50 protein-coding genes and 2 pseudogenes (2 of these 52 running past the window's edge) are annotated in these 56829 nt (G+C 69.9%); 32 read left to right on the top strand and 20 right to left on the bottom strand.

The features are described from left to right. On the bottom strand, positions 1-339 hold the 5' portion of the coding sequence (locus ACQEWB_RS50465; RefSeq protein ID WP_432844550.1) for a helix-turn-helix domain-containing protein. Its footprint begins 66 nt before the window's first position; the window shows 339 of its 405 coding nt (coding positions 1-339); the start codon lies at positions 337-339; its stop codon lies off the left edge, out of view. Continuing rightward, on the bottom strand, positions 336-620 hold the full coding sequence (locus ACQEWB_RS50460; RefSeq protein WP_432844549.1) for an acyl carrier protein: 285 nt from the start codon (positions 618-620) through the stop codon (positions 336-338). The genes ACQEWB_RS50465 and ACQEWB_RS50460 overlap by 4 nt, the downstream gene beginning before the upstream one ends. A 99-nt stretch (positions 621-719) precedes the next feature. On the opposite strand from ACQEWB_RS50460, the gene ACQEWB_RS50455 reads away from it, so the two are divergent. Both ACQEWB_RS50455 and ACQEWB_RS50450 read left to right on the top strand, forming a co-directional pair. Next, the gene (locus ACQEWB_RS50455; RefSeq protein WP_432844582.1) at positions 720-1088 is read left to right on the top strand and encodes a nucleoside triphosphate pyrophosphohydrolase family protein; all 369 of its coding nucleotides are present in this window, start codon (positions 720-722) and stop codon (positions 1086-1088) included. Further along, positions 1004-1597, top strand: coding sequence for a hypothetical protein (locus ACQEWB_RS50450; RefSeq protein ID WP_432844581.1), 594 nt, complete (start codon positions 1004-1006; stop codon positions 1595-1597). The genes ACQEWB_RS50455 and ACQEWB_RS50450 overlap by 85 nt, the downstream gene beginning before the upstream one ends. 329 nt (positions 1598-1926) lie before the next feature. On the opposite strand, the gene ACQEWB_RS50445 is transcribed toward ACQEWB_RS50450, so the two are convergent. Continuing rightward, entirely contained in the window at positions 1927-2649 is a 723-nt protein-coding gene (locus ACQEWB_RS50445; RefSeq protein ID WP_432844548.1) for a hypothetical protein, read from the bottom strand. Between the two features lie 10 nt (positions 2650-2659). Next, entirely contained in the window at positions 2660-2842 is a 183-nt protein-coding gene (locus ACQEWB_RS50440) for a hypothetical protein (protein WP_432844547.1), read from the bottom strand. Between the two features lie 375 nt (positions 2843-3217). Between ACQEWB_RS50440 and ACQEWB_RS50435 the strand changes: the two genes are divergently transcribed. The 5 genes and pseudogenes from ACQEWB_RS50435 (at position 3218) to ACQEWB_RS50415 (ending at position 7532) form a co-directional block, all read left to right on the top strand. Next, positions 3218-3562 (top strand): helix-turn-helix domain-containing protein, encoded by a 345-nt coding sequence (locus ACQEWB_RS50435; RefSeq protein WP_432844546.1) that lies wholly within the window; start codon positions 3218-3220, stop codon positions 3560-3562. Next, a complete protein-coding gene (locus ACQEWB_RS50430; RefSeq protein ID WP_432844545.1) occupies positions 3549-4067 on the top strand; it encodes an ImmA/IrrE family metallo-endopeptidase in 519 nt (172 codons plus the stop codon). Before ACQEWB_RS50435 ends, ACQEWB_RS50430 begins: the two co-directional genes overlap by 14 nt. A 642-nt stretch (positions 4068-4709) precedes the next feature. Then, entirely contained in the window at positions 4710-5714 is a 1005-nt protein-coding gene (locus ACQEWB_RS50425; protein ID WP_432844544.1) for an SMODS domain-containing nucleotidyltransferase, read from the top strand. Continuing rightward, positions 5711-6079: pseudogene (locus ACQEWB_RS50420) on the top strand (ThiF family adenylyltransferase); the annotation flags it as partial. The gene ACQEWB_RS50425 and the pseudogene ACQEWB_RS50420, both read left to right, overlap by 4 nt. A gap of 457 nt (positions 6080-6536) precedes the next feature. After that, entirely contained in the window at positions 6537-7532 is a 996-nt protein-coding gene (locus ACQEWB_RS50415; RefSeq protein WP_432844543.1) for a ThiF family adenylyltransferase, read from the top strand. Here ACQEWB_RS50415 and ACQEWB_RS50410 read toward each other — a convergent pair. Then, positions 7505-8593 carry an SAVED domain-containing protein gene (locus ACQEWB_RS50410; RefSeq protein WP_432844542.1) on the bottom strand — a complete coding sequence of 363 codons (1089 nt, stop codon included), beginning with the start codon at positions 8591-8593 and terminating at the stop codon, positions 7505-7507. The genes ACQEWB_RS50415 and ACQEWB_RS50410 overlap by 28 nt on opposite strands. 444 nt (positions 8594-9037) lie before the next feature. Between ACQEWB_RS50410 and ACQEWB_RS50405 the strand changes: the two genes are divergently transcribed. Both ACQEWB_RS50405 and ACQEWB_RS50400 read left to right on the top strand, forming a co-directional pair. After that, positions 9038-10138, top strand: coding sequence for a DUF6615 family protein (locus ACQEWB_RS50405; RefSeq protein ID WP_432844541.1), 1101 nt, complete (start codon positions 9038-9040; stop codon positions 10136-10138). 296 nt (positions 10139-10434) lie between these two features. Continuing rightward, positions 10435-10893, top strand: coding sequence for a hypothetical protein (locus tag ACQEWB_RS50400; RefSeq protein ID WP_432844540.1), 459 nt, complete (start codon positions 10435-10437; stop codon positions 10891-10893). Between the two features lie 39 nt (positions 10894-10932). Here ACQEWB_RS50400 and ACQEWB_RS50395 read toward each other — a convergent pair whose 3' ends face one another. Beyond that, positions 10933-12858 (bottom strand): hypothetical protein, encoded by a 1926-nt coding sequence (locus ACQEWB_RS50395; RefSeq protein WP_432844539.1) that lies wholly within the window; start codon positions 12856-12858, stop codon positions 10933-10935. Between the two features lie 443 nt (positions 12859-13301). Here ACQEWB_RS50395 and ACQEWB_RS50390 point away from each other — a divergent pair, with 443 nt between their 5' ends. Both ACQEWB_RS50390 and ACQEWB_RS50385 read left to right on the top strand, forming a co-directional pair. Beyond that, a complete protein-coding gene (locus ACQEWB_RS50390) occupies positions 13302-14096 on the top strand; it encodes a hypothetical protein (RefSeq protein WP_432844538.1) in 795 nt (264 codons plus the stop codon). Positions 14097-14221: 125 nt separating this feature from the next. After that, a complete protein-coding gene (locus tag ACQEWB_RS50385; RefSeq protein WP_432844537.1) occupies positions 14222-15484 on the top strand; it encodes a hypothetical protein in 1263 nt (420 codons plus the stop codon). Positions 15485-15609: 125 nt separating this feature from the next. Here the strand turns inward: ACQEWB_RS50385 and ACQEWB_RS50380 are convergent, their stop codons facing one another. The 3 genes from ACQEWB_RS50380 to ACQEWB_RS50370 form a co-directional block, all read right to left on the bottom strand. Continuing rightward, the gene (locus tag ACQEWB_RS50380) at positions 15610-16638 is read right to left on the bottom strand and encodes a TniB family NTP-binding protein (RefSeq protein ID WP_432844536.1); all 1029 of its coding nucleotides are present in this window, start codon (positions 16636-16638) and stop codon (positions 15610-15612) included. 81 nt (positions 16639-16719) lie between these two features. After that, positions 16720-18954 carry a Mu transposase C-terminal domain-containing protein gene (locus ACQEWB_RS50375; RefSeq protein ID WP_432844535.1) on the bottom strand — a complete coding sequence of 745 codons (2235 nt, stop codon included), beginning with the start codon at positions 18952-18954 and terminating at the stop codon, positions 16720-16722. Continuing rightward, positions 18954-19613, bottom strand: a complete 660-nt coding sequence (locus ACQEWB_RS50370) for a TnsA-like heteromeric transposase endonuclease subunit (RefSeq protein WP_432844534.1) — start codon at positions 19611-19613, stop codon at positions 18954-18956. Before ACQEWB_RS50370 ends, ACQEWB_RS50375 begins: the two co-directional genes overlap by 1 nt. Before the next feature lie 491 nt (positions 19614-20104). On the opposite strand from ACQEWB_RS50370, the gene tap reads away from it, so the two are divergent. After that, complete coding sequence (gene tap / locus ACQEWB_RS50365) at positions 20105-22273, top strand: telomere-associated protein Tap (RefSeq protein ID WP_432844533.1); 2169 nt, start codon at positions 20105-20107, stop codon at positions 22271-22273. Between the two features lie 53 nt (positions 22274-22326). On the opposite strand, the gene ACQEWB_RS50360 is transcribed toward tap, so the two are convergent. Next, positions 22327-23379 (bottom strand): TniQ family protein, encoded by a 1053-nt coding sequence (locus tag ACQEWB_RS50360; RefSeq protein ID WP_432844532.1) that lies wholly within the window; start codon positions 23377-23379, stop codon positions 22327-22329. 101 nt (positions 23380-23480) lie between these two features. On the opposite strand from ACQEWB_RS50360, the gene tpg reads away from it, so the two are divergent. From tpg to ACQEWB_RS50330, 6 genes are all read left to right on the top strand, one after another. Further along, positions 23481-24050: a telomere-protecting terminal protein Tpg gene (gene tpg / locus ACQEWB_RS50355; RefSeq protein ID WP_432844531.1), complete on the top strand. Its 570-nt coding sequence runs from the start codon at positions 23481-23483 to the stop codon at positions 24048-24050. Positions 24051-24066: 16 nt separating this feature from the next. Then, entirely contained in the window at positions 24067-25029 is a 963-nt protein-coding gene (locus ACQEWB_RS50350; protein ID WP_432844530.1) for a hypothetical protein, read from the top strand. 94 nt (positions 25030-25123) lie between these two features. Then, positions 25124-25735, top strand: a complete 612-nt coding sequence (locus tag ACQEWB_RS50345; protein WP_432844529.1) for a DNA-binding protein — start codon at positions 25124-25126, stop codon at positions 25733-25735. A gap of 23 nt (positions 25736-25758) precedes the next feature. Then, positions 25759-27804: a hypothetical protein gene (locus ACQEWB_RS50340; protein ID WP_432844528.1), complete on the top strand. Its 2046-nt coding sequence runs from the start codon at positions 25759-25761 to the stop codon at positions 27802-27804. Continuing rightward, complete coding sequence (locus ACQEWB_RS50335) at positions 27804-28517, top strand: helix-turn-helix domain containing protein (RefSeq protein WP_432844527.1); 714 nt, start codon at positions 27804-27806, stop codon at positions 28515-28517. The genes ACQEWB_RS50340 and ACQEWB_RS50335 overlap by 1 nt, the downstream gene beginning before the upstream one ends. A gap of 83 nt (positions 28518-28600) precedes the next feature. Continuing rightward, positions 28601-28870 (top strand): helix-turn-helix domain-containing protein, encoded by a 270-nt coding sequence (locus tag ACQEWB_RS50330; protein ID WP_432844526.1) that lies wholly within the window; start codon positions 28601-28603, stop codon positions 28868-28870. Between the two features lie 347 nt (positions 28871-29217). Here the strand turns inward: ACQEWB_RS50330 and ACQEWB_RS50325 are convergent, their stop codons facing one another. Then, positions 29218-29814 carry a hypothetical protein gene (locus tag ACQEWB_RS50325; RefSeq protein ID WP_432844525.1) on the bottom strand — a complete coding sequence of 199 codons (597 nt, stop codon included), beginning with the start codon at positions 29812-29814 and terminating at the stop codon, positions 29218-29220. 208 nt (positions 29815-30022) lie between these two features. After that, complete coding sequence (locus ACQEWB_RS50320; protein ID WP_432844524.1) at positions 30023-31057, bottom strand: hypothetical protein; 1035 nt, start codon at positions 31055-31057, stop codon at positions 30023-30025. A gap of 176 nt (positions 31058-31233) precedes the next feature. Between ACQEWB_RS50320 and ACQEWB_RS50315 the strand changes: the two genes are divergently transcribed. From ACQEWB_RS50315 to ACQEWB_RS50300, 4 genes are all read left to right on the top strand, one after another. After that, positions 31234-31497 (top strand): helix-turn-helix transcriptional regulator, encoded by a 264-nt coding sequence (locus tag ACQEWB_RS50315; RefSeq protein WP_432844523.1) that lies wholly within the window; start codon positions 31234-31236, stop codon positions 31495-31497. A 158-nt stretch (positions 31498-31655) separates the two neighbouring features. Then, the gene (locus ACQEWB_RS50310; protein ID WP_432844522.1) at positions 31656-32501 is read left to right on the top strand and encodes a DUF6083 domain-containing protein; all 846 of its coding nucleotides are present in this window, start codon (positions 31656-31658) and stop codon (positions 32499-32501) included. Further along, positions 32498-32980, top strand: coding sequence for a hypothetical protein (locus ACQEWB_RS50305; RefSeq protein ID WP_432844580.1), 483 nt, complete (start codon positions 32498-32500; stop codon positions 32978-32980). The genes ACQEWB_RS50310 and ACQEWB_RS50305 overlap by 4 nt, the downstream gene beginning before the upstream one ends. Continuing rightward, on the top strand, positions 32977-34542 hold the full coding sequence (locus ACQEWB_RS50300; RefSeq protein WP_432844521.1) for a UvrD-helicase domain-containing protein: 1566 nt from the start codon (positions 32977-32979) through the stop codon (positions 34540-34542). The genes ACQEWB_RS50305 and ACQEWB_RS50300 overlap by 4 nt, the downstream gene beginning before the upstream one ends. Positions 34543-35281: 739 nt before the next feature. On the opposite strand, the gene ACQEWB_RS50295 is transcribed toward ACQEWB_RS50300, so the two are convergent. The 3 genes from ACQEWB_RS50295 to ACQEWB_RS50285 form a co-directional block, all read right to left on the bottom strand. Next, a complete protein-coding gene (locus ACQEWB_RS50295) occupies positions 35282-36238 on the bottom strand; it encodes a pectinesterase family protein (protein WP_432844520.1) in 957 nt (318 codons plus the stop codon). A 136-nt stretch (positions 36239-36374) separates the two neighbouring features. Beyond that, on the bottom strand, positions 36375-37103 hold the full coding sequence (locus ACQEWB_RS50290) for a rhamnogalacturonan acetylesterase (protein WP_432844519.1): 729 nt from the start codon (positions 37101-37103) through the stop codon (positions 36375-36377). 586 nt (positions 37104-37689) lie between these two features. Then, positions 37690-38352 (bottom strand): TetR/AcrR family transcriptional regulator, encoded by a 663-nt coding sequence (locus ACQEWB_RS50285; RefSeq protein WP_432844518.1) that lies wholly within the window; start codon positions 38350-38352, stop codon positions 37690-37692. 581 nt (positions 38353-38933) lie between these two features. Here ACQEWB_RS50285 and ACQEWB_RS50280 point away from each other — a divergent pair. Then, positions 38934-39881, top strand: coding sequence for a quinone oxidoreductase family protein (locus ACQEWB_RS50280; RefSeq protein WP_432844517.1), 948 nt, complete (start codon positions 38934-38936; stop codon positions 39879-39881). Positions 39882-40204: 323 nt separating this feature from the next. Then, positions 40205-40549 (top strand): DoxX family protein, encoded by a 345-nt coding sequence (locus ACQEWB_RS50275; RefSeq protein ID WP_432844516.1) that lies wholly within the window; start codon positions 40205-40207, stop codon positions 40547-40549. 661 nt (positions 40550-41210) lie between these two features. Here ACQEWB_RS50275 and ACQEWB_RS50270 read toward each other — a convergent pair. From ACQEWB_RS50270 to ACQEWB_RS50255, 4 genes and pseudogenes are all read right to left on the bottom strand, one after another. Further along, positions 41211-41863 (bottom strand): annotated as a pseudogene (locus ACQEWB_RS50270) (response regulator transcription factor). After that, a complete protein-coding gene (locus ACQEWB_RS50265; RefSeq protein ID WP_432844515.1) occupies positions 41860-43062 on the bottom strand; it encodes a sensor histidine kinase in 1203 nt (400 codons plus the stop codon). Before ACQEWB_RS50265 ends, ACQEWB_RS50270 begins: the two are co-directional and overlap by 4 nt. 93 nt (positions 43063-43155) lie before the next feature. Beyond that, on the bottom strand, positions 43156-45405 hold the full coding sequence (locus tag ACQEWB_RS50260; protein ID WP_432844514.1) for an MMPL family transporter: 2250 nt from the start codon (positions 45403-45405) through the stop codon (positions 43156-43158). 241 nt (positions 45406-45646) lie between these two features. Continuing rightward, positions 45647-46933: a metallophosphoesterase gene (locus tag ACQEWB_RS50255; protein ID WP_432844513.1), complete on the bottom strand. Its 1287-nt coding sequence runs from the start codon at positions 46931-46933 to the stop codon at positions 45647-45649. Between the two features lie 365 nt (positions 46934-47298). Between ACQEWB_RS50255 and ACQEWB_RS50250 the strand changes: the two genes are divergently transcribed. Further along, the gene (locus ACQEWB_RS50250) at positions 47299-48816 is read left to right on the top strand and encodes a long-chain-fatty-acid--CoA ligase (RefSeq protein WP_432844512.1); all 1518 of its coding nucleotides are present in this window, start codon (positions 47299-47301) and stop codon (positions 48814-48816) included. Positions 48817-48956: 140 nt separating this feature from the next. Here ACQEWB_RS50250 and ACQEWB_RS50245 read toward each other — a convergent pair whose 3' ends face one another. Next, positions 48957-49613 (bottom strand): TetR/AcrR family transcriptional regulator, encoded by a 657-nt coding sequence (locus tag ACQEWB_RS50245; RefSeq protein WP_432844511.1) that lies wholly within the window; start codon positions 49611-49613, stop codon positions 48957-48959. A gap of 278 nt (positions 49614-49891) precedes the next feature. Here ACQEWB_RS50245 and ACQEWB_RS50240 point away from each other — a divergent pair, with 278 nt between their 5' ends. The 7 genes from ACQEWB_RS50240 to ACQEWB_RS50210 all read left to right on the top strand — a co-directional run. Next, positions 49892-51472, top strand: a complete 1581-nt coding sequence (locus ACQEWB_RS50240; RefSeq protein WP_432844510.1) for an FAD-dependent oxidoreductase — start codon at positions 49892-49894, stop codon at positions 51470-51472. Further along, positions 51469-52779 (top strand): amidohydrolase family protein, encoded by a 1311-nt coding sequence (locus ACQEWB_RS50235; protein WP_432844509.1) that lies wholly within the window; start codon positions 51469-51471, stop codon positions 52777-52779. The genes ACQEWB_RS50240 and ACQEWB_RS50235 overlap by 4 nt, the downstream gene beginning before the upstream one ends. Before the next feature lie 119 nt (positions 52780-52898). Beyond that, positions 52899-54017 carry an MFS transporter gene (locus ACQEWB_RS50230; protein ID WP_432844579.1) on the top strand — a complete coding sequence of 373 codons (1119 nt, stop codon included), beginning with the start codon at positions 52899-52901 and terminating at the stop codon, positions 54015-54017. Further along, positions 54007-54579 carry a TetR/AcrR family transcriptional regulator gene (locus ACQEWB_RS50225; protein ID WP_432844508.1) on the top strand — a complete coding sequence of 191 codons (573 nt, stop codon included), beginning with the start codon at positions 54007-54009 and terminating at the stop codon, positions 54577-54579. Before ACQEWB_RS50230 ends, ACQEWB_RS50225 begins: the two co-directional genes overlap by 11 nt. 230 nt (positions 54580-54809) lie before the next feature. Beyond that, positions 54810-55157: a hypothetical protein gene (locus ACQEWB_RS50220; protein WP_432844507.1), complete on the top strand. Its 348-nt coding sequence runs from the start codon at positions 54810-54812 to the stop codon at positions 55155-55157. A 775-nt stretch (positions 55158-55932) separates the two neighbouring features. Then, positions 55933-56034, top strand: coding sequence for a hypothetical protein (locus ACQEWB_RS50215; RefSeq protein WP_432844506.1), 102 nt, complete (start codon positions 55933-55935; stop codon positions 56032-56034). A 5-nt stretch (positions 56035-56039) separates the two neighbouring features. After that, positions 56040-56829, top strand: partial view of a sensor histidine kinase gene (locus ACQEWB_RS50210; protein WP_432844505.1) — the 5' portion only. The gene runs 56 nt beyond the window's last position; the window shows 790 of its 846 coding nt (coding positions 1-790); it begins with the start codon at positions 56040-56042; its stop codon lies beyond the right edge, outside the window.

Raw genomic sequence — 56829 nt, 5'->3', positions numbered from 1 at the left:
GTACTCGGCGAACTCCAGCACGGTCTTGGCATCCCCGTCGGTGAGCTGGGCCAGCGCCCGCGGCAGACCGGCCAGGGAGTATTCGCTGGCGTCGGCGTCTTTCTCCTCGGCCAGGAAGTAGGCGACCGGCTGCCGGTACAGGCGGGCCAGCTTCTTCAGTTCCAGGCTGTCCACGCGCCGCTCGCCGCGCTCGATGTCGCTGATGGCCGAGCGGGGGATGCCGGTGGAGTCCGAGACGAACTGCTGAGACATGTTCAGGTAGTCGCGGGTTTTCTTGAGCCGTTCACCGAGCCGGATCAGCTCAGGATCACGGTCGCGGCTGTCCGAGGAAGGGGTCATGGCTGCTGCCTTTCCTTGATGGCGTCCAGTACCGCCGCGGCGAAAGCCCCCACCGAGCCGGTGGCTTGGGCGGCCTCCCGGTCGGCGGGAATGGCGACCTGGTAACGCTCCTCGATGCGTGTGAGAATCTCGACCACCAGAAGCGAGTCCACGGGCAACTCCCGCCCGCCCTGCTCCAGTTCAGAGCGGAGCTCGTCGGGAGAGACCCCCTCGTGCTCAGCGAGGAAGTCGAGGACGACGGAGGTGATCTCGTCCGTGCTCGGTGTGCCTGCGTTCGACAACTCTCCCCAATCGTCTGTATTTCCAACGACGCTGTCGTAGCATACGACATGCTGTCGGGAAAGCAAACAGTGCTGTCCCAAGATCAGACAGGTGTGAGTGTGGACTTCAAGCGCTACCAGGAAGCGGCCGTCAAGACCCTCCAGCCCCCCGCGGACGGCACCGATCCCGTCCTCGTGCCACTCCTCGGCCTCGCCGGCGAGGTCGGATCCCTGACCACCGCCTACAAGAAGTTCCTGCGCGACGGACCGGCCTTCGAGCAGGGCAAGCACCAGTTACGCGAAGAGCTCGGCGACGTCCTGTGGTACGTCGCTGCTCTCGCCCACCGCTTCGGACTCGATCTCGACGACGTGGCCGCGGCCAACCTGGAGAAGACCAAGGACCGCTGGCGCCCCACCCCCACGACGAGCACGTCCCCTTCGACGCGGACTTTCCCGCCCACGAGCAACTGCCCCGGCAGACCTCGCTGACCTTCACGCGCACCAGGACCGACGACGGCCGCACCGTCATCATCCTCACCCGCCACGACGGAACCCCCGCCGGTGACCCGCTCACCAGCGCCTCCCACGTCGAGGACGGCTACCGCTTCCACGATATCTTCCACCTCGCCCACGCCACCGTGCTGGGTTGGTCCCCCGTCACCCGTTTCCTGCTGGACCGCAAACGCAAGAGCGACCCCCGCGCCGACGAAGCCGAAGACGGCGGCCGCGCCATTGCCATCGAAGAAGGCATTTCAGCCCTCGTCTTCTCCTACGCCGCCCGCCACCGCTTCCTCACCGACATCAACCACATCGACCAGGAACTCCTCGCCACCATCGGCCACATGACCGCCCACCTCGAGGTCAGCATCTGCCGCGCCGCGGACTGGGAGCACGCCATCCTCACCGGCTACACCGCCTGGCGCCAGCTGCGCGACCAAGGCGGTGGCACGGTCCACCTGGACCTCGACCAGCGCACGCTCACCGTCACGCAGAGCTGACGGCCCGGAGGTGGGGAACGCTCCCGGCTGCGGCGTTCCCCAAACACCACCTCGCTGGACGGCGAGACGGTGCGCGGGCGCTGTTTCGCCGGCCCAGGCGACCGCACCGCAACCAGTGACAGATCGGCGAGGGGGAACATGTCAGCGGATTGCCGCCGTGCCCAGTGGGCGTCTCACCGGCCTGCTGATATGCCTCCGGCTCATCGATCGTGTTGCGCTGATCGAAGTCCGCATCGGCGCCGTGCAGTTTGATCACTGGGATCTGGGCATGGGGGCTGCGGAGGTCCGCCCGCGTCTTCGAGCCGATCAGCCTCATGGCGGGGCCGTGCTTACGGCAGGTACAGCTTGGCGTTGGGCGTCGCGGCTGCATCGGCGGGTTCGGTCACCTCGTAGCCCAGGGAACGCAACACCTGCACGGCCTGATCGGGTGCGTCACGGACTGCCGTGCGTAGCTGTTTGTCGCGCCAGCGGCGGATGCCGTCGGTTAGGACACGTTCCCAGCCGGTAACAGTGTCCACGTCGAACTCGCGGACGATCATCATGAGGACGTCCTCGAGACTGGGGCGCATGCGATGACCGCCGACGGGGAAGTGCAGCTCCGCCAGTCCGGGACGCTTCTTCTTCTGCATCAGCCTGCCCGGCTTGCCGGTGTCGGACAGCCGCTGCAGCCAGGAGATCTGGTTGTGATGGGCGTGCACGTGCATGTGCGCGCCGGGTGGCCACGTCCAGGTGCGAACGTACTCGTAGCGCAGCAGCGGTTCGGGGTCCTGGCGGTAGTACATCGCGACCGTGGACTTGTCCACGGCGAGGAACTCGCCGGCCTGGTCCCAGCAGCAGTAGTAGCTGATCGCCAAGGTGAGTTCGGGCTCGCCGTTTATGTACAACTCGATCCGGCTCTGGATGGGCTCGGACTCGTCACCGGAAACCGTCGTCACCCACAACTTGCGGCCCGCGCGAATCGCATGGAACCGCGGAGCATGCGGCAGGACCCCGCCGAGGGTTGCAGTCAGCTCCCCGGCGAAGTCCTCCGCCGCCTTGTGCAGTGCGGTCAAGCCCGTTTCGTCAGACACCCTCGAGAAGGTAGTCCAAGCCCTGGAGCGTCTGCCAGATCTCCAGCTCCTCGGCGCTCAGCTGATAGCTCTCCGCACGCTCGGCGAGTTCCTCGAACGACAGCCGAGTCCTCGCCAACAGCTGCGCCCGCCACTGGGCGATCTCTTCGGGTGTCTTGTCCATCACGGTAGGCATTGCGACATCCCTTCTGACACGCTCCTCGTAAAAAGCAGTCAAGCATGCACCACTGACAATCGCCCAGCGGGCTCGCATACCGGGCTGGCGCTTCGCAACCGGGCTGTCCCCGACAAGGCGAAAGCTGGTCTCCTGGCAGGGCTGGTGGGGCAGGGCCCTTCGAGGCGAGCGCACCCAGCCGGCACCGGACGGCGGCGTGTTTCCCTTTGTGCTGGTGCCGCCTGCTGGCACCCGCCACGTCTGTGCGCCTGCGCCCCGCTGCAGAGCAATGCCGCCGCCTGATGCATCTGCCGCTCCGAGCACCGTCAGGATTTCACTCGGGCGCACGTTCGGTTAAGTGCCTGGTTGTGTCCCAGGCGGGGAAGTAGGTTGTCAGTGAGACTGGCGTCGCTTGGGGGCAGTGTGGAGGAAAAGGCATTCAATGCGGCCGTCGGGCGGCTGATCCGTGAGACCAGGACCCGAGCGGGAATGACGCAGGAACTGCTGGGTCGGCGGACCGGCCTGTCGCGCGGATCGATCACAAACATTGAGGGCGGAACGCAGGCGCCCCCGTTGTACCGGCTGGTCCGCATCGCGGCGGAACTCAACGTGCAGCCGGCCGATCTGCTCCCGTCGCTTCTACCGGAGGAGGCCACTGGCCTTCCCGCACGGCACGCCGCCGACGTGGCCTCCGTGTGGTCCGGAGCCGAGCAGCTCAAGGACGCCCATGGCCAGAGCTGACGTTGCCGCGCGCTCCTTGCTGGCGGAGTTCGAGATCACCACTGCTCCCGTCGACCCCTACGAACTGGCAGGACGCCTCGGTGTCGTGGTCGTGCCGCAGGAATTGGACGATGACGTCTCGGGCATGCTGCTGCGGCGGGACGGCCGCTGCGTGATCGGCGTGAACCGGCGCCAATCTCCCTTGAGGTGCCGCTTCACGGTGGCGCACGAGCTCGCCCACCTGCGCCTGCACCGCGGCCGGCCGCTGATCCTGGACACCGACACCCGCGTGAACTACCGCAACACGGTGTCCAGTATGGCCACCGACCGTGAGGAGATCGAAGCCAACCGGTTCGCAGCGGCCCTGCTCGCCCCCGAGGCCCTGGTCCGCACGGCCGTGCACCAGACCCGCTTCCGTACCGTCGATGAGCTGGTGAGCCAGCTGGCGGGCAAGTTCGAGGTCAGTGAAATCGCTATGACCTACCGCCTTATGAACCTGGGCATCATCTCCGGCCCTGCACACTAGGCCCCAGCCTGCAGAGAACTGCCAGGCGGGCAACTGCCTTCCGTGCCGACTCGCCCTGCAGGCTCAGCCTTTGAAGCCATGTCAGCGAAACTGTCCACCGTAGATGGCCTTGCGCTCGGACTACTCGGTGTGGTGAGCTTGATACGCCAGAGAGTAGATACGCTCTCTGGGGACGACGTGCACCCTGCGTGGCATGTGCCGAGCAGGTGTTCACCTGACCGGGCTGTACCGCGCACGTGAGCCGGTCCGTCACCACGGACGGCAGCACCAACCGGACAGCACCGCCTCTTCACCGGCCCGCCTCGCAGGCGCCGCCCCACCACACCGCCCGCAGCGGTCCAGCAGGCCTGATCACGCCGCTGGGGGAGCAGGCCACCAGGGCAGCCCGGAACACGCACCGCCTGCCGTGACATCCGGCAATTTCACGGACACGCGACGGCCCTCTACCCACCGTCGGCGCTGCGCGGCAGCTCCGCAGCACACCTCTGCCCGTGCGCCACCCCAGCGGCTGCGCCCGTGAACGCACGGTCATGCACGCCCACTTCACCAAAACCCCACGGCTCGGTACCACGGGGTCGCAGCATCCGCCTGCCGCGCAGGCAGAGTGTCCCGCTTACCACGTCATCTCAGGGAGGAAAGCCCATGCAGCACGTCACCTGCTTCCACACGTTCCTGCGGGAGACCGTCAACCTCAGCCAGGCCAAGCTCGATCTCCTCGCTGTACGGGTAGAGGCCATCTACCAGGCGCTCAGGAGCGACCCCGAACTCGGCCCGCTCATCCTCGGCAAGAAGCCCCAAGGGTCGTGGGCGCAGCGCACCATCATCAACCCGCAAGGAGACAAGGAGTTCGACGCCGACTTCATGCTCCACCTGCAAGAAGTACTGGAGTGGGCGCAGAACCCGAAGACCTACATCGACAAGGTCTACGCCGCGCTGCACCGGCACAGCGTGTACAAGGACATGCCGCACACCCGCAAGTGCCGCTGCGTGCAGCTGACCTACGCCAACTCCATGCACGTCGACATCGTCCCCTACCTGCACCTCGCCGACGGACGCGAAGTCATCGTCAACCGCGACGACAACCAGTGGGAAGTCACCAACCCTGCAGGGTTCACCGCGTGGATGAAGGAAAAGGACACCCTCGCCGACGGCAACCTCCGCAAAGTCATCCGCCTGATGAAGTACCTGCGCGACCACCGAAACTCCTTCACCGGTACCCGCTCCATCATCCTCACCACCGTCCTCGGACAACAGGTCTCACAGACGGCCGCCCAACTGCGCCCGGGCTGCTACGCCAACGTGCCCACCGCCCTGCTCACCATCGTCGAAGACCTCGACAGGTGGCTGCAGGACCGCCCCCTCAAGCCGTCCATCCCCGACCCGTCCGGCTCGGGCCTCACCTTCGACCACCGCTGGGACCAGGCCACCTACGCCTACTTCCGCGAGCGCATTCACACCCACGCGCGCCAGATCCGCGCGGCCTACGACGAGACGGACCCCGGCACCAGCGTGCGCCTGTGGCGCGACCTGTTCGGCAGTCGCTTCCCCGAACCGCCCCGCCCAGCCGAGTCGTCCTCAAAGGCCCGCTCCAAGTTCCCGGTGCCGCCCCTTGTCACCACCACTTCCCACACCGGACGGGCAGGATGACCAAGCGCAAGCCGCCCGCACCCACCCTCAATCCGTGGCAGCAACACCTGCTGGGCAGCCTCAAGGCGCTCGCCGCGCAACAGCCCGCAGACCTGCGGGTCCAGGGCCGCGCGGAGATCACGCCCGGCGGACTGGCCGGTGTACGCATCAGCCTGCACACCGCTGACATTCCCCACGCGGCAGGCGGCCTGATCCTGGGCGAGGACGAGGAATTCCTCCTCGTCCTCCCGCCCACCGAGCGACTGCCCCCGCAGGTGCTCACCCCTCACAGCCGCTTCGCCGGCACCCCGCACGTGCTGGAGGGGTACCGGCTGTGCATCTACCTCGACGGCCCCCGGGAATGGGACCCACACGCAGGTATGGCCGGTGTCCTGAACCGGTTGTGGCAGTGGCTGGCCGATGCGGCAGCCAACCGCTTCGATCCCGCCTTCGCCCTCTTCCACGCGGTTGGGGGAGTCCTGCACCGCACACCCGACACCCCCACCATCGTGGCCCGAGAACCCCAGGCGCACCACACCGCACACACCAGCTGGCTCACCCCGCGATCCGCCCACCGGCTCGACCTGACCGGCCAGCCGCTGGGGGAACACAGCCTCCGCCTTCCCGTCTTGCCGCTCAATCACAGTTTGCCGCTCGGAGCCGGCCGCACCCTTGCTGACCTCGCCAGCCGCATCGACACCCCGCCCGGCACAACAACAATGCAGCAGAGAGGAATTGACTCGTCCCTTCTCCTCACCACTCTGGCTCACAGCGCACGCCGTAACCCCGAAGGAACCTGCCAGTACTTCGTCCTGGCCATCCCTCATCCCACCCTGCCCACGGGTGCCCGCTTCCATCGCCGGACGCCTTCCGGCCTTGGCCAGCGACACCCTGCGCACCGCGCAGAACCTGTCCCGGCTCCCCGCCGACGTACGGGAGAGCACGATCGAATGGTGCTACCTCTCCGACGAGCGGGCGGCGGTCACCATCCGCCGCGACGCACAGCGGCCCGTCACCGCCTTCCACAACGCCCATGTCCACCTATGGGGGTGCGGCGGCATCGGCTCGTGGGCTGCCGAACTCATCGCCCGGGCGGGAGCCGCCCGGATCACCCTGAGTGATCCGGCTACCCCGATCACCGGAGGGCTGCTGGTGCGGCAGAACTACACCGAAGCCGACATCGGCTGTGCCAAGGCCACCGCCCTGGCACAGCGACTGCGAAGCCTGCGCGACGACCTGATCGTCGACCATTGCCCCCCGCCCCCCTCACCTGAACTGATAGCGGCCGCACGACAGGCCGACCTCATCCTCGACGCCACCGTCAGCGTCACCACCGGACGCTTCCTCGAACGTCTGGCCCGACACCCCGACCGCAGAGCTGTGCTCGCACAGATGGCCACCGACACGACAACCGCCAGCCACGGCCTCCTCACCGTCTCCGCGCCCGCCACCCTCCACGGCCCGCTGGCCATCGACCGCGCCACTGGCCAGCACGTCCTAAACACCCCAGACCTGGAGCCCTACCACCTGCTGTGGACCGAACCGCAACCAGGCGAGGAGATCACACCTACCCGCGGCTGCTCCGTCCCCACCTTCCACGGATCCGCCGCCGACCTCGCCGGCGTCACCGCCAGCCTCGTCACCCTCCTGGCAACCCAACTGCACCACCCCGTCTCCGGAACCCACCTGTGCGCCCAGCCCCACACCGGCACCCAGCCCGCCTACCGCTTCCTCCCCTACACACCCCATCCCGACGACCTACTCACTCCTGCCCACCTCCCCGAGCCCGCCCCAGGCCACGACCCGCTGCTTCAACTCACCTCAAGCGTCGGCACATAAACCCCGGCCAGCCGCTCGTAGACCACCAGCCGCGGATGCACCTGAGGGTGATGGGCCCGACCCAGCGCCACCGCCGCTGACATCGGCACCGCAGGCAGCAGATGCAGACGCCGAAGCCCCTTCGCCTCCCACTCCAGCCGGGCGAAGAAGTCCCGCAGCGCAGCGGAGAACCGCTGCAGGCACTCACGGTCACGCATGATGTCCGGACACGTTGGCGCCGCAACCGGCCGGATCTCGTACCGGCGCAGAGCCGACAGAGCGGCCGGCACCTCCTGCGGCCCGATCGCCCCGGACACGTTCATGACGACCACGGCCTCACTCCCGGCAGGCACATCGTGATCAATCCTGGTGGTGAACTCGACCGGCGGGCCGTCGCTGCCGCGCCACGCCCACGACTCGTCCGCCCGGTGCCGCTGGTAGATGTCGGTCGGTACCGAGTCATCCAGACGAGAACCCAGATACACCAGCAGCGGCAGACGCGCGAAGCCGAAGACGCTGACATGCCGCACCGCATCCCGCAGGAGGCCAGGCCGCAACTGTTGGTCGATCACCTCATCCACGAGCCCCGCCGCCAAACGATAGTGGGCACGGCTGGCGGCCGCGGCACGCGAGGCCGCACGCGGGGCACGAGAGGACTCCCCAGGCACACCACGCAGATCGATCTCCAGGCCGTGCCGGGTATACGACTCTAGGAACAACGGAAACCGGTCCCCGGCGAGCACGGCAGTCGCGGCCGTCTGCCGGGACAACTCCACCTCCCGTCCGTGGACCCGCCCCACCATCCGCACCACCGTGGTGGCACGATCCGGCCCCAGTCCCGTCAGATGCCGGATCCGGTCCTCATGCTCCTGCTTCAACCGGCGCAGCTTGTCGACCGTGAACACGTCCAGTCCGCCGGACGCATCAATCTCACCGTGCTGACTCGCGCACAAGAGCATCAGGTTGTCGGCGTCATCCCGCCGCGCAGGGTCCAGAGAATGCTGACCTCGCGGAGAGTGAGCGCCCGTACGCCGGCCGACAATGTGAGCCAGCTCGCCCAGATTCACCGTGCGCCCCGACATGGGGCCTTCCAGAAGGTACTGGTTGCACAACACGCACCTGCCCCCACTACGCACCCACACCTCCCGACGCACCTGCTCGTAAGGCCTGCTGCTCGCGCTGCGTGCTGTGTCCTGTCCGTCCACTTCATCTACCTCCCCACCACCAGGCACCTCCTTCCCGACGCTATGCCGCAACAGCTGCCACCACGCGGAAACTTGACAAACAGGACAGCCCCGGTCGGACGCCGGAGAATGACATCAGACAGCCAACTGCTCTGCTGGCCGGCAGAGCCGCGCTCGCGCATCCGGTGGAGCACGGCCATAGGTAAGCAGCGTCGTCCCCGGGGGAAGAGGGAGCCACAAACACGAACCCAGTCGCCGCTCACCCCCGCTGCCCCGACGAAGGCGATGGCCACCCGGGTATCAGAGACCACAGCTGCCGTAATCTTGCAGGGGATCTGACACATGCAGGGAGGAGCCAGCGAGTTGTTGTGCGGCTGTGGCGGAGAAATCGCTGAGCACTACGCCTTCTGCCCGCACTGCGGGATCGAGCTTCGCTGGTCCACCGAGGCGCGCCGCCGCAGCGTTCCTGCATCAGCTGACTCCCTGTGCCGAACCCTGCGTTCCTGCGCGACGAGGACATTTGAACGTCTGGCTGATGACCACTTCCACGGGCCGGTGCCAGACGAAGAGGCGTACACCAAGTTCAACCTGCAAGACCTCTACCGTCTCCACAGTGACCGGGTGGTGATCCGCGAGTTCCAACGAAGCGATGAAGCCCTCAACGGAGCCGACTGGGAATGGTGGTTCCACTTGGGCGGCTACGGCTTTGGGATGCGGGTCCAGGCCAAGCGCGCGAAGCGCGGCGGAGGCTATGACCTTGAGCACGTCGTCCGCCGGACCCGTGCCCGCCAAAGCGAGCTACTGGTCCAGGACGCACAGGCCACAGGCTGTTTTCCCGCCTACGTCCTGTACAACCATCGCAACTGGGTGGCCGCATCACAGCTAGGGCAAGTAGTCGACTGCCGTCATGGGCGAGGTGAGCAGGCTCAGTTGGGCTGCACCCTCGTCTCGGCCTTGACCGTGCATGCCGTCCTGCGCAGCCGCCCCGTGAAAGCAGCATACGTCCGGGACCGCAGTGTTCCGTGGCATCGTCTCCTGTGCGACGCTCCCCAGGGGCAGCAGACCGGGCTCCACATGGCCCATACGGCGACCAAGCATCTCCATCAACGAGGACTGGACGACCTGCGCGCCGCAGTCCGCGCCGAAGCCCGCTGGGCGAGGAATCAGGATCGCCATGATGCTGTCGCCCGATACGGCCCCTGGGACGAGCCGGATGAATTGGGCGAGGACGGTGCGATGGCGGAAGGCTACGTACCTGACCTGGACTTCCTGCATGCTGAGCGCGAGGTACTGGGCATGCCGATCTACCAAGACGTCGGCGACGTTTTGGAGCGACCACTCTCCCCTTTGCCGGAGCGGGTCCGGGCCATGATTGAGGGTGTGGTCATCCAGCCGCCCGACGAACGGGCAGCCGGTGCCCTGCTGATCCACCTGACAGACTAGAAGGTCTGCAGGGTGTGCAGCGCAGCTGTGGGTTCCCACTGTTGATCGACAAACACCCCTGGCGTCTGGCGCAGTTGAAGAACATGTGCGAGGCAATGTGTCTGCCGCCGCCTGAGGAGCACTTGCCTGTTCCCCGCCCCGCAACGGGCGGGGAATGAGGGCGGGGGGAGCGTGCGACAGCGGGCTGTGAGGCAGACTTGTGTTCTTCGTGGGCGGCCTCCTTGGTGGCCGGCGAGGCGGAGGTGTGATCCGCCGCCCACTGCCGCCTGGACATCCCGGCCCCGCTCCGAGAGCAGGTGCGCTCCCTCCTCGCGGATCTGCTGCCCGATCCGATGCTCACCCAGCCGATGGTCGATCTGCTGCTGCGGCTGGACCCGCAGGCCCTGCACGTGCTGGGGCCCGATGTGGCACCGGGGACGGACGAACGGCTGGGGCTGGAGGCGGGCACCACGGCACGGGTGTTGGCCGATCTCGCCGTGCAGCGTGCCTTCAGCGGCAACCGCCAGGTACGGCAGGCCGCCTGGCGCGCGTCGGGCCGTGCACCCACGGTGGAGGTGCCCGACTTCCGCGGCTGGTCCGGCCCGACCGTACCGACCATGCGGGTCGTGTCCGCCAACCTGGCCCACGCCGGTGTCCTGGCGGCACCCGAGGGCCAACCGGATGCCGAGTACGTCACCGGCAGTCAGCGGCTGCTGGCCCCCGACTACGATTCCCGCGCCGCGCGCCGGCTGACCGGCGAGCCGGCCGGCAGGTAAGGAGACCCGGCCGGCTCGCCGCACTGACTCGTGCGCCAGTCAGGCCGCCTCGGCCTCGAGCTGGGCGGGGATGTAGCGGTTGCTGCGGTCCAGGCGGATCTCGCGCACCCCGGCCAGTGGGCGGGGCAGGGGATCGTTCACTGCAGCGATGATCTGCATCGGCGTCCCGTCCGTATCCGCAACGGCAGCCGCGTCGGCCAGCTGTTCCAAGAGCCGCTCGGCCATCTGCCCGTCCAGCCCCTGACCGCCCAGACCGCTGAGCGGGGAGTCGACCATGAAGAACAGCGGGAGCAGCACCGTCGGCACCGCACGCGCCACATCGCGCAGAGCCAGCATGGCGCACAGGTTGGCCAGGGTCTGCGGGCCGCCGGCCACCGCCTGGTCGTCGAAGGCCAGCCCGTCCACATGGGGCAAGAACGTCTCCGGATCGATGTGGGCATGGCGCACATCGGGGTTGACCGCCTTGAGGCGGGTGAGGAAGTGGCGTGACCACTGCTCCACCAGCTGCTTCAGCTCGGTGGCGAGCTTCTTCTCCGCTTCTTTCCACACCTCGTGCGCCTGATCCTTCTCCTCCATCAGCCGGTCCCGTTCGGCCTCCAGAGCTGCCAGTACCCCGACCTCCTTGATGCGTTCCTGGAGTTGTTCCAGACGTCCGGCGAGGTGGGCGGCGTCCTTCTCGTGGGTCAGGGCGGCCGCTCGGCAGGGGTCGAGGGTGGAACGTGTGAAGTCGCTGATCGCCTGCTCGGCCGTCCGTACCGTGTCCCGGGCGGCGTCTTCCGTCTCCTGCGCCCGGGCCAGCTCGCCTTCCAACCGCGCGCAGGCCTGCCGTGCCGAGGCGAGTGCCTTTTCCGCCTCGGCGAGAAGGGCTGCCCGGTCCGCCAGCCGCTGCGCATACAGCCGATCCTGCTGTCTGCACACCTGGCAGTGGTCTTCGGGCAGACCGTCGACCTGGAGTACCTGATTGCACTGCGGGCAGTGCTGGGGCACGGACGCCTGCTGCCGCAACCCTTCCAGGCGGCCTTCCAGACGGCCCTCTTGGCGCTGGGCCTGCCGCATCCGCTCCTCCACCGCGCCGGTGTGACGGCGCGCCGACTGCTGTGCCGCCCTGGCCTGCTGGCGCTGCCTGTCCAGCTCGGCCACATGCCGCTGATGCCTGCTCAGCTCCGCTTGGGCATGCTGCGCCCGCTCGGTCGCGGCCGCGTGCTCCTGCTTCCACAGCTGCGCGGTGGCCTCCAAGTCCATCGGGCCGGGCAGCCCGGCCTCCTGGCGCGCCGCGCGCATGGCCGCGGCCGCAGCCTTCGCCTGTGAATGCGCCGCTTTGGCCTCCTGGAAGCGCTGCTGGAGGGCGTCGATGTGCTCGTCGTGCAGGCCCAGCAGCACCCGCCCCGTCAGCCGGCGCACCGCGTCGCTTCCTCCGCCCAGGTAGGCGGTGGCAATGGTGGACTGCCGCAGCGCCAGCCACCGCTCCACCTCGGCCAGCCCGACCCGGCCCTGGCCGCTGCCCAGGAGCGGGATGCCCAGCAGTTCCATGACGAACTCGCTGGCACTCTGCTCGCCGCCGCGCCCGCGGGTGACCGGCCGGCGCACCTCGCCGAGCGTCGGGTCGCTGAGATTCTCGAAGCACACAGAGCCGCCGCGGTGCACCGCTGGCCGTGTCGCCTGCCACCGTGTGTCGCCGACCCGGAAGACCAGACGGACCTGGGTACACGACCGCACCGCGTGCATGATCTTCCCGCTGTTCAGTCCCAGGGGATACAGCAGCGACTCAAAGCCCGTTGACTTCCCGGACCCCGAGCATCCGACGAACAAGGTCACCACGCTGGTGAAAGCCTGACCCACCCAGGAGTCCTGGACCTGGAATTCGTGCCGCTCGATTCTGAAAGACCGCCGACGCACCGCGCATACTCCCTCCGCCCGGCCCGCATGGCCGAGTGCCCTGGCGCCAACGAACGGCTCGCGTCGCATGTGACGGGTACCGCCGCATCTCATCCGCACGGATGATCAGCAAGTCCGTATCCTCAAAAGGCCTTCCGTGGGCCTGCGCAGCCTCCCTGGCCGAACAGACCACCGCCACGACACCGCTGCCGACGCGTGGCCCCGAAGCGCCCCCGGCGGCAGACGTCCCACCGGTGGGGAGGAAGAGGGATCTGGGACGTCAACCCGGCATCGCGGCGCAGAGTTGACGTGACGTCACCCCACGCAGACGCGGCCCAGGCCGTCGGCGCAAGCAGATCCCGCTCGGGCAGTGCCTCATATGCCCGCACACCGGATCGCGTGAATGCTCGACCATCACACGAAGTAGCGATAAGACCGTCACATCCACAGCTCTTCGCCTCATCGGTCGTTGCCCAGAGAGACACTGCCGGCCGCACGGGCCGGTGATCTCCGTGACGAAGAGGGGGACCGTGATGGGGCGTACGAAGAAGAACAAGCCGCGCCACAAGCTGCGCGGACTGCACATCGCCAGCCAGCGCCAGGGCGCCAGGGCGCGCGCAGCGCAGATCGCCTGGACCCCGTTGAAACAGACGTGCGGCTGTGTGGTCGACTGGGGATGGAGCAGCCAGACCGCCGATCCGCTGACGTTCCGGGACTGGTGCGCGAGCCGTCTGGACGTGCCCTGTCCTTGGCACGCTCCCTCCCTGGCGGGAGTCTCCGGTGCTGATCTGCCGGACGACGTGGTCATCCAGCCGCACGGCACCGGCGTGCTGCTGCATGCGCGCAAGGCTGCGGCCGACCGCCATGAGCTCGGCGGCGAACTCGCCTCCCGCCTTGCCCACTTGAAGGAGACGGCGGAGCGGGGTACGCAGGCGCTCTTGGACGACGCGCCGACTGGATTCCGCAATTGGCTGATCGCCAACACCCCCGACCCCGCACAGGCCTGGCTGGACCACGAGCTGACCGAGATCCTTCTCAACCAGGGCCGCTCCGCCCTCACACGGGAAATGCTTGAGCACCTTCCCGAACACCTTCTGACCCCTTCCTCCTCGCGTCCCCAGCCGGGCACGGCCTGCGACGTCTGTTCCGTCTCCGCTGCGGCCGGCGGCATCCTGTGCTCTTGCGGACATGACTGGTCTTGTCACCCCGGCGAGGTACTGCAGGGCGAGCCGTGCTCGCACTGTCCCTGTACCAACATGGATCACGCCTGGGCGATCGAGCAGGCTCACAGGGCCATCGCACGGGGCCGCGAAGGAGCGTCCCAGTGAACGCTCTTCCGGTGTCTTCCGCCTGCCCGTCGGCATCCGTTCTCGGCGCATCTCCCACGGTTTCTGTGTGGGAACTCCTCCACGAGGCCCTGCACACGGCTGCCCACCGGTGCGAGGGCGGCACGATGACCTACACGTCCAGCCTGCTGGGTGTCCCCGTGGCACGCCGCAGCCTTCTCGCTCTCGCCGACCTGCTGGCTTCCTCCCACAGCGGCCTGGAAGACAGGATCCTGCGCCTGGAAGGTCACGACGAAGAAGGAACTGTCCTGGCTGAGAGCACGAGCCGGGGTCGGCGCTTCCGGCTGAGCCATGGTTACTGGCCCGGGGTGCATCGGCTGTGTCAGCAGACCGGATGCCGCCATGAACTTAGCCAGTACCGAACTCTGTGCGACACCCATATGAAGGCTGCTGGCCCACCGGCGGTGCGGGAGCAGACCACCCTGGTCGCCGAGGAACTCCGCATGGACCGCGATGCTGCAGACTGCAATGCCAGTGAGGCGATGCGGCAATTGATGGAGGCCGCACTTGCGGTGGGCATCCCGGCAGCAGAGCACGCCCGCTACTTTGCCGAGCGGCTCCACCTGGCCGACGCCGAAACCGCGGAGGACTGGGACTACGACGAGCACGAGCACGAGATCCGGCAGGACGAAGTGCGTCTCCTGCTCTGCATCGGGACCCAGCCCCCGACAGAGCAGGCCACAGTGAACCGCGGTGCCGCCCGACAGATCGGTCCTGCCGACCCTCGGCAGCTTCCAGGTTCCCCAGACCACTTGACGCTGGACTTCGCTTGCACAACAGGCGGTCTGCCGCTCGGCTGGCCCGATGACGACATCCAGTACTGGCAGGTGGGCGTGCACCATCGTGTGCCGGACACCGCCCGCCGAACCGGGGAGCGCGACCTGGGACAGGTCGGCCAACTGGCCTTGCTGAGGGTCGCCTGGGGGCAGGACCCCGACATGCTGGACTGCATGGATGCTGGGTTCAGCGCGGGGCTGACCGCGAGCACCGCCTACGACTCTTTCGACGACCCGAGCAGTGCGATCCACCAGTTGGGCTTGCGTGAGGACGGTGACCTGCTGCTCCTGCTCAAGGTGGAACTGGATCCGGCGTGGCGGGGTTTCGGGCTCGGTGCCTTCCTCACCCGCCAGGCCCTTCATGTTCTGGGCCGCGGATGCCGGGTGGTTGCTACCACCTGTGTCGAGGACGCCGACTCGCCCACCGGTCGCTTGATGCTGGCTGCAGGGTTTCGTCCCGTCAGCCCTTTGCTGGCCGTGCTCGACCAGTCCAGCGGCTGTCAGGCAGTGCAGGAGCGGCTCCTGCACAGGCACCACCTCGATCGACTCGTCTCCCTCCGAGACCCGGACCGCGACGCTGAGCCGCCCTTCTGACCGCCTATCGCTGGCCAGGGGCGATCTGCGTGCTCTGGTCAGCGGGCATGGCGGGCAAGCGGCCGAGCGGACCCGCCTGTCCCTCCTGGCGGGCCGTGGCATGGGCCGCATGGTGCAGCGTCTGGTCACCACTGCTGGAGCGGGTCGTCGTCGAAGTGGCCCACCAGCTGGCTGTCGAGCAGTTCCTCGGTGATGGCCTCGGTGCCGGTCTCGATGGCTTCCTGCGCGGCCTGGCACACCAGGTAGGACAGCGGTTTCATGTAGCCGCCGGTGCGGCGGTGCAGGTGGGCGGCGAGCTTGAGCAGGTCGCCGGGGCTGTGCTGGTGCAGGCGCAGGTCCTCGTCGAGGGCCTTGACGACCTGGTGGAACAGTTCGTAGTCGTCGGCGCTGTAGGGGATCGGGTTGACCGCCAGGGTGGGGATGCCGCCCGCGCCGCCGTCGGGCGGTGCGGGCCGTTTGCCGCGCCGGGCCTCGTTGACGACCTCGCGGGAGCCGACCCCGCAGTAGACGAAGGAGACGTTGCATTCGTCGGCGAGGTAGCCGAAGTAGTCGAAGGCTGTCTTCAGTTCGGAGTTGTCCAGCCGGTCGACACCGTCGACGAGGACCAGGCGGGTGCCACGGGCCTTCATGACGTGGCAGACGGGCCCGGTCATGTCGGTGCTGCGCTGACTGCTCTCGGGGTCTTTGGTGTGCTTGTGGCCCAGGAACTCGGCGAACGGGACCGACATGTCCAGCCTGCTGCCGGGGGCCAGCGGGGTGTTGATATGGATGACCGGGATCCGTTTGGGGTCGGCGGGCAGCCGGTCGCGGACGATGCCCTCGTAGGCCCGGCCGATCTGCCTCAGCACCGTGGTCATCCCGGTCTCGCCCGGCCCGTCGACGGCCAGGTGCAGCGGCCCCTCGCTGCGGGGGCCGCCCACCAGCCACAGCCGCCGCGCGACGGCGACCGCCTTCTTCAGCGCCGGTGTCTGCACGGTGCGCATGGTGGCGTGATAGCGGATGCGTGGGTCGTCGAGCCCGAGGGGATCTTCCGTTTGCGGACAGGCCGCCAGGTCGGGCGGCTCGATGACACGGTCGAGCTGGGCCAGCCAGCCCGGGTGGGTCGTCGGCGGCACAAACCGGCCGGCGGCGTTAGGGGTTTCGGGGAAAGCCATGACGTGCGTCCTTGGAGACAGCCGGCGCCGGCCGGCGCGGGTACCCCGCGCCGGCCACCGCTCACAGACGAGGAAAGAGAGCTAGGACTGTTCGGCTGAGGCGCAGTCGTGACCGCGGCCATCGTCCGGCCGGGGCGCGTCCGGCGGGCTGCCCGGCAGCGCGAGACGCACGGCCGGCGCGCACAGCTGGCGCGGGTCGACGTCCATGACGGGCAGGCTGGCCACGCTGTGGTAGGTGGGCGCGGGGATGCCGCGGTAGGGGTCCTGGACCGGCGCCGGTGAGACCTGCATGCCGCGTTCGGCGGGGGCCGGTCCCGGTGCGGTGGTGCGGGAGGGGCCGCGGCCGGCGCGCTCCAGCAGGGAGCGCACCAGGCGGGCGATGGCACTCTCGTCGCGGGTGTGGCCGCCCTTGTCCAGGTGGGCGGCGGTGGCCTGGTCCCAGACGTGTTCGCTCCAGGCGTCGCCGATCAGACGCTGGTAGACGAAGTCGGCTTCCGCCCAGGTGTTGTTGCGGTGGTCCTCGAGCCAGACCTTCTCCGGCTGGTGGGGGTGGTAGCGCACCGGCCACCGCTGACCCTTGCCCGGCCAGCCGGAGCGGGCGTTGCGGTAGCCGTTCAGGGCGCGGCTGTCGTAGGTGCGGTTGTTCAGCCGGATGCCCTTGTCGGTGACCTGCACCCAGGCGGTGGGCAGCAGCCGCAGCCGGTCCTCGGCACTGAGGCGCAGAGGGACGTAGCCGCTGCTGGCGACGTGGGCGGCGAACACCTGATTGGGGGTGCGCGGCGGCATGGACGGCAGGAACGGGTTGCGCAGTTCGCTGTGCGGGCGCTGCTGCCAGCCCAGGGCGATCCACTGCTGCAGGAAGTCGTTGATCTGGTCGATGCGCCACAGCCGCTCACCCGCGACGTTCTTGCCGCGGTGGGTGAGATCCTTGCCGGTGTAACCGGGAAAGAACTGACTGAAGAGGCTTTTGACCGAGCCGAAGGTCCGCTCCATGATCGCCTTGTGAGTGGGGGAGTAGGCGCAGGCCGGACGTACGGAGATGCCGAGCTGGGCGCAGGCGTCCATAAAGGCACGCCCGGCGAACACCTTCCCGTTGTCCATGATGATCATCTCCGGGATGATCACCGGCCGGGCGGCCGCGCCCTCCATCCGCTCGTCGGCCTCCACCAGCTGGGCGTAGGGCAGATCGGAGTCCTTCGCGCCCGCCTTGAGCGACCAGTGCGGTCGCATCGGCTGCGGGGTGCACATCTCGGCCAGCAGGAACAGGGCGTCCACGGCCTTGGTGGCCCTCCCGCCGTGACGGCGGGAGCTGGAACCGGTCTTGGTGCCGCTGGACTTGGGTCGGATGACCGCGGCCAGGACCGACCGGCTGACCACGTCGATGGCCGCGGTCAGCTCCAAGGAGACGATGCGCCCGGTCTCGTCCACGCCCAGCATGTCCAGCGAGGTGGTGTCGATCTGCACCTGCTCGCCCGGCACCGTGGCCATGGCCAGCGTGAACGGCGGCTCGGGGCGGTGGCTGCCATCGCCACGCCGGGCGGCGGCCTGCTTTCCGCAGACGATCCCGAGCCGGTCCAGCAGCCGGTAGAACGTTGCCCGGGAGGGCATCAGCTTCTCCGCCTTCTTCTTGAACTTCCGCACGCATGCCCTCCTGAGCAGTTCAAACAGCCGTGACCTGGTCCCGATGGACCTCTTCTCGTGCCGCTTGTGCACCTTGCGCAGCAGCTTGACGACCTGTTCGTCGACGCGGCCGTGCCGGCTGGGGCCGCGCACCCGCCGCTTGTCGACCAGCCCCCACACGCCCTGCTCCAGCCAGGCCAGCCGCTTGCGTTCCACCGTGGCCGCCGACACCTGGTGATGCGCGGCGCGCAGTTCGGCGGCCTTGGTCGCATACCGCTCGCGCAGGGTGGTGCGCTCGGGGTCGTAGCAGGCACGCGGAGCAGTGCCCGGCGCGGCGAATCCGGGCAGTCCTGTGTGTACTTCCAGCATGTGGTCGAGCCAGAAGTCGACCTCCTTGCGGGCTTCCTTCGACAGCCCCTCCAGCAGGTCCGTGCCACCCAGGGGCCGGTGCCCGGACACCGGCGGCGAGGCAGGGCCGTCGTCTGGGACTTTCGCGTCCGGAGCGTCCAGCACGCGGAAGCCGGGGGAGCGGTGCAGCGTGTCCAGCAGCACGACGGCGTCCTCGCCGTCGGCATGCCGGCTGAGCAGGTGCACTTTGCTGCCCTGCAGCGCGGTCACCAGATACGTCTCGCCGCGCCAGTGCACGGCGCTGCCCACCGCCACAACCTTGGGCCGGGCCGGTGCGTGCACCGCCATCAGCGCACCCCCTGCGGCGACCACACCAAGGAGCGGGCCGGTACGAACGGGGTGCTCCAGTCGATGAGGAGCTCACGCACCCAGACCAGATGCAATGCCCGGGCCACCGTGGCCAGTTCGGGAAGGGCACTCGCCTTCACCCCGTCGGTCAACGGGCGCGGGCGGGCGAACACCTGGTGCAGGACGCGCGCGGTGTCCGCATCCGCCAGCCGCGTGTGCCGGTAGCGGGCCAGCCGCTGCCGGTTCGCGGCCGCGGCCGTGTCCTCCGCGCCCGGATGCACCCGCACCTCCCAGCCGGCCTGTTCCCCGGCCGCCTCCAGGAGCCTCGATGCCTCTTCCCAGCCGCCCGCGGCCCGCTGCGAGGCCTGGCACACCAGCAGCCGCGCGCGCCCGTCGGCCAGCCGGGCGAAGAAGTCCGGCACATACCCCTGCGCGCTGTCCGCCCAGGCCAGCCGTACCGGCCAGCCGGTGAACGACACCACCTGCGGGTCGAACTCCAAGGACAGCGCCGCCTCCAGGGCCCCCAGGGTGGCGCAGCCCGCGAGGCGGCCCTGCCCGGCCGGCCGCCACCAGGTGGCGATTGCCCGCCGGCCCCGGTACCGCGTCGGTCTCCACACCTCGCCGCGCTCCTCCAGCCGCTCCTGACGGATCTGGTTCACGGGTTTCTCCAGCAGCCTCCCAGCGGGGGACAGGAATTGCGCCCACACCACCTCAGCCACGTTCCACACCTCTCACAACACACAGCAGGGATATCGCCCGTGTGCTCGATCGGGGCGATGCCGATCACCGTGGCCGCCCACCGCGCGCGGGAACAGTGATCCGGGTCGAACATCGCTCGAACGAGCGAGCGCGCGCCGCACCCGCGCGCCGTTCGATCACACGGGCGAACCGGCCGTTGTGCCAGGTGAAGCCGTATCGAGGAGGCCAGGCAAGGGGGGCGCAGGGCAACACTGGGTGCGCGCCTCGCTCGAACGGAGCAGATTTCCGGCCCGCTTGCGCGGCATCTGCGCAGGTCGACGGCCCACGGAACGTTCTTGCGTGTGACGCATGCGCCTTGCGGATTCCTGCATGATGCGCTGACAAGCGCATCTGCTTTCGACCGGCAGTGCCGCATCCCAGACCAAGCACCAGCGGGGGAGCCGACCCAGCCGTGGACGGACTGTTCGACCTCGACACCATTCCAGAGCCCGGACCGCGGCCCGGCGGTCTGCCCGTGCCGGAGCAACGGCGCAGCCTGCGCCGCCAGTCCAGGCTCTCCCTGCACCAGATCGCCGATGCCTGCGGCGTGAGCGAGGACACCGTCCGCGCCTGGGAACAGGGCAGCACCACCCCGCGGGGCGACACCGCGGCCATCTACCGCCATCTGCTGGCTGCCCTGCAGGCCCGGCAGGAGGGTACTGCCGGACCTCAACCCCCGCCGGCCCAGGCACCCGACTGGGCCGCGCTGGGCGTTCTCCGGCACGAGATCCCCACCCAGGCGGCAGCACAGGCACCGTGCCGCCGCTGCCAGCAGCCCACGCAGCACCGTGTCGGAGGCCACCCCCAGCATCTGGGCACCCGCTGTCCCGCACCCGACACCGACCGGGTCCTGCCGTCCGCGGCCGCCTCCCGCCCAGTTCCTGCACAGCCCGCGGCGGGCGCTCCCGCGCTGCCGGTGCAGCGGCCGCCCCTCGAGACCGGCCCCACCGTGCGGCTGGCCTATCCGCCGATCAAGGCCAGGGGCATGTCCGACGGCCCCCTGGCCGTCCTCGAGGCCGGCGCGTCGGGGCTGATCGCCCACCTCGCCGACGGCCGCACCCGGACCTGTCCCGCCAGCGATCTGCACGGGCTGCTGGCCTGGGTCGTGCGCACCCCGCTCGGCGCGGCCCTCGTCCGCCGCGAAGCCCTGCCGCCCGGCCCGCTGCTGGTGCTCACGTCCACCGCCCGCGCCCGTCTGGCGCTGCCCGCCGATCTGCCCGACCTGCCCGCACGGCATCCGCGCAGCGATCACCCGCTGCTGCAGCAGGCCCGCGCGATCGGCTGGCAGACCGACGCCGACGGCCTGGGCCCCTGGACCCGGCTGCACCCCAGCGCCGGTGACCCCGCCTGCGACAGCATCCACCTCGCCGTCACCGACTGGGGCGCCCTGCACCACGACGCCTGGAACCTGCCCGAACGGCTCACCCCCGGCGAACTCGCCGCCGCTCTAGGGCAGTACACCGCGCTCGTGCGTACCCCGCTGGGCCCCCCGGGCGCCTGCGGACACCAGCTCATGCGCGACCTGCGCCCGCCCGCCCACCGCCACACCGCCACCGGCGCCCTGCTGACCGTGGGCGTGAGCGGAGCCCTGACCAGGCCGGTCGACCCGGCCCCCTGCGAGGCCCCGCCCGGCCACCAACTGGCCAGCCACCGCGCCGAGCAGGACGCCCTCGCCGACACCGACATCGACTGGTGGCGCCCTCCCGCCCCCGACGAAGCCGACCGCGCGTACGTGGTGTGCCTGGCGGTGAACCTGTTCCACCTCGCCGGCATCAGAGAGATCCAGGTCGCCGACGGGCCGGCCCACCACGTGCACCACCCGCCCTTCGACCCCAAGCGGCCCGGCAGTTGGCTCGTCGACCTCTCCGCCGTCCCCCCACACCCGATGCTGCCCCCGGCCTTCGCCGGCACCGGCCCCGCCTGGCACACCACACCCGCCGTCGCCTACGCCGCGCTGCGCGTGGGCGCAGCCCAGCTGCCACCACCCGTCGAGGGCTGGCTTCGCCCCGGCCCGACCGGCCCCTACCTGGCCCCCTGGTACGACCACCTGCGCCTGGCCCGCCTCGCCGTCCTGGAACGCCTCGGCATCACCACCACCATGGACACCCCCGACCTCCTGGCCGCCCTCGCCGCACTGGCCCAGGCCGACCCCGTACAGCGGGCCCTGCTGCACGCCCTGCACGCCACCGGCCGGGACGGGCTGGCCGCTCTGGCCCAGCCGCCCGCCCAGCCCGATCAGGCCGCGCTGGCCGCCTGGCCCAGCCCGAAGGAGCCCACCTGGCGTCCCGACCTGTATGCCGCAGCCGTCGCCAACGCCCGCGCCAACATCCACCGCAAGCTCGCCCGTACAGCACGCAGCGGGTACTGGCCCCTCGCGGTCGCCGGCGGCCACATCGTGTACGCCACCCGCACCCCGCACCTGACCGAGATCACCGACACCCCCTACAGCGACTTCAGGATCGGCATCTCGCCCGGCCACGTCCGTCCCGTCGCGGTGCGCCCGCTGCACTGGTACACGGCCCGCTGCACCGAGGGCACCAACCCCGCCCAACTGCTCAAGGACACCTGCCCGTCATGGTGAGCCCCCAGAGCGCCCGCGGCGCCCCGTGCTCGTGCCGGGCGGGCGCCTGCTTCTCACTCCGCGGCACTCACCGGCCGGCCCAGCCGCCAGCCAAGGCACGAGGCGTCCTCCAGCGCCCCTCGTTCCGGCAGACCGTGATGCGGGTCCATCACCGGCAGATGACCCGTCCGGTAGCCGGGCGGCGGCGCCGGCTGGGCCAGCCGGTCCACCACCGGCGCGGTGATGCGATGCTGCAGCGTCCACTGGCGCAGCATCCGGTAGCCGCCGTGCTCCATCGGGCCGGACATACCCAGGCGCTCGCCCACGAAAGCGATCCAGCGCTTAGAGACCCAGCCCGGAGCATCGCCTGCGAACTCCCGGCCCCAGTGCCGCTGCCGCTCGTGCACGGCCATGGCCTCGGCGACGATGACGGCCTCCGGATAGACGACCAGCGGCACCGACCAGAGCTGCCGCCCCGTGCCCAGCACCGCTTCCCGGCCCGCCCACAGCGTTTCCGAGCCCATCTGGCGGCCCTGCCACCAGGCCGCGGTCACCTGCAGCGCATCGGCCAGCAGCGCCCGCGCGTAGGGTCCCACTCGCTGCTGCAGCCGCACCCGGCGCCGATGCGCCCGCACCACCTCCCCAAGCCCGGCCAGAGAGACCTGGGCGGGGCCGCCGCCGGCAGTGCTGCGCAGCCACCGGCCGTGGCGCACGCACACCTGCCACGGATCGCTGCCGGCCAGCACCACCGGGGTCACAAGGTCGGTGTGCCGGGTCAGGCACGCCGCACACGGCTCAAGCGGCGTCCACTGCCCGGGCCAGGACTCCACCCGCACCGACGGACGGCGGCCGCCACCGGTGCCGACGGCCAGCGTGGGCAGAGCCCGGCACAGTTCCTCCGGAGTGCGCCGGGCCATCACCGCCAGCCGCGCGGCGGCCTGTTCGCCCAGGAACACCTCCTGCGCCCATGGATCCAGCTCCCCAGGCGGCCGGTGTGCTCCCGCCTCCCGCAGCACCTCCTTCACCGGCAGTTCGTTGAGGCGGGCCAGCCGCACGACGAAGGAGGCTGCCGCCTCACCCGGCACCGGCTCCACCCCCACCAGCTTCGGCACCGCCTGGGTGTCCATGTCCGCCTCCCGCATCCCCGGCCCCGTGCCCAGCCCGGGGCCTTCACCGCGGACAACGACCAGCCCCGACGCCGGTAACCCCCGGCAGGAGACCCCCCACCGTGCCGCTGCCGAACACCTCCGTCACCTACGCACTCGACCTCGCCGACGCCCGGCACTGGACACGACAACCCCCCAAACGTCCCGCCACACGCCTGCGCCACCTGCTGCGCCAGAGCAGCCCCAGCGCCCTGGCGCCACGCCTGTTCGCCTATCCCCACGCCCTCACCCGGTGGGCCGAGGGTGAGATCGGCGACCTCACGCCCGCCCAGGCCACCCTCATCGAACGCGAGATCTACCGCACCTGGCAGCCGGATGTCCGCCGCCGTGCACATCAGCAGATCCTCGACCACGGCGGCTGCGTCACCGCTGAGCTCCACGCCCGTTTCGCCTACACCACCCTCAGCGGCGAATTCCACGACCCCCGCCTGCTGCGCGTCATCGAGGATCTGCCCGCCCACCACGCTCGCCACCTCTTCGACGCCCGCCACCGCGACGCCGAAGAAGACGAACTGCGCCGCATCCTCGCCGACGGCGTCGGCGAGGCCTACTTCTTCCGCGCCCTGCCCGCCGACCAGCAGCAGGCCGCCGTGACCATCAGCGACCTGCACCTCATCCAGTTCCACTACTGAGCCAAGGAAACGGCCCATGACCGTCATCTACGCCTTCCAAGACCGCAGCGGGCACTGGCACGGCGACCCCGACGCCCCCCTGCTCGACCCCACCGACGAGCCCGGCCGCGGCATCCTCACCTACCAGCCCGTGCCCGGAACCCCCGAAGCAACCAGCCCCTTCGCCGGCCAGCGGCTCACCGTCCTGTACGGCGTCACCGACCTGGAGGCCGGCCCCGTCACCTACCAACTCGACACCGGCGGCCGCTTCCAGGCCACCTGGCACATCCACACCCTCCTCGCCTCCCCGATGGGCACCGCCCCCCTGCCCGCACCGTCCGCCACGCCGCCCGACCCCGTACCGGCGCCCTGCCTGGAGTCCGCCTTCACCGAAAACGGCCGCCGCTACGTCCTGACGAGCACCCGCTGCGACAACGGACAGCTCACCCTGGAACTCACCGTCAGCGGCGAGCGGGGAGAGGTCCACGGAGAACTCTGCGGCGCCGTCACCGCGGACGACCTCGCGCCCCTGGCCCGCCTCCTGGACGCCGCCTCCCGCACCCTCCCCACCCCCGCCGCCATCCCACCGCCCCGCCAGGGCGGCGGGTGGGCACCCGCACACAGCACCCGCCTCGCCACCCGCTTCCGCCAGGAACGCGACTTCACCGTCCTCGCAGCGGAGTTCGGCTGTTCCAGCGGCGCCATCTACCAAGAACTCACGCGCCAAGGACTGATTCGCGCGCGCGGAACCGACCGCACCGCCCCCACCAGCCGGCCCCTGTCCGAGGCCATGCAGCAACGGCGTGAGACCCACCCCAACTCCCACACCCGCTGGAACGACGAAGAGGAACAGCGACTGGCCCGGCTCTGCGCCCAAGGAGTGCTGACCCCTGAACTCAGCGCCGAGTTCGGCCGCAGCGAACAGGCCATCGACTCCCGGCTGCTGAAGATCGGAGCGGTCGGTCCCGCCGCAGACCGAGCCCGCCTCAACGCCCTCTGACATTGCAAGCCTGATCAGATATCTGATCAGGCTTGCAATGCGGGGTGGATGCCGCTAGCGTGCTGCTGCGACACCACCGAGCGGGGAGGCGGACATGGGTGTGCTGCTGACCACAGGGCAGGCCGCCGCCGAACTGGACTGCGCCATCACTACCCTGCGCCGCCTCATCCGCGCCGACATCCTGCCCGGCCTGTCCCGCCGCGGCGTCCGCGTCATGATCCCTCTCGACGTCGTCCAGGCCCTCCAGCAGCGCCCGCCCGCCCCGCTGCACCGCCTCGGCGCTCAGGAGATCGCAGTCCTGCGCGTCGACGCGGCACGCCGCGTCGACGAAGACGAAAACGACCGCACCTGGATCGGTTACGCCCCCCACCTCGGGGCCACCCGTCTCCTCAAGAGCCTGCACGGCTGGTGGCGCTGCGATCCCGCCAGCATCGCCGCCGCAGGCCTGCTGCCCGTCACCCTGTCCGGCTACGTCGTCGCCGTCCTGACCGGCCTGGACACCTGGCAGCGCAACACCCAGGGCCGCTACGCCTTTCCCGACGCCCGCCTGGCCGGCTACATCACCGACCTCGCCGCCCCCGCGGTGGAACTGACCTCCCACAGAGAAGACGACCGAGCCCTGGCCGCCCTGCTGCTCGGCACCCGCCTGCACTCCCACTCCGGCGGCGCGATCGCCTACGTCACCCCCGAGCACACCGCCAGCTGACCGAGCGCCCACGAGGAACCACGATGGATGCACAGACCTACACCGAAGGCCTCGCTGAACTGCGCACGCTGCGCGACGACATCAAAAAGACGGCGGCCGCCCTGGCCCGCCTGGAAGCGCAACGGGACAAGACCGTCACCACCCTGGCCGCCCACGACAAGGCCAAGGCCGATCGGATCGCGCCCGCGGCCGGGCTCAGCATCGCCGACGTCGTCGCCCGGGCCCCCCAACTCGCCTCCCAGGACCTGGGCATCACCACCCCCACCCCGCCCGCCCCGGACGCCGCTGCACCGGCACAGCCAGCTGCCCCGCCGGCCGCCCCCGCACCAGCCGCGTCCCCACCTGCCGCACCGCTACAGCCGGCCGAGCCCACCGTGCCCCGCGAACTGCCCGCCCTGCCCCAGGACACCGACACTGACCGCTGGTTCACCCCCGCCTCGGGCCTGGTCTCCCTGTACCCCAACTTCGTTCAGCAGCCCCATCCCGCTGTCTTCCTGGACGCCGCCACCGGCGTCCTCGTCCACCGCGACCACACCGTCCGCCTCGACCTGGGCGACCGGTCGGCCGCAGCCATCCTGACCGCCGTCTTCCACACCGTCCCCGACACCATCCAGCGCATCTACATCACCGCCGGGGACCCCTGGCACCGCGACGCCGACCGTTACACCTACCTCCGGGACGCCGTCGCCGCCTGGCTGAACGCGCCCACCCCCGGCTGGCGCGTCGACACCGGCCGCGGCCGTGACCGGATGGCCGGACACTTCGTCCACGCCCGCAACCCCGTCGCCCGCTACCAACGCACCAACGGCGACCACCACGTCGAAATCCGCAGCGCCAGGGAGTGGTTCGACCTCGACGAGAGCGACCACCCCGGCATCGTCCGCGATGCCTTCCGCCTGCTGTGGGAGGAACTGCGCCGCCACTTCCCCGACGCCGTCATCCTCGGCTCGCCCTCCCAGACCGGCCGGGACCTGTGGACCCGCACCATCCCTCGCCGGGGCAAACACGCCGACGGCTTCCCCGTCCTGTCCGAGGAACTGCGCGGCCTGCTGCACGCCACCGCAGGACAGGGCCGCAACGAGCTCCTCACCCCGCCCCGCGTCCCTGAGCAACTGCCCGCGCTGATCGAATACGACCGCACCTTCGCCTACGCCAAACACACCTGGAAATCCCCCGTCGGCGCCCCCCGCCGCGTCACCGGCAAGACCTTCACCTCCTGGTCGGCCAAGGAACAGCACGACGCCCTCTACGGCTGCAGCCACTGGCACATCCGCGTCACCGTCCCCAACGGCTGGAACCACGTGGGCCTGCTGCCCGCCCCCGCCCCCGGCGAGCGCGCCTGGCACTACCCGGCCACACCCGGCACCACCTTCACCACGTGGGCCGGCGGCCCCGAAGTCCACACCGCCCTGGCCAACCCCATCACGCCATGGAAGATCGAGATCCTCGACGGCATCCTGTGGGAGGCGGGCAAACCCCTCGACGACTGGGCCAAGAAACTCAAGGAGACCTGGACCAACCTCTCCGCCCAGGCCCACTTCCAGGGCCATGCCCCGCAAGCCCGCGCCGCCCACCTCGCCTCCCGCGCGGTGCGCTCCATCCTGCTCTACGGCATCGGCTCCTTCGCCCAGCGCCCCCGCATGGTCACCGGCACCACCCCCCGCAGCATGGAACGCGACGTACCACCGGACGCCGAAATCGTCGGCTTCGACGACGAACTGATCACCTGGCAGAGGCCCACCGGCTTCGCCCGCGACCCCAACGCCCACCCCGAATGGGCCGCCGCCATCTGGTCCGGCGCACGCGCCGCCCTGCTCACCCAATACCACCGCGACGACGACACCTACGCCGGAGCCCTGCACGCACCCCCCGGCGCCGTCGTCGCCTTCCGCACCGACGCCGTCTACCTCACCCAGCCCCAGAACTGGCCCTACCGCCACCGCCCCGGCGACTACCTCCTCAAGGGCCACCTGTCCGGCCCCGTCAACGCCCCCACCAGCGAAGAAGAACTCCTCACCCTGCGCGACACCGGCCGCCAGAACCTCAACAGCACACCAGAAGAGGCCTGATGCCGCCCCGCCGCCAGCCAGCACCCCCGGCCGCACCCAACGAAGCCGCCCAACTCGCCGACCAACTCCAGCAAGCCGGCTACACCAAACGCGACATCGCCCGCATCATCGGCCGCGACCCCTCCCTGGTCTCACAGTTCTATACCAAGAACAAAGGCGCCGCCTTCGTCACCGCCCTGCGCGAAGTCCTCACCGCCGTCGAGACCGGCGGCATCACCGACCTGCCCGAACTCGCCGCCATCGCCGCCCGCCACACCCAGCGGCGCACCACCGCCTCCGGCGCCCGCGCCAGGGTGCGCGGCAAAGCCGTCCTGATCACGCCGACCGGCTCCGGCACCGGCCGCGTCGGAACCCAGGCGATCGCCTCCGGCTCCGCCCGCCTGCGCCCCCTGATTGGTGAAGCCGCACGCCGCGGCTTGCGCCTGGCCTTCACCGTCCGCCTGGCCAAGACCGCCTACGTGCACCCCTCAGGCAGCAGCACCGATTCCCCCGGCATCCGCCGCGACGTCATCCAGCGCGCCGACCACACCGAAGAGCGCTCCTACGGCTCGTCCCAGACCGGCGGGTTCGACGCTGCCGACTTCGCCCGCCGCGTCAACGCCACCGGCGGCGACGTCACCGCAGCCGTGCACCAATGGCTGGTGGAGACCGGACGCATCCACCCGGACGCTCACATCCTCCACCTCGAAATCCGCACCTGGCGCCCGCGCTGACCGGCCCGTCCCAGCACACCAACCATCCCCTGGCACACCGTCATGCAGACGTACCGGCGACCGACAGCGGTAAGTTGAACACCATGGTGCTGTCGTCGGGGGAACGCGTGAGGGCCGCGATCGCCGCGCTCATGCAGTTGACGGGGGAGACGCAGGCCGATCTCGCTGCGGCGCTGGGACTCAGCCAGGCACAGGTCAGCCGTCGCCAGTCCGGCGCTGCGGCATGGCCCCTGGACGACTGCGACCGTGCAGCGGCCCACTACGCCATCGACGTACTTGATCTCCTGGCCGGTCCCACCCGCGCGTGCGAAGGCCTCCCGCCGACACGTCGACGCACCCCTCAGCGTCAGTAGCCGCCACTACGGCTCCCGCCCCGACCAGTGGCTTCGAAGCCACCATTTTAATGCGCCGCTGGACAGCGGCGATCATCAGCAGCATCCGGCAGAGCCAGCTGACTCGGCCGGGAGTTCGAGCCAGCGGGCGTCATACCGGAAGCCTGCATTACTCCAGGGGCTGGCATGCGGGGGCTGCCCACGCGCTGAGCACATCACGGGCTCTGCGGCCCAACCCGTGATTGTGCGGCTGACGGCGTTACGGAATCCAGCGCCGGCGAACGCAGCCAGCAACACTGAGTGCACAGCCCCCACGAATCCACTTTTGCAGTGGGGTCGGCGAGGAACTGTCTCCCACCGGAGTTGTGTCAGGCCGAGGGGGTGGCGGCAGACCCGTCCGGGGTATTGGGCGCGGTGGTTTCCGGGGCAGTGTAGAAGACGGATGCCCCCTGCTTGGTGCGCTGGGCCTGGTTCTTGGCCACGAGCCCTTCGAGCGTGGTGCGCACCACGGTGGTCTTGAGGGTGCGCTCGGGATGCAGCTGTTCCAGTGCGGCGGTGATCTCGGCAGCGGAGCGCGGTTCGCTCTGGCCCGTCAGGTGTTCGCGCACGAGGTCGACGAGCGTGGGAGATGCGGACGACGTAGCCGGTGCCTTGGCGGCGGTCTTTTTGCCGGTTCGCTTCTTGGGCGCGGCGGGCTGCTTGGCCGTGCCCGATGTGCTCGTTGTCTTCTTGCGTGCGGCAGGAACCGACGCAGCGGGTTCAGCTGCGGGCGCGACACCCGGCGCAGGGACACCGAGGGCCTTCTGGAGGTTCACCAGGACGGTGTGGTCCTGCTGTACAGAGGCCAACCGTGCCTGAAGTGCTTCGATTTCACCGCTGAGGTGTTCTTGCTCCTTCAGGTTGCGTTCGAGATCGCTGGCCACCTGGGCGCTGTACTGCGAAGTCAACTCGGTGGTTTCGGACATGGTGTTCACACCTTTCCGGGGCGCTACGGGCCAGCGAGCACCGTGCTCGTGGCGTATGCGAAAGCCAACACGCATGTGCTTTCCGCCTGGTGTCCTGAGACCAGACGTAGCCATCACGGCACAGTTGTGTTTGCAGAGATAGTACGGAAGACATCTGCATCCTTCTCCGCTGCATGTCTGAGAAGCAACAGGTCGAGCATGACGGCGTTCAGTGCGCACAGGCGTCTGCCCGGCCGGGAAGGGCCCGGTGAGGGGGAGCGGGCTGCCAGTACACCTCGTCGGTGTCCCGCTGGTGGTGCCAGGCTGACAGGGTGCGGTCGGCCACCAGCCGGTCGAGCAGCACCTCGGTCTGTCGGGCGGAGCGCCCGCACAGACGGGCCACGACGCTCATGTCGGCCGTGGTGCCGGCCGCAGTGGTGTGAGCAGCCAGGACCAGGGCGGTCAGACGGTCCGCGGGGTGCGCCGCTGCCGCCACGGTGAGGGGGACGGGCCTCAGGGCCCAGTGGGCGGCGCGTCGGCGCACGCTGCGGCCCGGGGTCTGGTCCAGCACGGCGTCATCGAGCAGTCGCGCCTGCAGAAAGGCGGCCCGGGGGTCGGGCAGCTCGAGCCAGCCGTCCTGCGCCAGTTCCTGCCACACCTCGGTGCGCCGGTTGAGGCGCATGCTGCGCAGCAGGCCGGCCGGCAGCCGGACCCAGCCGTGCCGGCCGGCGCGCAGAGCGCACTGCAGCGCGAGCAGCCGGGCGGCAGGCGAGGTGACGCAAGGAAGGGCGGAGGCGAGGTAGGTGAGCATCTCCCGGACCCGCTGGCGAAGTTCACCGTCCGTGGGCGGCCGGTTGGCGACCACGGATGCGCTCACCCGGTGAGGGCTGTCCAGGGTGTCCGGCACTGCAGCGGTGTGGCTGGTGGCCGCCACACAGGCCGCGCACGCATCGGCCAGCCGCCAGATGCGTCCGCCGCGGTCACGGGTCAGGGCAAGCAGGACGGGCCCGGCACAACCGCGGTGGCGCGGGTGCCAGCAGCAGCCGCGCTCCCGGCACTGGCAGGTGCGCAGGTGGGGCGGGAGCATGTCGGCACGCGCATGGCGGGCCAGATGGGCCAGGGCGGCCGATCGCGCGGAGGAAGCCTGTACAGAGGGCGTCGGGGCGGTGCAGTGCGGGCAGCGCAGCAAGGGCCCACCCGGCTGCGGGCGCAGCTCCACTGTCCAGATGCGCCGCACTTGGGTATGCGCGCCGGCAAGCCTCATCGGCTGCATGTCCTCCCGTCGGTCGGTGCCGCGTTGCCCGGTATCCCCGGCAAAGGGGGTGCCGGGGCCTCTGCACCGTAGTGCGGGCTCCTGCACCGTGAATGTCACTCCCATACCGGCAGATAGTGCAGAAGTCTGCACTGACAGGGCAGGGGTCTGCACCGTCGGATGGTGGGGTGACGATCTTGCCGCCCGACCCCGACCTCGCTGCGCTGCGCGTGACGCTGGCGCGTCTGCGGGGCGAGCGCGGCTGGACCTTCGACGAGCTCGCCAGCCGCAGCGGCCTGGCCCGGCGCACCCTCATCGACCTCGAGCACGGCCACACCACCGGCAGCCTCGGCACCTGGCACGCCCTGGCCCACGCCTTTGACGTGCCGATCGAGCAGCTGCTGGGCGTCCTGTGCGACGACCACACCCCGCCCGGGGCACCCGGCCCCTGACCTCCCCTCACCTCGCATCGTGAATCACCCGATGCGGCGAACGGGACGGGAACACTTGCTCATACCGCGGTCTCGTATTCGACCGTGATGGGCTGGACGTGGGACATCCACGCCGACACGCCGCTTCGCGCCGCGTGTCGCCTGGCACGGTGCCCGCCATGCGCTCCACTCCCTCTGCCACTGGCCGTCACCGCGACGGCAGCCCACGCCGCAGCCGGCATCTCCGCCCCCTGCGGGTGGCCCCCACCAGCCTCAGCGGGCCGCCCCGGACTGGCCACAGCGCCCGCTGTCGCCGCTGCGGCCATCGCATCGACCTCTACCAGAGCACCGGCCCGAGGTCCGTCGCCCTGCACCCCGCCGAACTGCCCATCACTCACGTCCCCGAATCCTGGCGCTGGCATCTGAGCGGCGGCCTCGCCCACCCCCATGCCGACGACAGCAACTGGTGCCGCATCCTGCACACCCTCCTGTGCCCCGCCCGCACCCCCACCTGCCCGCTGACCCCCTTCCTCGAGACCACCCGCCGTGAACTCGCCGTCCGCACCCGCCTGCTGATCGACGCCGGCGCCATCACTCCCACCCCGCGGCCCGCTGGCCCCTGTTCGCTCCGCGATCCGGCACTCGCCGACCGGCCGGTCGTGCAGATCCTGCTCGTGCGCTATCTGGCCCCCAGCTCGCTCGACGCCATCTCTTGCGTGGCCCACACCCGCCATCCCTGTGCCCGGACCGTCCTGACCCCTGAACGGCCCGCTGGCCGCTGGAGACTGCTGCCCACCAGCCCTCGCCGCGACCAACTTGCCCTGCCGGAGAAGCTGATGGCCGTCTACGACCTCAGCCACCTGCCGCACACCGAGCAACAACGCTGGCGCGCCCAGCGCTGCCCCACGCATGCCGCCGCCGACCTCGCCCTGCTCGCCTGGCAAGTCTTCGACCCCCTGCTGCACGCCGCGCACATTTGCACCCGCCTGCCGCGCCCGGCGGCCCTGCACAGGAGGGAGCGCTGACCGTGCCGCACCACGCCCTGGAAATCATCCTGACCCGCCCCCTGGCGGCGAACGCCCTGCACCGTGCCACCCGCGCACTGCCGCTCGCCGCCAACCACGACGCCACCCGGCTCACGGCCCTCGTCGAGGCCAAGACCGCGCACCGGGCTGCCCGCCGACTGCGCCACCAGGTCGGCGCCCGGCTGCCCATCGACGTGATCACCACGCACTATCCGGGCACCGATCACAAGGTGCTGCTCAACATCGCCTTCGCGCCCGCCGCGCACGCCGTCCTCACCGCTGGCGCCCGTCGCGCCCGTCAGAGGCCCGAGCGTTTCGTGGAACTGGCTCTGCGCCGGGCCCTGGCCGAGCACGCGGACCAGGAAATCGACCGCCTCGAGCAGGCGGTACGCGAGCTGCTGACCCAGACCACTCCCGCCTGCCTGCTCTCCGCCGTGGGGCACGCGCTCACCCGGCTTTCCGAGAGGCCCACGTCATGAATCCGACCGACGAACAGACGGCAGCCGCCGATGCCTTCCGCGCCGGCGACCACCTCGCCCTGCAGGCCGGTGCGGGCACCGGGAAGACCACCACACTCGCCCTCCTGGCCCGCACCACGGGCCGCTGCGGCTGCTACGTTGCCTACAACCGGGCCATCGCCCAGGACGCCCGCGCCCGTTTCCCCAGCACCGTCCGCTGCAAGACTGCCCACGCGATGGCCTATGCCGCCGTCGGCCATCGCTACACGCGCCGCCTGAACGCCCCGCGCCGCCCGGCCTGGCAGACCGGACAGGCTCTCGGCATCACCAAAGCCCTCCGCATCGGCGACCGCGAGATCACCCAAAAGGCTCTCTCCAACGCCACCCTGCGCACCGTCACCCGTTTCTGCCACACCGCCGACGAGGCTGTCACCCGCCACCATGTACCCTTTCTACGCGGCATGGAAGACGCGGACCTCCACGCCCAACTCGCCGCCCACATCCTGCCGTTCGCCCGCAAAGCCTGGGTCGACCTGCAACACCCCGACGACGGTGCCGTCCGCTTCGACCACGACCACTACCTCAAGATCTGGGCCCTCACCCAGCCCCGCATTAACGCCGATTTCCTGCTGCTGGACGAGGCCCAGGACACCAACCCCGTCGTCGAACAGATCTTCCTCGCCCAGCGCGAGCACGCCCAACTGGTCATGGTCGGCGACTCCGCCCAGGCCATCTACCACTGGCGCGGCGCCAAAGACATCATGACCGGCTTCGACGGCACCCAGCTGGCCCTGTCCCAGTCCTTCCGCTTCGGCCCCGACCTCGCCGCGGAAGCCAACCGCTGGCTGCGCCTGGCCGACGCCCCGATCCGCCTGACCGGCACTCCCGCCGTGCCCACCGAACTTGGACCTGTCACCCAGCCGGACGCCGTCCTGTGCCGCACCAATGTCGGCGCCATGGCCCAGGTCATGAACCTCATGGCGGCCGGCTACCGGGTCGCCCTGGCCGGGGGAGGAGACAGCCTGCAGGCTCTGGCTCTCGCGGCCCGGGACCTGAAGGAAGGCCGCCGCACCCACCACCCCGAACTCATCCTCTTCCCCCACTGGGGCGACCTGCAGGACTACGCCGCCCACGACCCGGCCGGAAGGGACCTCCAGCCCCTGGTCAACCTCGTCGACACCCACGGCACCGACGCCATCCTCACCGCCGTTGCGCACCTCGCCCCCGAACTGCACGCCCAGGTCACCGTCTCCACCGTCCACAAAGCCAAAGGACGCGAATGGCCCCGCGTCCTCATCGCCGACGACTTCGCCCGACCCGAGGACAACACCGCCGACGAGCACGCCGACACCACGACGGCACCTGAACCCATCGACGACGCCGAGGCACGCCTGGCCTACGTGGCTGTCACCCGTACCCGCCAATGCCTCGATCTGGGTGGCCTGTCCTGGATCCACGACCATCCCGATGGCTCCCCGCCCGACCCGAACCTGACCCTGGAAGGGCGCGGCCACGCTTCTGACGTGCCGCCGACCCAAGAAACTTCCGGCCAGCAGCATGCGACATCCGATTCGGCCCGCTGACAGTCCTGGAGCGCGGGGGAGCGGCGGGTCGTGCCCGCTTCACGGCGCCACCGCCCGCGTCCGGTCCAACTGGTTCTTCCAGCGCAGCTTGTTCAGCAGAAGCCGGCGCAACTTTCCAGACGCTGGCTGTGTTCCAGGCCGTCCGGCGCGCCAGCAGGCCAAGCCCGAGCTAAAGCTGGGCCCTTGCGGGAGGCACTTCTACTGGATGCCGGTGTGCAGCACGAACAGGATCCCGCACAAGGCTTGCTGGTCCGGCACGCGTGGCCGCCACTGGACCTGCTTCGGCGGCGGCCCGGGAAGCAACGACTGGATCAGGACCACAGTGCGTCCGACACGGTCCGCAGTCGTGACTGACGCTTCCTCATGCCCTTTTGAGCGAGCGATCAAGCCGACGGCCCACATCTTCAACCCGCTTATTCTCAGAGCCAGTTGCAGCGATGTTCGCACGGAGTAGGCGTGCTCGGCGGTGGTCGCCCTGCAGGGCTGCGCGGGCCGGGGCCGTTCGTCAGCCACCCGTTGAGCGCCGGGTGGCTGACAGCTTCGGTGGCTGCGCGAAGAGCCTGGTTGACGATGCCGAGTGGCCTGGGCACTTCGTCGAGGCGGAAGACGGAGGTGACGCTGTGCGCGGCGAGGCGTTCGGCCCAGGGGGGTCTTCGGTCTCCTCAGTGTCGTGGAGAGGAGGCATTTGCGGAGCCGTCGAGCCTCTCTGCGATCTTCCGGTCGGCGCAGCTGGAACTGTTTACTGCACCGGGTTCCAGCCGTCGTTGCCGGCCAGGTAGTTCTGGGCGGTGTAGCCGGTCGCCGTGGAGGCGCTCATCTGCGGCCGGTCGCTGGTTCCCAGGGTGGCACCGGTGCCGGTGTTGTAGTACTCCGAGAAGCGGCAGGTCTTCCAGGAGAAGCCGCCCATGTCCTGCCAGGCACCGGTCTGTCGGATGTGGCCGCCCAGCGTGGAGTCCCGGACGAGCACCTGGCCTGTCGCGTCCGCGGCGCCGCCGGCGTGCCAGCAGCGGCCCAGCGCCACCGTCTGTGCGGCGGCGGTGCTCAGCAGGGTCGACCTGGTGATCAGGATGCCGTACTTGTTGCTGCTGTGGGTGGCGGCGGCGGTGATGTAGCCGTTGTTGGTGCTGGCGCGGTCGAGCGAGCGGATCGTCGAGCTGTCGATCACCAGGGCTCCGTTGCCGTAGATGAAGTCGACGGCACCCTCGATGTAGCTCTTGTAGACGTACTGGCGGACCTGGGAGCTGCCGGTGCCGCCCCAGGACAGGAAGGTGTCCTGGTAGCCGAGCATGCGGACGTTGCGGTAGACCTGCCGGTCGCCGCCCGCGTACAGGGCCAGGGCCTGGCTGTCGTGGGCAGCGTAGGTGTTGGCGATCGTGAGGCCCTTGATCGTGGTGTTCGCGGCCATGTTCAGAACGGTGGCGCTGCCGGCTGTTCCGGCGGTCGAGGCCGGGGCGCCATCGGTGATCACGATGTCGGTCGAGGTTCCCGTGGCGCCCTGCAGGGTGAGGCCGGACTTGCTCGACGGAATGGAGACCTGGCCCTGGTAGGTGCCCGCCTTGATGGTGATGATGGTTCCCGTGGAGGCGGCCGCTACGGCTGCCTGGATCGTGGTGTAGTTGCCCGAGCCGTCGGCGGCGACTGTGATCGTGGTGGCGGCGGAGGCGCTGTCGGTGGCGACGGTGACCGTTGCGGCCACGGTGGCTAACGCGGCAAGAGCCGCGCGGACGCCGGCGAATCGGCGTGTGGTGAGAAGGGGCATGTGGGGCTGCTTTCTCGTGGCCGTGCCGGGGCGCGGCGCGGCGGATGATCGCCTATGGAGGGGCGATGGGGGCTCAGTAGGGTGCGGTGGGGGGCCAGACGATCGAGCTGGTGGGGATTTGGTCGTCGAGTTTCTGGAAGTCGGCTGCGGGGATGACGGCTTGGCTGTTGAGGGAGCGGGCAACCAGGCGGGCGACCTGGATCGCGCCGTACGCCTGGAAATGCGTGTTGTCCGTGATCCCGTCCGGGTAGTTGGGGTACGCCCCGGCCGGCAGGATCATGAAGTAGTTCTTCGTTCCCTCGACTCCTTGCGCGTTCCACAGCCGCGTGCTGGAGGCGGTCAGGTCGATCAGCGGTACACCTTTGGCCGTGGCGAGTTCGGTCATCGCGGCTGGGTACTCACCGTGACTGGGCGTGATGACGCCGGCGCTGTTGAAGTGGCGCCGCTCGACCGGCGTGATCAGGACCGGGTTCGCTCCCTTGGCCCGCGCCTTGTCGATGTACTGGGACAGGTAGGACTTGTACGTCGTCGCCGGGATCGTGTAGCGGGTCGGGTCGTCGGATTTCTCGTCGTTGTGCCCGAAGGAGATGAGCAGGTAGTCGCCCTTGGTGATGAGGCCGAGGATGTGGTCGAGCCGGCCGAGGTCGATGAAGCTCTTGGAGCTGGCGCCTGACTTGGCGACGTTCACGACCACCGCATTGGAGCTTAGGAAGACTGGCAGGGCCTGCCCCCAGCCGGTCCGGGGGGCCTGGCCGGTGGTGTAGGTCGACGCGGTCGAGTCACCGGCGACGTACACGTGCATGAGGGAGGCGGCGTACGCGTCGGTCGTGCTGGGGCCTGAGAGGGTGAGTGGCAGTGCGGCTAGGCATACTGCTAAGAACAGCGCGCGCCAGTGTTGCGGAACAGCATGGCAACGGGGTCGGCGTCTCACGGTTGCGCTCCTTTCGATTGGCCGCCGTGCGGCGGGAGTTGGCATCGTCTCGATCCGAGCATCGGAATCCGTGGAGCGAGAATTGTCCAGACGTACGGTGAAGATGTGAGACGGCTGTGAGTGGCGTGCGCTCGTGTTGGGGCACGCGGCCGCTGCGCCGGAGCAGCTATCTGCTCTCCCCATGCGTTCGAACGCCATGGCGAGCTCAGCCGCCCGCGGTCGTGCTCCTGTGTAAGCCCACTGAGGCCGGCGCTCGTTGTCCGGAGCCCGGCGGGCCGTCCGGATCAAGCGCTGCCACGGGGCCTGGTCGAGCAGCAAGGTTGATCGTTCGCGATCACACTTGCCCGGGCGGCCCTCTTGAGCCTGGACGCAGGGCCGCCGGCGCGGGCGATCTCTACGGGAACCTCGGCTGCGCGGTCCTCATGAAGAAACCGAGGTCGTTGATGACCACCTGGGGTCAGTGTCGGCTGGACTGTGCTGCGGGTGCTTCGGAGAGTGTGCGTCTGGCCTGATCGAGGCCGTCGAGGAGCAGTTCCAGGCCGAACCGGAACTCCTCGTGCAGGGGTACGGAGGCCAGGTCGTCGGCCGCGGCCGACGTGGCCGGGTAGGCGGCCGGGTCCAGGGAGCGGTAGTAGTCCCGCAGGTGCTCCTGATCCTCGGGGTGTGGTGTTCCGGGGCCGTGCTGCTGGATGGCCAGGCCGATCACGTAGTGCCCCAGTGTGGTGTAGGTACGGGCGGCAAGGCCGGCAGTGAACCCGTGGCTCAGGAGCAGTCGGATGAGTCGCTCTCTGACACGCAGGCCGTTGGGGCCGACATGTACCTGGGTCGCCAGCAAGGGCAGCGCATGGGGGTGCCGACGCAGGGATTCGTAAAATGAGTGGGCGGCAACGGTCGCGGCCTCCCGCCAGGACAGGTCATCCCTCTGCTCGGTCGGGACGCGTACGTCGCCCAGGATTCGGTCGGCTACGAGGGCGAGGAGTTCGTCCTTGCTTCTGAGATGGCGGTAGAGCGTGGCCGTGCCCGATTCCAGGGCTTCGGCGAGCATCCGCAGGGTCAGTGCCTGCACCCCGACTTCGTCGATGAGCCGCAGTGCCGTGTCGACGATACGGTCGATGTCCAACGGGGGACGTCCACGACGGTACGTGGGAGCGGGCGTCCGCTTCGCCCACCAGGCGGGGCTGCCCGGAACAGCCGGTGCCTCGGAAGCCATGAAACAAAACCCCCTGTCAGTCGCCGTCCTGGCATGCAGCACCAGGAAAAATCTATTTATGGTGTCAGTGTATCCGTTTTTGTGACGGGGGCAGGGCGATGTGTTCGGTGAGGCGGCCGGATGTCGCCTGTGTGCGGTCCCTGGTTCCGTTCCCGGCTGGGGTGTCCCTCTCGTCGCGGAGTGAGGGTGGGTGGGCGGGTCGGCGCAGTGCGCGGGGTGCGGGGTGTAGGTGGCGTGAATCTGAGTCTCGGGGCTCGGGCTCACCTCGAGCCAAATGTTGGGGGTGCGTCCAGCGTGCCGTCCGACGGTCCCGTTGCAGGCTCTCCATCTCTGTGGATCGGCGGGGTGGCCGGGTCCGGTATTTTATGGATACACTGTAGCCGTAAGGTGGTCGTCGGCCCGCTCCGGCATCCGGCGCCGGTCTTCGGCGTCCGTTCCGACCCTGGGCGATGCGGGACCGCAGTGTGTTTTCCCAGTCAAGGAGTGCAGTGATGAAGGCAGCAGTAGTGACGACGGCGGGCGCGGCCCCCGAGTACCTGGACTTTCCCGAGCCCGAGACCGGTCCGGGCCTGCAGATCGTCGACCTGGTCGCCGCCGCGATCCATCCCATCGTTCGCCACAAGGCTTCCGGCGAGCACTACAGCAGCACCGGGCAGTACCCGCTCGTACCGGGCGTGGACGCGGTGGCCCGCACCGCCGACGGCACGCTGGTGTACACCGGTGAGATCGAGGCGCCCTGGGGCACGTACGCCGAGCGGATGGCGGTCGCGATGACCCTCCCGCTTCCCAACGGCGCCGACCCCGTGGCTGTGGCGGCGGGCATCAACCCGGGCATGTCCTCCTGGATGCCGCTCATCACCCACGCGGACGAGCACGGCACCCCGGACACCGTAATGATCCTCGGGGTCACCGGAGCGGCCGGCGGCCTCGCCGTCCAGAACGCCCAGGCCCTGGGCGTGCGGCGCGTCATCGGCGTGGGCCGCGGCGCCGACGACCTCAAACGTGTGGCCGGACTCGGCGCGGAGACCGTCGAGCTCGTCGGCGACAAGGGCGCGGACGCGGCGGCCATCGGCGCTGCCCTCGGCGGCAAGGCGCCCGAGCTCGTTCTGGACTTTCTGTGGGGTGGCGCGGCCGAGTCCGCATTCCAGGCCCTGGCGGACGTGCCCGGTAACGACGCCACCAGTTTCGTGGAGATCGGTTCCGTCATCGGCGAACAGGCCTCCGTCCCCGCGTCGCTGCTGCGCAGCCGCCCCTTCCGTCTCAGCGGCAGCGGTATCGGCTCCTTCGACATGCGCCGGTACTTCGCCGAGGTCGCCGCCTACGTGCAGCTCATCGCCGACGGCAAGGTGGCGGTGGACGCCCAGCCCTACCCGCTCTCCCGGGTCAGCGAGGCGTGGGCGGCCCCCGCGGGACCCCGCCCGGTTCTCATCGCCGGCTGACGGTGGCAAACGCTCATGGGCATCGCCCGGAGGCCCGAGTCTCCATCCGGCCTCGCCAGACACCTGGGCGATGCCGCCCCGGCACGTGGCTGGTCGGGCGTACGTGACGTCACCGACCTGGTCGGCGTGAACGGCCGCACCTGGGTGCTCGTGGCCAGTGCCGGAGCTGTCTGACCGATGTGCCCCGCGATCCGTAGGTGGACACGCTCAGCAGTGACCGACTCAGCCGAGGTGTCCGCGGCGACCTGCCCACCGCCGACCGGACCGGACCACGCTCCGCCATGCCCTCCCGCCACCGAAGTCCACGACCCTGGGGCCGCCTCATGATTGTGTCCATCGCGCTCACCGGTCTCCTCGCGGTGGTTTTCTCGGTGCTGGGGCTGGCCGGGGTGCTGGCGTTGCCGATGATGCGCGAGAAGGCCGCGGAGACCGGGTTTTCCGTCACGGCCTATCGCCGCATCGGAGTGCTGCAACTGGCGGGCGCCGTCGGCGTGGCGCTCGGCCCGGCCGTACCGTTGCTCGGCGGCCTCGCCGGCGCCGGGCTGTTGCTGCTGCTCGCCGGAGCCGTCATCGTGCACCTGCGCCAGGGCGACAGCGTGGCGAAACTGGCGCCCGCGATGATCTGCGCGGCGCTGGTCGCCATCTATCTCGCGGCTCTCTTCGCCTAGGGGGTGTCCGTTTGACTCATCCCGGCCTCGCGGGGGTCTGGCACGCTCGCTGCCGCTTGTCGTCACTCGCTGGCGCGCACCGCGTCGACTGCCTCCTCCGCCTGGCAGCTGAAGGCACCAGGCCCCTCTCGAGTAGGCCAGGACAAGCCGCTCCTCGCAGCCGACCTGATCCAAACGACACCCGCAGCTGAGCCCGGCCCACGCTCACGCATGCAGGGCGGCACCGAGTACTACCCCCATTCCGCGCCGCCCTCACGTGTGATGCCGTCACCCTTCGTTCACCATGGCGCACGGCCCTGACTCGCCACGCCGCGAGCAGGGCATGCACCATCTCCACGATGCCCCTGGACTCCGCTCGCTCGCCGGATCAGGGCACTGCCACCGCGCCCCTCTCATTCCCGACGCCACCGCCTCGACGGCTGAGACCCGGCGGGCCGTGGGCCAACCCGGGTCGTGGATGTTGCGTGCCCGTGGCGCAGGTCGTCAACTCCGGATAGATGGATGACTTCATCGACTGCTTCGCCCACCTGCGCCCCGAGCGCCACGCCGTACGAAGTGCCCCGGCCGAGGCGGTGAGCCGTGCACGACGCAGCCGACCGGTCCGGCGGCGACCCGGCCGCCGCCGGCCGGGCCACACGGCGGATCCACCGGCCCGACGGGGTCAGACCACGAGCGGAGGGGACTGTACGAGACCGCTCTGGTAGGCGACGACGACCAGCTGGGCGCGGTCGTGGACGTTCAGCTTCGTCATGGCGCGCTGGATGTGGGTGCGTACGGTCAGTGGGCTGATCCCAAGCACGTCGGCGATCTCGTCGTTGGACCTGCCCTCGGCGGCCAGCGCCATGACCTCGCGCTCGCGGACCGTGAGTTCGGCCAGTAGGGCCGGGGGTACCAGCTGGGCACCGGGGGTGCTGGCGGTGAGGAAACGGGTGGTGAGGGAGGGCGTGGAGCGCCGGACGAGAGAGGTGTCTCGCCGCAGGCCACCGTGCGGATGCCGGTGTGGAGTTCGTCGACCGTGACGTCCTTGCCGAGGAAGCCTCTTGCCATGGTTTTGACGGTGGTGAGGACGAGGACGCGCGTGCTGGCTGGTCCTGGATCGTTGCAGATCGCAGCGGTGGCGATGAGGCCGTCCGTCCCGGCCATGCGGATGTCCATGAGGACGATGTCGGGGTGATGGATATGGGCGAGCTCCACGGCTTCTCTGCCGTCGGAGACCTCGCCGATGACCTCCATGTCGCCGCAGGAGTCGATCAGGGCCCGGATGGTGGCCCGCAGCAGGGCCTGGTCGTCGGCGAGCGGGACACGGATCGTCATGAGGTTTCTTCCTTCTCTGCCGCGGCACCATGGAGCGGCAGTGCGGTGGTGACCTCGAAGCCGCCTGCGGTTCGGGGGCCGGCCCGCAGTTCGCCGCCCACGGAACGGGCCCGTTCCCGCATACCCATGAGGCCGTATCCACGGCCTGAGCCGGATCCGGCGATGCCCGGTACGGGGGTGGCCTGCTCGTTCGTGACCGTGATGATCAGGCGGGTGTGCGTGTAGGCGAGCTGGAGGTGCGCGGCTTTCGACTGCGCGTGCTTGGTGACGTTGGTGAGGGCTTCCTGCACGATGCGGAACGCGGTCAGATCGACGCCCGGTGAGAGCGGCCGTGGCTCCCCTTCGGTGGTGACGGTGACCTTGGTCCCGGCGGACTCGCATGCGGCGATCAGTTCGGGGAGCCGGTCGAGTCCGGGGGCCGGTTCGAGGGGAGCGGAGTCGGGGTCGTCGTCCTGGCGCAGGACTCCGACCGTGGCCCTGAGCTCGTGCAGTGCCGAGCTGGTGGTGGCGGTCAGCTCGGCGAGGATCTTCTGCGACTGCTCTGGGCGGGTAGGGGCGAAGTGTGCGGCTGTACGGGCCTGCAGATGGGCCAGGAGCATGTGGTGGGCGACGACGTCGTGGAGATCGCGGGCGATGCGCATGCGCTCCTCGACGACACGGTGGCGCGCTTCCTCCTCGCGGGTGCGCTCGGCGTGTTCGGCACGGGCGTGTACGGCCTCGAGGTAGGCGCCTTGAAGCCGGGCCGTGCGTCCCCAGGCGAGCGGCAGCAGCAGCCAGAGCAGGGGGCCAGCCACCTGGAGATCCTTCGGGGCGGTGATCACGGACGCGCAGATCAGCGCCGCCACGGTCGTGAAGCCGTAGACGTGGGTGGTCCTGTCGTCGGTCCGCGCGGCCAGCCTGTACAGGCCGGCCATGACGGGGCCCAGCAGCAGGGGGCTGAGGTCGTACCCCAGCAAGAGGGTGACCACGGTGCTGATGCCGGTCACGACGAGGGACGCTCGTGGGTGCCGACGGCTCGCCAGCAGAGCCAGACAGGAGAGCGCGGCGAGAGTGCGGACGGGCCACGCTGCGGGCGGCAGCGTACCGTCCTGGGTGGTGAGCGAGTGGCCGAGCACGACGCCCGCCCACAGAGCCAGCGCTGTCAGCACGTCGATGACACGGCGGCGGCGCTCCGTGCCGCGCGTCAGGCTGGTGAACATCGGCTCTCCTGGGGGTGGGGTCACGGCATGCGCTTCGGGTGGCGGGAGCCGCCCATGAGATACGCCACGGGCGGCTCGGGAAGGCCGGTTGGATCAGACCCGGGCTCCGGCGGCACTGTCTCTGGGGCGGCCGTCCGTGGCACGGCCGTCCGAGCGGGCGTCGATGTCGTCGGCCGGCCGGCGGGTGAGCGCCTCGCCTTCGATGTCGACGTGGGGCAGTACCCGGTCCAGCCAGGCCGGCAGCCACCAGGCCCGGTCTCCCAGCAGGGCGAGGACGGCTGGCACGATCGTCATCCGGACCACGAAGGCGTCGAAGAGGACGGCGACGGCCAGGCCGAACCCGATCATCTTGATCATGGAGTCGGTCTCGGCGACGAAGCTGGCGAAGACCGCGATCATGATCAGTGCGGCGGCGACGACGACCCGGGCGCTGTGGCGGAATCCGGTGGTGACCGCCTGGGCGGGCCGCTCCCCGTGGACGTACGCCTCGCGCATCCGCGAGACGAGGAAGACCTCGTAGTCCATGGCGAGGCCGAAGACGATGCCCACCAGGAAGATCGGCATCAGGCTCATGATCGGCCCGGTCTGCTCGACGCCCAGCAGGTCGGCGCCGTAGCCGTCCTGGAAGACCAGGACGACGGAGCCGAGGGCCGCCAGAACCGACAGCAGGAAGCCGAGAGCCGCCTTGACGGGGACGAGCACGGACCGGAAGACCACCAGCAGCAGGAGGAAGGCCAGGCCGATCACGACCGCGAGATAGGGGAGCAGGGCGGCCTGGACCGCGTCGGCGATGTCGATGTTCACGGCGGTGGTGCCAGTGACCTGGAAGGTCGCCCCGGCCTCGGACTCGATTCCGGTGCGCTCGGCCCGGATGGTCTTCACCAGGTCCTTGGTCTTCTCGGCCGTCGGAGCGGTCGAGGGTACGGCTTCGAAGACCGCGGTGTCGCCCGCCTCGTTGAGCTGGGCCGGGGAGACGTTCACGATCCCCTTGGTGGCGGCGATCTTCTGTGAGATGGTCTGCGCCGCGCCCTTCGGGTCTGAGGCACCCTTGGCGTCTACGACGATGGTCAGCGGCCCGTTGAAGCCTGGCCCGAAGCCCTCGGCCAGCGCGTCGTAGGCCCGGCGTTCCGAGGTGGAGGTGGACTTCGCCTCGTCCCCGGGCATGCCCAGCTGCAGATTCGCCATCGGCACCGCGATCGCGCCGAGGCCCGCGACGCCGAGCAGCAGGACAGGGACGGGACGGCGCAGCACGAACCTCGACCAGCGGGTGCCCCCGTTGTTCTCGGTGCTCTCTTTGATCCGGCCGCCGTTGCGTGCGGTCTTGCGGGCGGCCCGTGAAAGTGCGGCGTTCGGCCAGAAGCCGAACAGGGCGGGGACCAGCGTCAGAGCGACCAGTACCGCGACGAGGACCGCCCCTGCGGCGGCCAGCCCCATCTTGGTGAGCATCGGTATACCCACCACCGACAGCCCCGCCAGCGCGATGACGACGGTGAGGCCGGCGAAGACGACCGCGGACCCTGCGGTGCCGACGGCCAGCCCGGCCGCCTCCTGCGGGACACGGCCCTTCGCACGCTCCTCCCGGTAGCGGGAGACGATGAACAGGGCGTAGTCGATCCCGACCGCGAGACCCAGCATGGTGGCCAGCGTGCTGGCCGTGTCGGACAGTCCGAAGAGGTCGGCCACGGCGGTCACCGAGGCCAGGCTCACGACGACGCCGACGAGCGCGGTCAGCAGGGGCAGCCCGGCCGCGGCCATCGAGCCGAAGGCGATCAGCAGTACGAGGGCGGCGATCGAGATACCCATGAGCTCGGCCGTTCCGCCCGGCCCGCTCCCGCTGTCCAGCGCCTCGCCGCCGGCCTCGACCGTCAGGCCCGCCTCCCGGGCATGGTCGACGGCCTCGCGCAGAACCTCCTTGCTGGCGTCGGTGACATCGACGACCTTGACCTTGTACGTCACGGTCGCGTACGCCGTCGAGCCGTCCTTGCTGACCGCCTCGGACCGGAAGGGGTCGTCGACCCTGTCGACCTGGGGGCCGTCGGCCAGCTCCGCCACGGCCTTCTTGACGGCCGCCTTGTTGGCGGACGCGGTCACCTTCTGACCGTCAGGAGCGACGAAGACGACCTGCGCGCTCGCGCTGTCGACGGTGGTTCCGGGAAAGCGCTCCTGCGCCAGGTCGTACGCCTGCTGGGCCTCGATGCCCGGCATGGAGAACCTCTCGTCCGAGGTTCCCTTGGCCTGGGAGGCGGCAAGCACGACGCCTCCCATTGTGATCAGCCACATCAGGGCGACATACCAGCGCCGCCGGAAGGCCAGACGGCCCAGTTCGTAAAGGAAAGTCGCCACGAGGGGGTCTCCACATCTGCTTTCGGGTACCTGAGGATCTCGGGGAGCGGGTCTGTCATCGTCATGCTCGGGAGGGAAGTCTCAGTACTGATGAGGCGTCTCGGTACTGATGAGGTCGGCCACAGCAGTACGCCGTCAGGAGTCGCCGTCGACACGACCCGGCCGGACGCGGCCGCCATGGCCGGCTGCCGTGGGTCGGTGCGGACAGGCCCCGACGTGGGACCGGGGCGCGGACACTCGCTCAGGCGCTGCGGGAGGCGAGTTCCACGACCGTGATGTCGGAGGGCGCGCCCACCCGGACCGGCGGGCCCCAGGCGCCGGCGCCCCTGGTGACGTACAGCCGCGTGTCCTCGTAGCGTTCGAGTCCGGACACCGTGGGATTGCTGAGGCCCGCGAGGAGGTTGCCGGGCCACATCTGGCCTCCGTGGGTATGGCCGGAGAGCTGCAGGTCGACGCCATGTCGTACGGCCTCATGGATGACGACCGGCTGGTGGGCGAGCAGGACCGAGGCGCGCGTGCGGTCCCGGTCGCCGAGCGCCCGTGCGAAGTCGGGTCCCGCGCCCTCCTCCTCGCCCGAGACGTCGTTCACCCCGGCGAGGTCGAAGTGGGCGAGCTCCGTGCGGTCGTTCTCCAGCGGGTGCAGTCCAAGGTCCCGTACGTGCTGGACCCACGGCTCGGCGCCCGCGTAGTACTCGTGGTTCCCGGTCACGAAGAACGCGCCGTGCCGTGCCCTGAGGTGTGCCAGCGGCGCCACGGACGCGCCGAGGTCCTCCACGCTGCCGTCGATCAGATCGCCGACCACGGCGATGAGGTCGGGCTGGGTCGAGTTGATGGTGTCCACGACTTTCCGGGCGAAGCCGCGGCCCAGGATCGGGCCGAGGTGGATATCGCTGACGACGGCGATCCGGAAGCCGTGCGCGGCCCTGGGCAGCTTGGCCAGCGGGACGGTGACCCGCTTCACTCCGGGCCCGCGCAGCACGCCATAGGTGCCGTAACCGACGGTCCCGGCGGCGGCGGCCGCTGCGGCTCCGGCGATCGTCCGGGAGACGAAGAGACGACGAGAAAGGTCAGACGGTGAACTGCCGCCCGAGGCCCCGCTCAGCATGACGGTCCCGGCCTCGGCCTCGGGCTCGCCCCTCTCCTGCCCGGGCCCTGCCCCCGTCCGTGCGGGCGAGGGCGGGAGTACGAGGGCTGTCTCCTCCCGCGCGCGGCCTCTTCCGCCTGTCACGGCCCGGAGCAGCACGGGCCGCACCACCTCCCCTGCGAGTAGTGCCAGGACGAGGTAGAGCGAGAGTGCCAGCCCCAGGTATCCGGGCCAGGCCAGGATCTGCTGGAGCCGGAAGGGGGCGCCTCCGCGCTCGGCCGTGAAGGCCGCGGCCCCGAGCAGCGGGCCCAGGACCAGCAGGACCGCGCCCGTGCGGCGAGCCTGGCCCGCCTCCCGCGTCGTGTCGCGAGCCAGCCGCTTCCAGGCGAACCAGTGCAACGCGCAGAACGCGGCGATCGCCGCCAGCTCGTACACGTCCTCCATCAAGGGCCTCTCTCGGGTTTTCGGATTCACCTGGGTGGACGCGCAGATCATCCGCCGTCGGCGAACCGCGGCCGGAGGGGATTGATACCGGCGCCATGTAATGGATACGATGTTACCGTTAATGCTCGATGTCAAGCGCTCTTGATTTCCGGGTGTCGACGTGATGCACCCGGACTGAAGGAACGCAGGAGTCACCGACCCGGGGTGTGCCGAGCCTCGCAGCGGGATCCGGGAAGCCGGAGGCCGGTTGTCACGTCGCCGTCCCGCCATCCCTGCCCCCTGACCGCCTGAGCTGCGTGCATACGCGCGAGGGCGAACCGCGATGAAGGAGTGTGTATGTCGTACCAGTGGATCGTGGCCGCGTCGTGACCGAATACAACCTCGCGGAGCTCCTGGAGAGTTCCGCCGCACGGTTCCCGGACCGCACCGCGATCGTCTTCGGCTGCAGCCGGCTGTCCTACGCACAGCTGCACGAGTCGGCCTGCCAGGTGGCGAACCTGCTGGCGGCAAGGGGCATCCGGCCGGGTGACAAAGTCGCCCTGTCGATGCCGAACCTGCCGTATTTCCCGATCGCCTACTACGGCATCCTCAAGGCCGGCGGGACGGTGGTGCCGTTGAACGTCCTGCTGAAGGCACGCGAAGTGGCCTACCACCTGCGGGATTCCGACGCCCGGGCGTACATCGCCTTCGAGGGCACCGCCGATCTGCCCATCGGCGACACCGCGCGCGCCGCGACGGAGGGGGCGGAGATCGGCCTGTACGTCGTCGATCCCTCGCGGGAACTGCCCTGGGCCGGGCAGCCGCCCACCTTCGACACCGTGGTCACGGACGAGGACGACACGGCCGTCATCCTGTACACCTCCGGTACCACCGGTGTACCCAAGGGTGCCGAGCTGCGGCACCGGAACATGCGGGACAACGCGCTCATCGACGAGATGCTGTTCGACACGTCGGCGGATCGTCCGGACACCTATCTGTGCGCGCTTCCGCTGTTCCACTCCTACGGCCAGACGGTGTTCCAGAACGCCGCCCTCGCCTTCGGCGGAACCATGGTGATGCTGCCGCGCTTCGAGCCCGGCGCGGCACTGCGCCTCATGACCCAGGAGCGGGTGACGCTTTTCGGCGGCGTCCCGACCATGTACTGGGCCATGCTCGGCGCACTGGACGACTCCGTCGACGTCGCCGCCCTCGCCCGCGATCTACGGGTCGCCGTCGCCGGCGGGTCCGCGCTCCCCGGCGAGGTGCACAGGGAGTTCCAGGAGCGGTTCGGTGTGACGATCCTCGAGGGCTACGGACTGTCGGAGACCTCTCCGGTGGCCTCGTTCTCGGTGTTCGGCGAGCTGCCGCGCGTCGGGTCGATCGGGGTACCCATCCCGGGTGTGGAGATGAGGCTCGTCAACGACGACTGGTCCGAGGTGAAGGGCGACGCGGACGCGATCGGCGAGATCGCGATCAAGGGCCACAACGTGATGAAGGGCTACTACAAGCGGCCCGAGGCGACCGCCGAAGTCCTGCGCGACGGCTGGTTCCGCACCGGCGACCTGGCGCGGAGAGATGCCGACGGCTTCTATTACATCGTCGACCGGGCCAAGGACATGATCATCCGAGGCGGCTTCAACGTCTATCCGCGCGAGATCGAGGAACTCTTCCTGGAGCACCCGGCCGTCTCCATGATCGCCGTGGTCGGCGTGCCCCATGAGTCGCACGGTGAGGAGATCAAGGCCGTGATCGTCACTGCGCGCGGCGCCACCGCAACCGAAGGCGAACTCATCGCCTGGGGGAAGGAACGGCTCGCCGCCTACAAGTACCCGCGCATCGTCGAGTTCACCGACGCGCTCCCGCTGACGGCAACCGGCAAGATCCTCAAGCGCGAGCTCGGATGATCTGGCGGTGCCCGTCGCTCCGCCCGCGAGGGCGGGCACCGAGGGTAGCGTCCGGTCGTCGGGGGCGGTGGCAGGAGGGTCGCACCTGTGCCGTCCCGGCGAGCGGCCCCGGCCACCGCGGCACCACGTCCCGTCGGAGGTCAGTCGCCCTCGCGCAGCCAGCCGAGCCCGTCGAGGAGGAGCTCCAGGCCGAAGCGGAACTCGTCCTCCAGCGGTACCGGCATCCAGTCGGCCACCGCGGCGGTGGCGGGATACAGCGAGGGATCCGCGGCCCGGAAGGCGGCCGACGCCTGGGCGTCGCCGCCGGGCTCGTCCGCGCCGTGAAGCCCCCGGATCTGAATCGCGAACCCGAGCACATAGCGGGACAGGGCGGCGTAGGCGTGCGCCGCCACCCGCGGCGGGAAGCCGTCGGCCAGCAGGACCGCGATGCAGTGCTCCCGCACGGCCATCGCGTTCGGGCCGACGGGAATCCCCTCGACGAGCAGGGGCGCCACGTTCTCGTGCCGGCTCACGGCGTCGAACAGGGCCTGCACCATCGTGCGGCACGCGTCCCGCCAGCCCATGGCGGCGAGCTCGTCGCCTCTGATCTCGAGCCCGCCGAACATGCGGTCCACCACATGGGCCACCAGGGCGGCCCGGTTGCCGAAGTGACGGTAGAGCGTGGCCGTGCCGGAGCCCAGACGCTGGGCGAGGGTGCGCATCGACAGGGCCTCGGCACCCTCCTCGTCGACGATCTGCACCGCCGCGGCGACGATCCGCTCGAGCGGGACGGGCGGACGGCCGGGAGAGCGCCGCACCGACGCCCCACCCCCTTGCAGCTGATCTCCTGATGTTGACACCTGGAAAGTATGACCGCTTGACAGGAGCCAGATAACGGAAACACTGTAACCATTACGAATCTGTTCTGCACCGCGATGCGACTCACGGTGCATCGACGCACTCGACAGCGCAGGCTCCCGTCGAAGCCGCAGGAGAACCTCGCTCATGGACCGCGGCCATTGACCCCCACAAACCACTGCGCGAAGTCGCCGGGCGTCGCCTCGTGCACAGCAACCGGCACGGAAAGGCAAGAGTCATGAACGAGCACAAGCCCCTCGACGTCCTGGTCATCGGCGCCGGGCCGACCGGGGCCACCCTGGCGATCGACCTCGTCCGCCGCGGCCTCGACGTCCGCATCGTCAGCAAGTCGGAGCACGCCTTCGACGGCTCACGGGCCAAGGGCGTCCAGCCGCGCACCCTGGAGGTGCTGGAGGACCTGGGCGCGCTCGACTCCGTCCTGGCCGGCGGCAGCCCCTATCCGCTCATCGGTCTCCATGCCGGCCCGCTGGCGGTTCCGTGGCGGATGATGCGCAACCGGCGGCCGAGCGCGGACGTGCCCTACCCCAAGACATGGCTGATCCCCCAGCACAGCACCGACCGCGCCCTGCACGACCGCCTCGAACAGCTCGGCCACCACGTCGAGTTCGGGACAGAACTTCTCGAACTGGCCCAGGACACGGACCTCGTCACCGCCAAGGTGGCGGGCCCCGACGGGACCGAGCAGATCACCGCCCGTTACGCCGTCGGCGCCGACGGCGGCTCCAGCACCGTCCGCAAGCAGCTCGGCATCGACTTCACCGGGTCGACGGACGAACAGGACCGCATGATCATCGTGGACGCCGTCACCACGGGCCTGTCCCGGAACCGGTGGCACATGTGGCCCCGACTCGGAGGCAAGTTCGCCGGCGCGTGCCCCCTGCCCCACAGCGACGTCTTCCAGTGGATGATCCGGCTGGCGGCCGACGAGGAGCCCCTGCTCGACGAGGCGGCACTCAACGAACGGATCCGCTCGATCACCGGCAACCGGCGCATCACCCTGAGCGACATCCGATGGACGTCCGTGTTCCGGCCCAACATCCGCCTCGCCGAGAGCTACGGCCGGGGACGGGTCTTCCTCGCCGGCGACGCCGCACACGTACACACACCGGCCGGCGCCCAGGGGCTGAACACCGGTATCCAGGACGCCTACAACCTCGGCTGGAAGCTCGCCCAGGTCCTGGCCGGAGCCGACCCCGCACTCCTGGACACCTACGAAGCCGAACGGATGCCGATCGCGGCCGCAGTACTCGGACTGTCCACCAAGAACTACGACCGCATGACCAAGCTCGACCCGTCGAGCCTCAAGCGCGGCAAGGACGAACAGCAGCTCGCCCTCACCTACTTCGGCGGCCGCCTCGCCCCCGCCGACAGCAACCGCACCAAGACGCTGCGCGTCGGCGACCGGATGCCGGACGCCGTGCTGACCGGCAGCGACGGCAAGCACGTCCGGCTGTTCGACGTCCTGCGCGGACCGCACTTCACCGCCCTCGCCCACGGCAGCCGGGCCGCCGACGCCCTCGACCGGCTCGAATGGCCAGCCCTCGGCGCGCAGTTGCAGCGGATCGCCGTCGGCGCCCCCGCCGAACGCGCGGACCACGTCCTCACCGACCCTGCAGGGACACTCGGGCAGGTCCACGGGCTCACCGAGGACACCCTCGTGCTTGTCCGCCCCGACGGTTACATCGGCCACATCGCGACTGAAGACATCCTCACCAGCACTCGCATCGCCATCCAGACGATGATGCCCTCCGCGGAGATCCCCACCGTGTCGGCGCCTGGTACGGCGGGCGCCGAATGAACCGCACCCTGCTGCGTGGCGCGCGGGTGATCACCATGACGCCCGGCCGCCCCGACGCCGAGCACGTCGACATCCTCGTCGACGGCGACTGCATCGCCGAGATCGGCCAGGACCTGGAGGCGGCCGACGCCGAAACCGTGGACCTCACCGGACGCGTGATCATCCCCGGCCTGGTCAACGCCCATCTGCACACCTGGCAGACCGGGCTGCGTGCCGTGGGCGCCGACTGGACGCTCTTGGAGTACCTCACCCACCTGCACGGGAGCGCCGTACAGCACTACACGCCGGACGACATGTACGTCAGCAACCTCGCCGGCGCGCTGAACCAGATCAACTGCGGTACGACCACGCTCGGCGACTGGTGCCACAACAGCCTGACGCCCGGGCATGCCGACGGGGCCGTCGAAGGGCTCGTGCACGCCGGTATCCGTGCCGTCTTCCTGCACGGCACCCCCTACCGGGACCCTGATCTCCCGCATCCGCTCGCCGAGGTCGACCGCCTGCTGGACGGCCCGGTCCGCGACCACGACTTGCTCACGCTCGGCATGGCCGTCCAGGGACCGCAGTACTCCTCCTCGCACACCGCGGTGGCCGACTTCCGAGCCGCGCACGCACGCGGACTCGTTGTCTCCCTCCACCAGAGCGGCGGAGTCCTCGCGCCGGGCTGGGAGGCCGTACGCGACGCCGGACTGTTCGGCCCCCGCACCAACGTGGTGCACGGCTCCGACCTGCCCGACGGCTGGGTCAAGAGGCTCGTCGACGCCGGCGTCACCTTCACCAGCACACCCGAGAACGAACTCGGCCAGGGCCACGGCACCCCCGTCACCGGCTCCCTGCTGCGCCACGGGGCAGCACCCTCGCTCGGCACCGACGTCGAGACCGTCGTACCCGGACAGGTCCTCACCGCGGCCCGCATGGCCCTCGCCCACCAGCGCGGCCTCGATCACGCCCACAGGCAGAACACCGGCACACACGCCCACACGCCCTCCATCACCGCCAAGCAGGCGCTGGCCTGGGCGACCGTCGAAGGAGCGAGGGCGCTCGGCCTAGCCGACCAGGTCGGCCGCATCGAACCGGGCATGCAGGCCGATCTCGTCGCCGTCGACACCCGCGCCCTCAACCTGTGGCCGGCCCACCATCCGATCGCCGCCGCCCTGCACGCGGACATCGCCAACATCGAAGCGGTCATGATCGCGGGCCGGTGGCGCAAACGCGATCACGCACTGGTCCACTCCGGCCTCGACGAGGTCAGGGACCGGCTCCAGGAGTCGGGTGAACGGCTCCTCCACGCGATGGACGCGGCGTGAGCACTGGCAGTCGGCTGCCCGTGGCACCCGGACGGACACGCGTCGGCACAAGTTCACGCCGGCGGGCCGTGTCGCGAGGTACGGCGTTCTGGCTGGTGGCCCTGGCCTTCACCGTGGTCATGCTGGGCACCACGCTGCCGACCCCGCTGTACGTGCTCTACCAGCACCGCCTGGGCTTCTCGACGCTCATGAGCACGGTGATCTTCGCCGTCTACGCGGTGGGCGTGGTGACCGCGCTGGTGCTGTTCGGGCGTGTCTCGGACGTTCTCGGACGGCGGCGGACGCTGCTGCCGGGACTCGCCTGCGCCGTCCTCAGCTCCCTGGTGTTCCTGACCGCGGACAATCTGCCCCTACTGCTCACCGGGCGCGTCCTGTCGGGCCTGTCCGCGGGCATCTTCACCGGCACCGCGACCGCCGCCCTGGTCGACCTGGCCGACGAGGACGCGGGAGAACGCGCCACCCTGGCGGCGACCGTGGCGAACATGGGCGGCCTGGGCGCGGGACCACTGCTGTCCGGACTGCTCGCCCAACTCGCCCCAGATCCCCTGCACTTGCCGTACGAGGTGCACCTCGGCCTGCTCGCCGTTGTCACGGCAGGCGTGTGGCTGATGCCGGAACCGGTCGAGATCACCGGGCGGCCACGGCTGCGTGTGATCCCTCCGAGGGTGCCGGAGCGGGTGCGGGCCGCCTTCCTGCGGGCGTCGATCGCCGGTTTCGCGAGCTTCGCGGTACTCGGGCTGTTCACGGCAGTCGCACCGTCGTTCCTCGGGCGGCTGCTCCACCTGTCCGATCCCGCACTGTCCGGAGCCGTGGTCTGCACGGTGTTCGCCGCCTCGGCCATCGGCCAGATCACCCTCGTACGACCACTGGGCCGAGCCGCCCTGCCCGCCGGGTGCGGGCTACTGATCGCAGGCATGGCCCTGCTCATCGCGGGACTCGCCACCGAATCCCTGGCACTCCTGCTGGGCGCCGCCGTGACAGCCGGGCTGGGGCAGGGCGTGAGCTTTCGCGCGGGACTGGCCGCGATCAACGCCGACGCCCCCGCCGACCAGCGGGCGGAGGTCGTCTCGACCTACTTCATCGTCCTCTACGTCGCCATCTCCGTGCCCGTGGTCGGCGTCGGGGTGGCCGCCGACGCCGTGGGGCTTCGGTCGGCCGGGATCGGCTTCGGCGTGGTGGTGGCCCTGCTGGCCGTGAGCGCGCTGGTGGCGGTACGCCGGGACCGACGTGAACGGTGAACGACAGAATCCTGTCCAGGACGGCGCGGGTCACCGCCCCGAGCGCCAGGCCCTGGGCCAGGAGCAGATCGTCCGTGCCGCGATCGGTCTTCTCGACGCTGAGGGGATCGGTGGCCTGACCATGCGGCGCCTCGGTGAACTTCTCGACTCCACCGCTGCAGCGATCTACTGGCACGTCAGGAACAAGAACGACCTCCTGCTGCTGGCCTCCGACGCGGTCTGGGCGGAACTGCGGCTGCCCGGCCTGGAAGGAGTCGAGTGGCGGGAAGCATCCATCGCCATGGCTCAGGAGATGCACGCGATGTTCCAGCGGCACTCGTGGGTCGTGCCCGCCATGCCTCTCCACGCCCCGTACGGTCCCAGGCGCACGCTCCACGACAATCACCTCCTCGCGCTCTGCTCGGCGGCCGGATTCACCGACCCGGACGCCGAGCACGCGAAGGAAACCATCCTGGCATTCGTGGCCGGTGCCTGCGTCACCGCGTCATCCCACACGAGTCTCGTCTTCGGACTGCGGGCATTGCACGACGGGCTCCAGACACGGATTCCCGCTCGTCCATGAGCGCGGCCGATGGCCTGCGGGCGATCGGTGTGCGGCCTGATGGTCTTCTCGTCCCTAGCCATGGCCACTTGGAAAAGGTGGGGCAGCTGATGCCTGCGCTCCTGATCGTCGCGGACGAGAGCGGTCGTGAGGGGTGGTTCTCCAAGTGAGCCGAAGGTGCCGCGGTCAGCTGTGGACGCGACTTCCGTGTCTCTGCGGGCGACGAACACAAGGGTGTCGTGCTGGGGAACGTGGACGTCATCGGCACCATTGATCACGAGCATCGGAACGTCGGCGTCGAGGTCGAGCAGCGGACGCAGCCTGAACGATGGCCAGCGCTGGGCCAGTTCGGCGGAGGTCGGCTCGTGTTCGAAGCCCATGGCGTTGCCGGCGATGCCCTCCATGCTGTGCGCGAAGGTCCGGCCCGGGGCGAACGCCGCCTCGCCGGGCCGACCGCGCTGTCGCCCGCAGTGAACTGGCGACGGCACCTGACGCACGTCTGGGGTTCGAGGTGCTCCTCACACCTGTCCACTTCCATGTGCCGCTCACCCATCAATCGGTCGATGAACGATATGCATGGCGGACTGTTGAACCCTTGATGCACAGGCCCTTGATGCACGGGCTTTCGACCGCGCCTGGACAGCCATCCAGCGCTGGCTTCGGCTGGTCGCCGAACACCCAGCAGCCGCGCAGTCCGGCGCCGCACGCCGGCAGCGCCGTCTGATGGCATCGGCCGGTGCCCGGGGCCGCCGCCGGGCGGCCGGCCAAATCCTCATTGACCGGCTTCAACGGTCGCTGTCCTGACATCTGGGGAACACGTCGCAAACGGCATGTGCGGGCCGGTCAGAACACTCGAGCCCTGGCCGAGCCTGTCTCGACGCGATGAGGCACCAAGCCCGCCTCCGGCCCCTCACTCCTGACACCCACGTCTGCCCGAGGCTCCGCCTCGGCGGGCGGTCATCTCACCTTCGTCCGGTGCCGCCAGGGAGCCTTCCGGCACCACCTTCCTGCCGAGCACTTCACCTATCGGAAGGCCGCACCGACGCCGGTCCCGCCACCGTTCGACCCCGCAACCAGTCGCCGTCCGTCTGACGGCCTCCCTGAGGCCGGCGGACGGTTCTGTCGCGCTCGGAAGGTCCGCACGACCAGAGTGACCGCATTCGTACCGACGGCCCGCATGGGCAGGGACGTTCGCCGACCACGTGCTCACAGAAGACTCTCCGCTCAACCTCATCCCACACCCACACACCGCTTCTAGCCTCGGCTCACTCCGCCGCACCCAGGTCCTCTGGGTCAATGGCGTGCTGCTCGTCATCACCGTCGCCGCCCTCGTCGCGCTGGGTCGTGCGGCTCGGCCTGCTTCCCCTGACGCGCATGGAGCACACCGCCGAGCGGATCAGCGCGGGGCAACTCGATCTGCGGCTCCCCGACACCGATCCGCAGACCGAGATCGGGCGGCTCTCGGGCGGGTGCTGAACTCCATGCTGGAGAGGCTGCAGCAGGCGCTTCGTGAGCGGGAGGCGTCCGAGGCACGCATGCGGCGCTTCGTCGCTGACGCAGGCCACGAACTGCGCACCCCGCTCACCGCCATCCAGGGCTACGCACAGCTCGCACTGCACCGAGCACGTCTGTCGGCCGATGAACAGGACGGGGCCCACCAGCTCATCGCGCAGAACGCGGAGCGCATGGGCCTTCTCGTCGACGATCTTCAACTCCTCACCCAGCTCGACAGGGAGCCGTCGTACGACAGCGCCCCGGTGGACCTGCTCTCCCTGGCGGCGGACGCGGTGCGCACTGCCGCCCTGCACGGGCCGGGTCATCCGGTCGACCTGGGCCCGCTGCCGGGCCCGGCGGGCAGCGGCGAACTGGACGTGGTGGAAGCCACCGGCGATCCCCACCGGCTGAGACAGATCGTCGAGAACCTGCTCTCCAACGCCCGCCTGTACACCCCGTCCGGGACCCCGGTCCACGTCCGGGTGGGCGCGACCCGAGTCGGTGCGGACACCTGCGGAGCAGACCGCCCCGGACGCACCAGCGCGTCACCCCCTCTGCCGCACGGCATGCCCGTCGGCGTGGTCGAAGTGGCGGACGACGGACCCGGACTCGCCGCCCAGAACGCCCGACACGTCTTCGAGCGCTTCTATCGCGCCGACCCGTCCCGATCCCGTGCCCACGGCGGCAGCGGCCTGGGTCTGTCCATCGCCGCCGCGATCGCCGAGGGGCACGGGGGCCGCCTGGAACTGGACACCGCGCCGGGCAAGGGGTGCACCT

The sequence above is a fragment of the Streptomyces sp. CA-249302 genome (assembly GCF_050936785.1).
Lineage (GTDB): Bacteria > Actinomycetota > Actinomycetes > Streptomycetales > Streptomycetaceae > Streptomyces.
This window is presented reverse-complemented; position numbering and strand designations above follow the sequence as displayed.

Excerpts from the sequence above, each read along its gene's own strand:
- ACQEWB_RS50390 (WP_432844538.1), top strand. The coding sequence starts at position 13,302 with ATGGGGCGTACGAAGAAGAACAAGCCGCGCCACAAGCTGCGCGGACTG.
- ACQEWB_RS50310 (WP_432844522.1), top strand. The coding sequence starts at position 31,656 with ATGCGCTCCACTCCCTCTGCCACTGGCCGTCACCGCGACGGCAGCCCA.
- ACQEWB_RS50240 (WP_432844510.1), top strand. The coding sequence starts at position 49,892 with ATGAACGAGCACAAGCCCCTCGACGTCCTGGTCATCGGCGCCGGGCCG.
- ACQEWB_RS50430 (WP_432844545.1), top strand. The coding sequence starts at position 3,549 with ATGGCCAGAGCTGACGTTGCCGCGCGCTCCTTGCTGGCGGAGTTCGAG.
- ACQEWB_RS50255 (WP_432844513.1), bottom strand. The coding sequence starts at position 46,933 with ATGGAGGACGTGTACGAGCTGGCGGCGATCGCCGCGTTCTGCGCGTTG.
- ACQEWB_RS50350 (WP_432844530.1), top strand. The coding sequence starts at position 24,067 with ATGACCGTCATCTACGCCTTCCAAGACCGCAGCGGGCACTGGCACGGC.
- ACQEWB_RS50385 (WP_432844537.1), top strand. The coding sequence starts at position 14,222 with ATGACCTACACGTCCAGCCTGCTGGGTGTCCCCGTGGCACGCCGCAGC.
- ACQEWB_RS50275 (WP_432844516.1), top strand. The coding sequence starts at position 40,205 with ATGATTGTGTCCATCGCGCTCACCGGTCTCCTCGCGGTGGTTTTCTCG.
- ACQEWB_RS50215 (WP_432844506.1), top strand. The coding sequence starts at position 55,933 with ATGGAGCACACCGCCGAGCGGATCAGCGCGGGGCAACTCGATCTGCGG.
- ACQEWB_RS50410 (WP_432844542.1), bottom strand. The coding sequence starts at position 8,593 with ATGTCGGGGCGCACGGTGAATCTGGGCGAGCTGGCTCACATTGTCGGC.
- ACQEWB_RS50395 (WP_432844539.1), bottom strand. The coding sequence starts at position 12,858 with ATGCGACGCGAGCCGTTCGTTGGCGCCAGGGCACTCGGCCATGCGGGC.
- ACQEWB_RS50235 (WP_432844509.1), top strand. The coding sequence starts at position 51,469 with ATGAACCGCACCCTGCTGCGTGGCGCGCGGGTGATCACCATGACGCCC.
- ACQEWB_RS50340 (WP_432844528.1), top strand. The coding sequence starts at position 25,759 with ATGGATGCACAGACCTACACCGAAGGCCTCGCTGAACTGCGCACGCTG.
- ACQEWB_RS50300 (WP_432844521.1), top strand. The coding sequence starts at position 32,977 with ATGAATCCGACCGACGAACAGACGGCAGCCGCCGATGCCTTCCGCGCC.
- ACQEWB_RS50360 (WP_432844532.1), bottom strand. The coding sequence starts at position 23,379 with ATGGACACCCAGGCGGTGCCGAAGCTGGTGGGGGTGGAGCCGGTGCCG.
- ACQEWB_RS50440 (WP_432844547.1), bottom strand. The coding sequence starts at position 2,842 with ATGCCTACCGTGATGGACAAGACACCCGAAGAGATCGCCCAGTGGCGG.
- ACQEWB_RS50405 (WP_432844541.1), top strand. The coding sequence starts at position 9,038 with ATGCAGGGAGGAGCCAGCGAGTTGTTGTGCGGCTGTGGCGGAGAAATC.
- ACQEWB_RS50380 (WP_432844536.1), bottom strand. The coding sequence starts at position 16,638 with ATGGCTTTCCCCGAAACCCCTAACGCCGCCGGCCGGTTTGTGCCGCCG.
- ACQEWB_RS50280 (WP_432844517.1), top strand. The coding sequence starts at position 38,934 with ATGAAGGCAGCAGTAGTGACGACGGCGGGCGCGGCCCCCGAGTACCTG.
- ACQEWB_RS50265 (WP_432844515.1), bottom strand. The coding sequence starts at position 43,062 with ATGTTCACCAGCCTGACGCGCGGCACGGAGCGCCGCCGCCGTGTCATC.
- ACQEWB_RS50230 (WP_432844579.1), top strand. The coding sequence starts at position 52,899 with ATGCTGGGCACCACGCTGCCGACCCCGCTGTACGTGCTCTACCAGCAC.
- ACQEWB_RS50325 (WP_432844525.1), bottom strand. The coding sequence starts at position 29,814 with ATGTCCGAAACCACCGAGTTGACTTCGCAGTACAGCGCCCAGGTGGCC.
- ACQEWB_RS50425 (WP_432844544.1), top strand. The coding sequence starts at position 4,710 with ATGCAGCACGTCACCTGCTTCCACACGTTCCTGCGGGAGACCGTCAAC.
- ACQEWB_RS50375 (WP_432844535.1), bottom strand. The coding sequence starts at position 18,954 with ATGGCGGTGCACGCACCGGCCCGGCCCAAGGTTGTGGCGGTGGGCAGC.
- ACQEWB_RS50330 (WP_432844526.1), top strand. The coding sequence starts at position 28,601 with ATGGTGCTGTCGTCGGGGGAACGCGTGAGGGCCGCGATCGCCGCGCTC.
- ACQEWB_RS50290 (WP_432844519.1), bottom strand. The coding sequence starts at position 37,103 with ATGCACGTGTACGTCGCCGGTGACTCGACCGCGTCGACCTACACCACC.
- ACQEWB_RS50335 (WP_432844527.1), top strand. The coding sequence starts at position 27,804 with ATGCCGCCCCGCCGCCAGCCAGCACCCCCGGCCGCACCCAACGAAGCC.
- ACQEWB_RS50320 (WP_432844524.1), bottom strand. The coding sequence starts at position 31,057 with ATGAGGCTTGCCGGCGCGCATACCCAAGTGCGGCGCATCTGGACAGTG.
- ACQEWB_RS50345 (WP_432844529.1), top strand. The coding sequence starts at position 25,124 with ATGGGTGTGCTGCTGACCACAGGGCAGGCCGCCGCCGAACTGGACTGC.